The 57,671-nt window shown below is 65.0% G+C and carries 49 protein-coding genes and 5 tRNA genes (1 of these 54 running past the window's edge); 13 read left to right on the top strand and 41 right to left on the bottom strand.

Going from position 1 to position 57,671, the window contains the following annotated elements:
* The 31 genes from rplN to AC27VL_RS15115 all read right to left on the bottom strand — a co-directional run.
* Positions 1-12: the start of a 50S ribosomal protein L14 gene (gene rplN, locus AC27VL_RS15265; protein ID WP_025879307.1), read on the bottom strand. Its footprint begins 357 nt before the window's first position; the window shows 12 of its 369 coding nt (coding positions 1-12); its start codon is at positions 10-12; the stop codon falls past the left edge of the window.
* A 12-nt stretch (positions 13-24) separates the two neighbouring features.
* On the bottom strand, positions 25-294 hold the full coding sequence (gene rpsQ, locus AC27VL_RS15260) for a 30S ribosomal protein S17 (protein ID WP_004145355.1): 270 nt from the start codon (positions 292-294) through the stop codon (positions 25-27).
* A gap of 11 nt (positions 295-305) precedes the next feature.
* On the bottom strand, positions 306-491 hold the full coding sequence (gene rpmC, locus AC27VL_RS15255) for a 50S ribosomal protein L29 (RefSeq protein WP_025879306.1): 186 nt from the start codon (positions 489-491) through the stop codon (positions 306-308).
* Complete coding sequence (gene rplP / locus AC27VL_RS15250) at positions 491-904, bottom strand: 50S ribosomal protein L16 (protein WP_025879305.1); 414 nt, start codon at positions 902-904, stop codon at positions 491-493. The genes rpmC and rplP overlap by 1 nt, the downstream gene beginning before the upstream one ends.
* 5 nt (positions 905-909) lie before the next feature.
* A complete protein-coding gene (gene rpsC / locus AC27VL_RS15245; RefSeq protein ID WP_004145350.1) occupies positions 910-1,644 on the bottom strand; it encodes a 30S ribosomal protein S3 in 735 nt (244 codons plus the stop codon).
* Positions 1,645-1,662: 18 nt separating this feature from the next.
* Complete coding sequence (rplV, locus tag AC27VL_RS15240) at positions 1,663-1,998, bottom strand: 50S ribosomal protein L22 (protein ID WP_004145348.1); 336 nt, start codon at positions 1,996-1,998, stop codon at positions 1,663-1,665.
* Positions 1,999-2,010: 12 nt separating this feature from the next.
* On the bottom strand, positions 2,011-2,280 hold the full coding sequence (gene rpsS / locus AC27VL_RS15235) for a 30S ribosomal protein S19 (RefSeq protein WP_004145340.1): 270 nt from the start codon (positions 2,278-2,280) through the stop codon (positions 2,011-2,013).
* 6 nt (positions 2,281-2,286) lie between these two features.
* Entirely contained in the window at positions 2,287-3,114 is an 828-nt protein-coding gene (rplB, locus tag AC27VL_RS15230) for a 50S ribosomal protein L2 (RefSeq protein WP_099819139.1), read from the bottom strand.
* A gap of 10 nt (positions 3,115-3,124) precedes the next feature.
* Positions 3,125-3,424 (bottom strand): 50S ribosomal protein L23, encoded by a 300-nt coding sequence (gene rplW, locus AC27VL_RS15225; RefSeq protein WP_025879303.1) that lies wholly within the window; start codon positions 3,422-3,424, stop codon positions 3,125-3,127.
* On the bottom strand, positions 3,421-4,026 hold the full coding sequence (rplD, locus tag AC27VL_RS15220) for a 50S ribosomal protein L4 (RefSeq protein ID WP_025879302.1): 606 nt from the start codon (positions 4,024-4,026) through the stop codon (positions 3,421-3,423). Before rplD ends, rplW begins: the two co-directional genes overlap by 4 nt.
* Positions 4,027-4,038: 12 nt before the next feature.
* Positions 4,039-4,689 carry a 50S ribosomal protein L3 gene (gene rplC / locus AC27VL_RS15215; RefSeq protein ID WP_049470484.1) on the bottom strand — a complete coding sequence of 217 codons (651 nt, stop codon included), beginning with the start codon at positions 4,687-4,689 and terminating at the stop codon, positions 4,039-4,041.
* 11 nt (positions 4,690-4,700) lie between these two features.
* On the bottom strand, positions 4,701-5,012 hold the full coding sequence (gene rpsJ / locus AC27VL_RS15210) for a 30S ribosomal protein S10 (RefSeq protein ID WP_010341589.1): 312 nt from the start codon (positions 5,010-5,012) through the stop codon (positions 4,701-4,703).
* A 333-nt stretch (positions 5,013-5,345) separates the two neighbouring features.
* Complete coding sequence (gene tuf, locus AC27VL_RS15205; RefSeq protein ID WP_089238985.1) at positions 5,346-6,536, bottom strand: elongation factor Tu; 1,191 nt, start codon at positions 6,534-6,536, stop codon at positions 5,346-5,348.
* A 51-nt stretch (positions 6,537-6,587) separates the two neighbouring features.
* Positions 6,588-8,729, bottom strand: a complete 2,142-nt coding sequence (fusA, locus tag AC27VL_RS15200; protein WP_100551644.1) for an elongation factor G — start codon at positions 8,727-8,729, stop codon at positions 6,588-6,590.
* A 138-nt stretch (positions 8,730-8,867) separates the two neighbouring features.
* The gene (gene rpsG / locus AC27VL_RS15195) at positions 8,868-9,335 is read right to left on the bottom strand and encodes a 30S ribosomal protein S7 (RefSeq protein WP_089238997.1); all 468 of its coding nucleotides are present in this window, start codon (positions 9,333-9,335) and stop codon (positions 8,868-8,870) included.
* 12 nt (positions 9,336-9,347) lie between these two features.
* Positions 9,348-9,722, bottom strand: coding sequence for a 30S ribosomal protein S12 (gene rpsL, locus AC27VL_RS15190; protein ID WP_025879344.1), 375 nt, complete (start codon positions 9,720-9,722; stop codon positions 9,348-9,350).
* A gap of 374 nt (positions 9,723-10,096) precedes the next feature.
* Positions 10,097-14,341, bottom strand: a complete 4,245-nt coding sequence (rpoC, locus tag AC27VL_RS15185) for a DNA-directed RNA polymerase subunit beta' (RefSeq protein ID WP_100551643.1) — start codon at positions 14,339-14,341, stop codon at positions 10,097-10,099.
* 89 nt (positions 14,342-14,430) lie between these two features.
* Entirely contained in the window at positions 14,431-18,585 is a 4,155-nt protein-coding gene (gene rpoB, locus AC27VL_RS15180) for a DNA-directed RNA polymerase subunit beta (RefSeq protein ID WP_100551642.1), read from the bottom strand.
* Between the two features lie 326 nt (positions 18,586-18,911).
* Positions 18,912-19,277, bottom strand: a complete 366-nt coding sequence (rplL, locus tag AC27VL_RS15175; RefSeq protein WP_025879347.1) for a 50S ribosomal protein L7/L12 — start codon at positions 19,275-19,277, stop codon at positions 18,912-18,914.
* Positions 19,278-19,340: 63 nt separating this feature from the next.
* Positions 19,341-19,877: a 50S ribosomal protein L10 gene (gene rplJ / locus AC27VL_RS15170; RefSeq protein WP_089238991.1), complete on the bottom strand. Its 537-nt coding sequence runs from the start codon at positions 19,875-19,877 to the stop codon at positions 19,341-19,343.
* 388 nt (positions 19,878-20,265) lie between these two features.
* Positions 20,266-20,964 (bottom strand): 50S ribosomal protein L1, encoded by a 699-nt coding sequence (gene rplA, locus AC27VL_RS15165; RefSeq protein ID WP_089238989.1) that lies wholly within the window; start codon positions 20,962-20,964, stop codon positions 20,266-20,268.
* A 4-nt stretch (positions 20,965-20,968) separates the two neighbouring features.
* Positions 20,969-21,397 carry a 50S ribosomal protein L11 gene (gene rplK / locus AC27VL_RS15160; protein WP_004145248.1) on the bottom strand — a complete coding sequence of 143 codons (429 nt, stop codon included), beginning with the start codon at positions 21,395-21,397 and terminating at the stop codon, positions 20,969-20,971.
* A gap of 196 nt (positions 21,398-21,593) precedes the next feature.
* Entirely contained in the window at positions 21,594-22,154 is a 561-nt protein-coding gene (nusG, locus tag AC27VL_RS15155; protein WP_025879350.1) for a transcription termination/antitermination protein NusG, read from the bottom strand.
* Between the two features lie 10 nt (positions 22,155-22,164).
* Positions 22,165-22,578 (bottom strand): preprotein translocase subunit SecE, encoded by a 414-nt coding sequence (gene secE, locus AC27VL_RS15150; RefSeq protein ID WP_089238987.1) that lies wholly within the window; start codon positions 22,576-22,578, stop codon positions 22,165-22,167.
* A 48-nt stretch (positions 22,579-22,626) separates the two neighbouring features.
* Positions 22,627-22,702, bottom strand: a tRNA-Trp gene (locus AC27VL_RS15145).
* A 101-nt stretch (positions 22,703-22,803) separates the two neighbouring features.
* Positions 22,804-23,994 carry an elongation factor Tu gene (gene tuf, locus AC27VL_RS15140; RefSeq protein WP_488767193.1) on the bottom strand — a complete coding sequence of 397 codons (1,191 nt, stop codon included), beginning with the start codon at positions 23,992-23,994 and terminating at the stop codon, positions 22,804-22,806.
* A 39-nt stretch (positions 23,995-24,033) separates the two neighbouring features.
* Positions 24,034-24,109: transfer RNA gene (locus AC27VL_RS15135), tRNA-Thr, on the bottom strand.
* Between the two features lie 48 nt (positions 24,110-24,157).
* Positions 24,158-24,231 (bottom strand) — tRNA-Gly (locus AC27VL_RS15130).
* Between the two features lie 26 nt (positions 24,232-24,257).
* Positions 24,258-24,343 (bottom strand) — tRNA-Tyr (locus tag AC27VL_RS15125).
* Between the two features lie 144 nt (positions 24,344-24,487).
* Positions 24,488-25,498 (bottom strand): isoaspartyl peptidase/L-asparaginase family protein, encoded by a 1,011-nt coding sequence (locus tag AC27VL_RS15120; protein WP_488767191.1) that lies wholly within the window; start codon positions 25,496-25,498, stop codon positions 24,488-24,490.
* Positions 25,499-25,610: 112 nt separating this feature from the next.
* Positions 25,611-26,630: a cyanophycinase gene (locus AC27VL_RS15115; protein ID WP_488767189.1), complete on the bottom strand. Its 1,020-nt coding sequence runs from the start codon at positions 26,628-26,630 to the stop codon at positions 25,611-25,613.
* Positions 26,631-26,800: 170 nt separating this feature from the next.
* On the opposite strand from AC27VL_RS15115, the gene AC27VL_RS15110 reads away from it, so the two are divergent.
* The 6 genes from AC27VL_RS15110 to AC27VL_RS15085 all read left to right on the top strand — a co-directional run bounded on the left by AC27VL_RS15110 (position 26,801) and on the right by AC27VL_RS15085 (position 41,183).
* Entirely contained in the window at positions 26,801-29,539 is a 2,739-nt protein-coding gene (locus tag AC27VL_RS15110; protein WP_100551638.1) for a TonB-dependent receptor plug domain-containing protein, read from the top strand.
* 173 nt (positions 29,540-29,712) lie between these two features.
* Positions 29,713-32,478, top strand: coding sequence for a response regulator (locus tag AC27VL_RS15105; RefSeq protein ID WP_100551637.1), 2,766 nt, complete (start codon positions 29,713-29,715; stop codon positions 32,476-32,478).
* Positions 32,475-33,692 carry an EAL domain-containing response regulator gene (locus AC27VL_RS15100; RefSeq protein ID WP_100551636.1) on the top strand — a complete coding sequence of 406 codons (1,218 nt, stop codon included), beginning with the start codon at positions 32,475-32,477 and terminating at the stop codon, positions 33,690-33,692. The genes AC27VL_RS15105 and AC27VL_RS15100 overlap by 4 nt, the downstream gene beginning before the upstream one ends.
* Before the next feature lie 126 nt (positions 33,693-33,818).
* Complete coding sequence (locus AC27VL_RS15095) at positions 33,819-37,019, top strand: hybrid sensor histidine kinase/response regulator (RefSeq protein ID WP_488767186.1); 3,201 nt, start codon at positions 33,819-33,821, stop codon at positions 37,017-37,019.
* Entirely contained in the window at positions 37,016-37,657 is a 642-nt protein-coding gene (locus AC27VL_RS15090; RefSeq protein ID WP_089238971.1) for a response regulator, read from the top strand. The genes AC27VL_RS15095 and AC27VL_RS15090 overlap by 4 nt, the downstream gene beginning before the upstream one ends.
* 262 nt (positions 37,658-37,919) lie before the next feature.
* The gene (locus AC27VL_RS15085) at positions 37,920-41,183 is read left to right on the top strand and encodes an autotransporter family protein (protein WP_488767184.1); all 3,264 of its coding nucleotides are present in this window, start codon (positions 37,920-37,922) and stop codon (positions 41,181-41,183) included.
* A gap of 544 nt (positions 41,184-41,727) precedes the next feature.
* Here AC27VL_RS15085 and ychF read toward each other — a convergent pair.
* The 8 genes from ychF to AC27VL_RS15045 form a co-directional block, all read right to left on the bottom strand.
* Complete coding sequence (gene ychF, locus AC27VL_RS15080; RefSeq protein WP_089238969.1) at positions 41,728-42,819, bottom strand: redox-regulated ATPase YchF; 1,092 nt, start codon at positions 42,817-42,819, stop codon at positions 41,728-41,730.
* A gap of 105 nt (positions 42,820-42,924) precedes the next feature.
* Entirely contained in the window at positions 42,925-43,503 is a 579-nt protein-coding gene (pth, locus tag AC27VL_RS15075; protein ID WP_089238967.1) for an aminoacyl-tRNA hydrolase, read from the bottom strand.
* Positions 43,504-43,553: 50 nt separating this feature from the next.
* Positions 43,554-44,171, bottom strand: a complete 618-nt coding sequence (locus tag AC27VL_RS15070) for a 50S ribosomal protein L25/general stress protein Ctc (protein WP_100551634.1) — start codon at positions 44,169-44,171, stop codon at positions 43,554-43,556.
* A 107-nt stretch (positions 44,172-44,278) separates the two neighbouring features.
* Positions 44,279-45,238, bottom strand: a complete 960-nt coding sequence (locus AC27VL_RS15065; RefSeq protein ID WP_025879147.1) for a ribose-phosphate diphosphokinase — start codon at positions 45,236-45,238, stop codon at positions 44,279-44,281.
* Positions 45,239-45,376: 138 nt separating this feature from the next.
* A tRNA-Gln gene (locus AC27VL_RS15060) sits at positions 45,377-45,453 on the bottom strand.
* Between the two features lie 11 nt (positions 45,454-45,464).
* Positions 45,465-46,334, bottom strand: coding sequence for a 4-(cytidine 5'-diphospho)-2-C-methyl-D-erythritol kinase (gene ispE / locus AC27VL_RS15055; RefSeq protein WP_488767181.1), 870 nt, complete (start codon positions 46,332-46,334; stop codon positions 45,465-45,467).
* Positions 46,331-46,990 carry a lipoprotein insertase outer membrane protein LolB gene (gene lolB, locus AC27VL_RS15050; protein ID WP_488767179.1) on the bottom strand — a complete coding sequence of 220 codons (660 nt, stop codon included), beginning with the start codon at positions 46,988-46,990 and terminating at the stop codon, positions 46,331-46,333. The genes ispE and lolB overlap by 4 nt, the downstream gene beginning before the upstream one ends.
* A complete protein-coding gene (locus tag AC27VL_RS15045) occupies positions 46,987-48,672 on the bottom strand; it encodes a tetratricopeptide repeat protein (RefSeq protein ID WP_488767177.1) in 1,686 nt (561 codons plus the stop codon). Before AC27VL_RS15045 ends, lolB begins: the two co-directional genes overlap by 4 nt.
* Positions 48,673-48,735: 63 nt before the next feature.
* Between AC27VL_RS15045 and hemA the strand changes: the two genes are divergently transcribed.
* From hemA to ppk2, 4 genes are read left to right on the top strand one after another with little or no spacing between them, the layout of a single operon-like run.
* Complete coding sequence (gene hemA, locus AC27VL_RS15040; protein ID WP_100463152.1) at positions 48,736-50,019, top strand: glutamyl-tRNA reductase; 1,284 nt, start codon at positions 48,736-48,738, stop codon at positions 50,017-50,019.
* The gene (gene prfA / locus AC27VL_RS15035) at positions 49,997-51,079 is read left to right on the top strand and encodes a peptide chain release factor 1 (RefSeq protein ID WP_205404580.1); all 1,083 of its coding nucleotides are present in this window, start codon (positions 49,997-49,999) and stop codon (positions 51,077-51,079) included. Before hemA ends, prfA begins: the two co-directional genes overlap by 23 nt.
* 5 nt (positions 51,080-51,084) lie before the next feature.
* The gene (locus AC27VL_RS15030) at positions 51,085-52,791 is read left to right on the top strand and encodes an O-linked N-acetylglucosamine transferase, SPINDLY family protein (protein WP_488767175.1); all 1,707 of its coding nucleotides are present in this window, start codon (positions 51,085-51,087) and stop codon (positions 52,789-52,791) included.
* A 46-nt stretch (positions 52,792-52,837) separates the two neighbouring features.
* Positions 52,838-53,620: a polyphosphate kinase 2 gene (ppk2, locus tag AC27VL_RS15025; RefSeq protein WP_488767173.1), complete on the top strand. Its 783-nt coding sequence runs from the start codon at positions 52,838-52,840 to the stop codon at positions 53,618-53,620.
* A gap of 557 nt (positions 53,621-54,177) precedes the next feature.
* On the opposite strand, the gene AC27VL_RS15020 is transcribed toward ppk2, so the two are convergent.
* On the bottom strand, positions 54,178-54,741 hold the full coding sequence (locus AC27VL_RS15020) for a TlpA family protein disulfide reductase (protein ID WP_205406454.1): 564 nt from the start codon (positions 54,739-54,741) through the stop codon (positions 54,178-54,180).
* Positions 54,738-56,012 (bottom strand): YihY family inner membrane protein, encoded by a 1,275-nt coding sequence (locus AC27VL_RS15015; protein ID WP_100463142.1) that lies wholly within the window; start codon positions 56,010-56,012, stop codon positions 54,738-54,740. Before AC27VL_RS15015 ends, AC27VL_RS15020 begins: the two co-directional genes overlap by 4 nt.
* Positions 56,013-56,089: 77 nt before the next feature.
* Here AC27VL_RS15015 and wrbA point away from each other — a divergent pair, with 77 nt between their 5' ends.
* From wrbA to AC27VL_RS15000, 3 genes are all read left to right on the top strand, one after another.
* Positions 56,090-56,683 (top strand): NAD(P)H:quinone oxidoreductase, encoded by a 594-nt coding sequence (wrbA, locus tag AC27VL_RS15010; protein WP_093818977.1) that lies wholly within the window; start codon positions 56,090-56,092, stop codon positions 56,681-56,683.
* Positions 56,680-57,015: a DUF2069 domain-containing protein gene (locus AC27VL_RS15005; protein WP_099820220.1), complete on the top strand. Its 336-nt coding sequence runs from the start codon at positions 56,680-56,682 to the stop codon at positions 57,013-57,015. Before wrbA ends, AC27VL_RS15005 begins: the two co-directional genes overlap by 4 nt.
* A gap of 79 nt (positions 57,016-57,094) precedes the next feature.
* Complete coding sequence (locus tag AC27VL_RS15000; RefSeq protein ID WP_033830416.1) at positions 57,095-57,580, top strand: asparaginase domain-containing protein; 486 nt, start codon at positions 57,095-57,097, stop codon at positions 57,578-57,580.
* The last annotated feature ends 91 nt before the right edge of the window (positions 57,581-57,671 follow it).

Here is a 57,671-nt window from a genome sequence, read left to right as displayed (position 1 = left end):
CATCTGGATCATGATTCAGACTCCTTATTCAGCCGCACGCGTGATGACTTCCACCACGCGCCAGTTCTTGGTCTTGGACATCGGAGCAATCTCGGTCACGCGGACGACATCGCCTTCCTTGCAGGCGTTGTCGGCATCGTGGGCGTGCAGTTTCGTCGAGCGCTTGATGTACTTGCCGTACAGTGCGTGCTTGACCTGACGCTCGACCAGGACGGTAACCGTCTTGTCCATCTTGTTGCTGACGACACGGCCTTCGACCGTGCGCAGCGCTTTGTTTTCAGTATTGTCGCTCATAGCGGCCATCCTTACTTCGTGCTGCCGAGCAGGGTCTTGACGCGAGCAATTTCGCGACGCACCCGGCGGATGTCGTGTGTCTTCGGCAGCTGGCCGGTGACCTGCTGCATACGGACAGAGAACTGTTCCTTACGCAGGTCGATCAGGTGGGCCTTGAGGTCGTCAGCCGACTTTTCACGGAGAGTTTTGATATCCATCAGCGCACCGTCCGGGTCACGAAAGTGGTGGTGACCGAGAGCTTGGCAGCGGCCAGGCGGAACGCCTCGCGTGCCACTTCCTCGGTAACACCCTCGATTTCATAGATCATGCGGCCGGGCTGGATCTGGGCCACCCAGTATTCCACGTTGCCCTTACCCGAACCCATTCGAACTTCGATGGGCTTCTTGGTGATGGGCTTGTCGGGGAACACTCGGATCCACATCTTGCCGCCGCGCTTCACGTAGCGGCTGATCGAACGGCGAGCCGCTTCGATCTGACGCGCGGTCAGCTGACCGTGGGCGGTTGCCTTCAGGCCGTACTCGCCAAAGCTGACAGCGTTTGCGCTCCAGCTGAGGCCTTCGTTACGGCCCTTGTGCACCTTGCGGTACTTGGTTCGCTTGGGTTGCAACATTGTCGTTACCTCGCTTCACGAGCCGGGCGCTGACGGTCACCGCGGTCGCCGCGATCATGACGATCGTTGCGCGACGGGGTGTCGTCCTGCTTTTCCTGGCCAACCTGGGAGAAATCGAAGACCTCGCCCTTGTAGATCCAGACCTTGATGCCGATGATGCCGTAGGTCGTCTTGGCTTCAGCGAAGCCATAGTCGATGTCGGCACGCAGCGTGTGCAGCGGCACGCGGCCTTCGCGGTACCACTCCGAACGGGCGATTTCTGCACCGTTGAGGCGGCCACCGACGTTGACCTTGATGCCCAGGGCACCCAGGCGCATCGCGTTGCCGACCGAGCGCTTCATTGCACGGCGGAACATGATGCGACGCTCCAGCTGCTGCGCGATCGATTCGGCAACCAGCTGTGCGTCCAGCTCGGGCTTGCGCACTTCGGTGACGTTGATGTGCGCCGGGACGCCCATCATCTCGCTCACTTCCTTGCGCAGCTTCTCGATGTCCTCACCGCGCTTGCCGATCACCACGCCCGGACGGGCGGTGTGGATCGTCACGCGAGCGGTCTTTGCCGGACGCTCGATCAGGATCTTGCTGATGCCGGCCTGAGCCAGCTTCTTGCGCAGCATTTCGCGCACTTTCAGGTCGGCTGCCAGGTAACCAGCGAACTCGGCCTTGTTGGCGTACCACTTGGAGTTCCAGTCCTTGGAAATGCCGAGGCGGATACCAATCGGATGAACTTTATGACCCATGGTCTTTTCCTTATCCGCTTACTTGGCGGCGCCAACAACCACAGTGATGTGGCTGGTGCGCTTGAGGATGCGGGTACCGCGGCCTTTCGCCCGCGCCATGAAACGCTTCAGGGTCGGACCTTCATCTACCATGATGGTCTGAACCTTCAGCTCGTCGACGTCGGCGCCCTGGTTGTTCTCGGCATTTGCAATAGCCGACTCCACCACCTTCTTGATCAGGTGGGCAGCCTTCTTGTCCGAGAACTTCAGCAGGTTGACGGCACGCTCGGCCGGCAGACCGCGCACCTGGTCAGCGACCAGACGTGCCTTCTGCGGGGAGATGCGCGCGGTGCGCAGGATGGCTTTCGCTTCCATTGTCATCTCTCCTTACTTGCCCGACTTCTTGTCACCACCGTGACCCTTGAAGGTCCGGGTGATGGCAAATTCGCCGAGCTTGTGGCCGACCATGTTCTCGTTGACGAGAACCGGGATGTGGTTCTTGCCGTTATGCACGGCAATGGTGACGCCTACCATGTCAGGCAGGATCATCGAACGACGCGACCAGGTCTTGATCGGACGCTTGCTACCCGCAGCGGCAGCCACCTTAGCAACCAGGTGGTGATCGACAAACGGGCCCTTCTTGAGTGAACGTGCCATGGTCGATTAGCCCCTACGATCGCGGACGATGAACTGCTGAGTGCGCTTGTTATGGCGCGTCTTGTAACCCTTGGTCGGAACACCCCACGGGGTGACCGGATGCGGGTTACCCTGGCCGGCCTTCGCCTCACCACCACCGTGCGGGTGGTCAACCGGGTTCATGGCAGCACCACGAACGGTCGGGCGGACGCCGCGCCAGCGCTTGGCACCGGCCTTGCCCAGCTTTTCCAGGCTGTGCTCGTCGTTGCCGACTTCGCCGATGGTTGCGCAGCACTCAACCGGAACCTTGCGCATTTCACCCGAGCGCAGGCGCAGGGTGGCGTAGATGCCTTCACGAGCAACCAGCTGCACGGCAGCACCTGCAGCGCGGGCGATCTGAGCGCCCTTGCCCGGCTTCAGCTCGATGCAGTGGATGGTGGTACCGACCGGGATGTTGCGCAGCGGCAGGGTGTTGCCCGCCTTGATCGGAGCATCCGAACCAGCGATCACCTGATCACCAGCCTTCAGACCCTTCGGGGCGATGATGTAGCGGCGCTCGCCGTCGACGTAGCACAGCAGAGCGATGTGGGCGGTGCGGTTCGGATCGTATTCGATGCGTTCCACGCGCGCCGGGATGCCCAGCTTGTTGCGCTTGAAGTCAATCAGGCGGTAGTGCTGCTTGTGGCCACCACCGACGTGACGCACGGTGATGCGGCCGTGGTGGTTGCGACCACCCGAACGGCTCTGCGACTCGACCAGCGGGGCATGCGGAGCGCCCTTGTACAGGTCGGGAGTAACCACGCGCACGGCCGAACGGCGGCCGGGAGAAGTGGGCTTGAATTTCATCAATGGCATGGGATGTACCTCAGGCCTTGGCCGTTACATCGATCGACTGGCCGTCGGCCAGGCGAACGTACGCCTTGCGCCAATCGCCGCGGCGGCCAGCACGGTTACGGAAGGACTTGTTCTTGCCCTTGACGTTGACCACGTTGACTGCTTCGACCTTGACGTCGAACAGCTGCTCAACCGCGGCCTTTACATCGGCCTTGGTGGCTTCGTTCGAAATTTCGAAGACGTACTGATTGGAGAGTTCCTGCAGGCGCGCGGTCTTTTCGGAGACACGCGGGGCGAGCAGCACGCTGAAGATTTTTTCGTTGCTGTTCATGCCAGCCACTCCTCGACCTTCTTGACCGCGTCAGCGGTGATGACGACCGTGTCGGCACCGACCAGCGACACCGGATCCAGGCCCTGGACGTCACGCACTTCCACGTAGGGAATGTTGCGCGCCGACAGGTACAGGTGCTCGGAGGCTTCTTCAGTGACGATCAGCGGGCGCTTGCCCACTTCCAGGCCGGCCAGCTTGGCGATCAGAGCCTTCGTGTTGGTCGCTTCGACATCGAAGGACTCCACGATGGTCAGACGGCCCTGACGGTTCAGCTCGGACAGGATCGCGCACATGGCGGCACGGTACTGCTTACGATTGACCTTCTGCTCGAAGCTGCGCGGCTTTGCCGCGAAGGTGACACCGCCGCCGACGAAGATCGGAGCCGTCAGTGCGCCATGACGCGCGCCGCCGCCCTTCTGCTTCTTCGACTTCTTGGTGGTACCTGCCACTTCGGAGCGAGTCTTCTGCGCCTTGGTGCCGGCGCGACCGGCGTTGCGGTAAGCAACGACAACCTGGTGAACCAGATCTTCGCTGAAATCGCGACCGAACACGGCGTCGGAGACCGAGACCTTGTTATTGCTACCCGTGATAACGAGTTCCATCGTCATCTCTCCTTATGCCTTGCTCGCCGGACGGACGATCACGTCGCCACCCGCCGCGCCCGGAACGGCGCCGCGAACCGCGATCAGACCGCGTTCGACGTCGACCTTGACAACCTCCAGGTTCTGGGTGCTCTGCTGCACCGAGCCCATGTGACCGGACATCTTCTTGCCCGGGAACACGCGGCCGGGCGTCTGGCGCTGACCCAGCGAACCCGGCGCGCGATGCGACAGCGAGTTGCCGTGGGTAGCGTCACCCATGCGGAAGTTGTAGCGCTTGATGGTGCCCTGGAAGCCCTTACCCTTGGTGACACCCTGGACGTCGACGATCTGGCCGACTTCAAAGATGTCCGCCTTGACTTCGCCACCAACGGCGAAATCGCCGAGCTGGGCGTCTTCAACGCGGAATTCCCACAGGCCACGACCCGCTTCCACCTTCGCCTTGGCGAAGTGGCCGGCTTCCGGCTTGTTGACCAGGGCAGCGCGACGCGCGCCGACGGTCACCTGCACGGCGCTGTAGCCGTCAGCTTCGACGGTCTTGATCTGCGCGATGCGGTTGGGCGTTGCTTCGATCAGGGTCACCGGGATGGAACGGCCATCTTCGGTGAACACGCGGCTCATGCCAGCCTTGCGGCCCACGAAGCCCAACGAATATTTCTTCGTCATGGTCGTAGTCCTCAGGTCAGCTTGATCTGAACGTCGACGCCGGCAGCCAGTTCGAGCTTCATCAGCGCGTCCACGGTCTTGTCATTCGGGTCAACGATATCGAGCACGCGCTTGTGCGTGCGGGTCTCGTACTGGTCACGCGCGTCCTTGTCGACGTGCGGGGAGACGAGGATGGTGTAACGCTCGATCTTGGTCGGCAGCGGGATCGGGCCACGCACTTGCGCGCCGGTCCGCTTCGCCGTCTCAACGATCTCGCTGGCCGAACGGTCGATCAGACGATGATCGAACGCTTTCAGCCGGATCCGGATCTTTTGGTCCGCCATGGCGGTAGGTTCCTTCGATAAAAGAGCGACAGACAAAGCCTCTGGGTTGCTTTGCCCCATGAAATCCCTGAATACAGACGGCCCGCATTCCCGCAGGCCGACAAGGTCAATCCGTAGACCCCAAAAGCATAGGCAGACCCGTGAAACCGGCCTGCCCAGACGGAGAAGCATAATGGCACGCAAGGCAGCTGTCAACAGCCTCCTGTTGACGCCGCCTGAATGGCATTGACCCTTCCTGGTCCGGGGAACACAAGGCACATCCTGTGCCTACTTTCCCGTTTGATACGCCCCGATGCCCTACCCAGGCAACATCGGGGCGCAGAGTCTAACAGATTACTCGAGGATGGTGGCAACCACGCCAGCACCGACGGTACGGCCACCTTCGCGGATCGCGAAGCGCAGGCCGGCGTCCATGGCGACCGGGTTGATCAGGGTGACAACCATCTTGATGTTGTCGCCCGGCATCACCATCTCGACGCCTTCCGGCAGCTCGACCGCACCGGTGATGTCGGTGGTACGGAAGTAGAACTGCGGACGGTAGCCCTTGAAGAACGGGGTGTGACGGCCGCCTTCGTCCTTCGACAGCACGTAGACTTCGGCGTCGAACTTGGTGTGCGGCTTGATCGAACCCGGCTTGGCCAGAACCTGGCCACGCTCGACGTCGTCACGCTTGGTGCCGCGCAGCAGCAGACCGGCGTTGTCGCCTGCCTGACCCTGGTCCAGCAGCTTGCGGAACATTTCCACGCCGGTCACGGTGGTCTTCTGCACCGGACGGATGCCGACGATTTCGATTTCTTCGCCGACCTTGATCACGCCGCGCTCGATACGACCGGTGACCACGGTGCCACGGCCCGAGATCGAGAACACGTCTTCGACCGGCATCAGGAATGCCTTGTCGACGTCACGCTCCGGGGTCGGGATCCAGGTGTCCAGCGCCTCGACCAGCTTGATGACGGCCGGCACGCCGATGTCGCTCTGGTCGCCTTCCAGCGCCAGGCGGGCCGAACCCGAGATGATCGGGGTGTCGTCGCCCGGGAAGTCGTACTTGCTCAGCAGCTCGCGGACTTCCATTTCAACCAGTTCCAGCAGCTCGGCATCGTCAACCATGTCGGCCTTGTTCAGGAACACGACGATGTACGGCACGCCGACCTGACGCGACAGCAGGATGTGCTCGCGGGTCTGCGGCATCGGGCCGTCAGCGGCCGAGCACACCAGGATCGCGCCGTCCATCTGGGCAGCACCGGTGATCATGTTCTTGACGTAGTCAGCATGGCCCGGGCAATCGACGTGGGCGTAGTGACGAACGGTGGATTCGTATTCGACGTGCGCGGTCGAGATCGTGATGCCACGTGCCTTTTCTTCCGGCGCGGCGTCGATCGCGGAGTAATCCTTGAACTCGCCACCGAAGCGCTCGGCACCGATCTTGGTCAGTGCGGCGGTCAGCGTGGTCTTGCCGTGATCGACGTGACCGATGGTGCCGACGTTGACGTGCGGCTTGGTGCGCTCGAACTTACCCTTTGCCATTTCTTTCTACCTTTTAGTTCGTAAGTGGTTTGGAGGACCTGAGCGTTACGCTCAGGCCTTCTTCATGACTTCGTCGGCGATGTTGTTCGGCGCCGGCTCGTAGTGGTCAAATTCCATCGTGAAGGTGGCGCGGCCCTGGGTCTGCGAACGCAGCGAGGTCGCGTAGCCAAACATTTCGCCCAGCGGGATCATCGCGTTGATGATGCTGGCCGAACCGTCACCGGTGGTATCAGAACCCTGCAGAACGCCGCGACGACGGCTGACGTCGCCCATCACGTCACCCTGGTAATCCTCCGGGGTCACGATCTCGACCTTCATGATCGGCTCCAGCAGGACCGGCTTGGCCTTGCGGAAGCCTTCCTTGAAGGCCATCGAGGAAGCGAGCTTGAACGCCATTTCCGAGGAGTCGACGTCGTGGTACGAGCCGAACACCAGCTTCACCTTGACGTCCACGACCGGGAAGCCAGCCAGCGGACCGCTGGTGATGGTTTCGCGCAGGCCCTTTTCGATCGACGGGATGAATTCCTTCGGAATCACGCCACCGGTGATGTCGTTGATGAACAGGAAGTCGTCCTTGATGCCCGGGGCGATCTTCGGATCTGCACGATCGGCATCGGTGATCGGCGACAGCTCGATCACGACGTGACCGTACTGACCCTTACCACCGGACTGCTTGGCGTGCTTGTAGTCCGACTTCACGTCCGACAGGGTGATCGTTTCGCGGTACGCCACCTGCGGCTTGCCGACGTTGGCTTCAACGTTGAACTCGCGCTTCATGCGGTCAACGATGATGTCCAGGTGCAGCTCGCCCATGCCCGAGATGATGGTCTGGCCGGATTCTTCGTCGGTCTTGACGCGGAACGACGGATCTTCCTGCGCCAGACGACCCAGTGCCAGACCCATCTTTTCCTGGTCGGACTTGGTCTTCGGCTCGACGGCCATCGAGATGACCGGCTCCGGGAACACCATGCGCTCGAGGATGATCGGCTGATCCATGGAGCACAGGGTGTCACCCGTGGTGGTGTCCTTCAGGCCCACGGCAGCGGCGATGTCGCCGGCCAGAACTTCCTTGATTTCTTCGCGGTTGTTGGAGTGCATCTGCAGGATACGGCCGATGCGCTCCTTCTTGCCCTTCACCGAGTTCAGCAGCTGGTCGCCTGCATTCAACGTGCCCGAGTAGACACGGAAGAAGGTCAGCGCGCCGACGAACGGATCGGTGATGATCTTGAAGGCCAGGGCCGAGAAGGGAGCCTTGTCGTCAGACTTGCGGCTCATTTCCTTGGTTTCATCGTCAACGTCGGTACCGGTCACGTCCGGCACGTCGATCGGCGACGGCAGCAGCTGGATCACGCCGTCCAGCATGGCCTGCACGCCCTTGTTCTTGAACGCCGAGCCGCAGTACATCGGCACGATGTCGGTGGCCAGGGTGCGCACGCGCAGGGCTTCGATGATCTCGGCCTCGGTCAGCTCATCGCCGCCCAGGTACTTGTCCATCAGCTCTTCGCTGGCTTCGGCAGCCGCTTCGATCATGAAGGTACGGGCTTCGGTCGCTTCAGCCAGCAGGTCGGCCGGCACATCGCTGTACTCGAACTTCATGCCCTGCGAGGCTTCATCCCAATGGATGGCCTTCATCTTCAGCAGATCGACGACGCCCTTGAAGCCTTCCTCAGCGCCGATCGGCAGCTGCATCGGAACGGCCTTGGCGCCCAGCTTCGCCTTCAGCTGGCCGACAACCTTGGTGAAGTTGGCGCCGGTGCGGTCCATCTTGTTGACGAACGCGATGCGCGGCACCTTGTAACGGTTGGCCTGGCGCCACACGGTTTCCGACTGCGGCTGCACGCCACCGACGGCACACAGCACGAAGACGGCACCGTCGAGCACGCGCAGCGAGCGCTCCACTTCGATGGTGAAGTCGACGTGCCCGGGGGTGTCGATGATGTTGAAGCGGTGCTCCGGCAGGGACTTGTCCATGCCCTTCCAGAACGCGGTGGTCGCAGCGGACTGGATCGTGATGCCACGCTCCTGCTCCTGCTCCATCCAGTCCATGGTGGCGGCGCCGTCATGCACTTCACCGATCTTGTGGCTCTTGCCGGTGTAGAACAGGATGCGCTCGGACGTGGTGGTCTTGCCGGCATCGATGTGAGCCATGATGCCGAAATTGCGGTAACGCTCGATGGGAGTGGAACGGGCCACGGGGAGCCTCTCAGATTTCTTGGATTTCGGATGGCCGAACGCCGCCTTTCGGCGGCCTTCGGATTGGCGCAGCCCTTCTGGGGCCGCGAGGCAGCACCGAAATGGTGCTGCCCTGCCTGTTTTACAAGGCCGTCAAACTCACCAGCGGTAGTGGGCGAATGCCTTGTTGGCTTCGGCCATGCGGTGGGTTTCTTCGCGCTTCTTGATGGCGCCGCCACGGTTTTCCGCAGCGTCGATCAGTTCAGCGGCCAGCTTCTTCGGCATGGTGTTCTCACCACGCTTGCGCGCGGAGTCGATCAGCCAACGCATGGCCAGGGCCATCTTGCGCGAGGCGCGCACTTCGACCGGCACCTGATAGGTGGCACCACCGACACGGCGGGACTTGACTTCGACCGACGGAGCCACGTTTTCCAGAGCCTTCTGAACCAGCTCGACGGAATTCGGGTTCTTCTCACCGATCACGTCCATGGCGCCATAGACGATCTTTTCAGCGACCGACTTCTTGCCGCTCAGCATCACCATGTTGATGAAACGGGCGATGGTTTCGCTTCCGTGCTTCGGATCCGGCAGGACTGCGCGCTGCGGCGTATTACCTTTACGAGACATGTGTGCTTTCCCTTAGCTCTTCGGACGCTTGGCGCCGTACTTGGAACGGCCCTGGCGACGCTTGGCAACGCCGGAGGCGTCGAGCGAACCACGAACGGTGTGGTAACGCACACCCGGCAGATCCTTGACGCGACCGCCACGGATCAGGACCACGGAGTGTTCCTGCAGGTTGTGACCTTCACCGCCGATGTAGGAAATCACTTCTTCCTGGTTGGTCAGGCGAACCTTGGCAACCTTGCGAAGCGCCGAGTTCGGCTTCTTCGGAGTAGTGGTGTAAACGCGCGTGCAGACGCCACGGCGCTGGGGGCACTTTTCGAGAGCCGGCGAGGCGCTCTTATAAGTGGTTGCCTGCCGCGGCTTGCGGACAAGCTGATTGATCGTCGCCATCAGTATGTTCTTCTGAGAGAGGCCGAATAAAACCGGCCATGAATGCGGATATGTGCGAGCAGGCGAAAAACCGGCCTGCTGAGACAGACGATTGTAGCAACCTGGCGAAAACGCGGTCAAATGCGCACACGCCAAGCCAGCCCTGATCCCGGGCCGTTACAGGGGAGCCTTCTCCATGCCCCCCGTTCAGGTTGTCGTCCGACCCATCGCTGGGCCGGGCGGCATCCTACCTCATCGAAGGCGAACAGACCAGCAGCCTGTGCCCTCGAGTGCAGTTCCGGCCGGAACCGGTCCTGCGTGATGCTTGTCCGGCAGGGACCGGCCGATGGCCGTCCCCTGCCCGATCGAGGTCCGGCCGGAGCCGGACCCGCCGATCAATCCTCGGCCTGCTCGGCGTCGGTCGATTCCACCACCACTTCCGGTGCTGCCACGGCCACGACGGCCGGTGCAGCAACCGGGGTGCCCGACAGGGTCTGCATTTCCGAATCGGTCAGCCCGCTCGCGTTGCGGCGGCGGTTGGCGTGGTAGGACAGACCGGTACCGGCCGGGATCAGACGGCCGACGATCACGTTTTCCTTCAGGCCGCGCAGGTTGTCCTTGGTGCCGCGGACGGCAGCCTCGGTCAGCACGCGGGTGGTTTCCTGGAAGGAAGCGGCCGAGATGAACGACTCGGTTGCCAGCGAGGCCTTGGTGATGCCCAGCAGGACCGGATCGAAACGAGCGATCAGCTCGTTGCGGGTGGTCAGGCGTGCATTTTCCTCGATGACGCGCTGGCGCTCGACCTGTTCGCCGTTCAGGAACTTGCTGCTGCCCTGATCGGTGATCTCGACCTTGCGCAGCATCTGGCGGGTGATCACCTCGATGTGCTTGTCGTTGATCTTCACGCCCTGCAGGCGGTACACGTCCTGGATTTCCTTGACCAGGTAGGCGGCCAGCGGCTCGACACCCAGCAGACGCAGGATGTCCTGCGGGCTCGGCTCGCCGTCGACGATGGTTTCGCCCTTGGTCACGTGCTCACCTTCGAACACGATGACCTGACGGTACTTCGGAATCAGCTCTTCGTGTTCCGAACCATCGGTGTCCTTGATGATCAGACGCTGCTTGCCCTTGGTGTCCTTGCCGAAGCTGATGATGCCCGAACGCTCGGCCAGCACCGCCGGATCCTTCGGCTTGCGCGCTTCGAACAGATCGGCCACGCGCGGCAGACCACCGGTGATGTCGCGGGTCTTGGACGCTTCCTGCGGGATCTTGGCAACCACGTCACCCACGCCGACGGCAGCGCCGTCCTGCAGGTTGACGATCGAGCGCGGCGGCAGCAGGTACTGCGCCGGCAGGTCGGTGCCCGGAATCGACAGGTCGTTGCCCTTGCCATCGACGATGCGGACGATCGGGCGCAGATCCTTCGCCTGGGCGCCGCGGCGCTTCGGGTCGGTGATTTCGCGCGACGCCAGGCCGGTCAGCTCATCGGTCTTCTCGATGACGGTGATGCCGTCGACGAAGTCGATGAAGCGGATGAAACCAGCCACTTCCGAAACGATCGGGTGGTTATGCGGATCCCAGTTGGCCACGGTCTGGCCAGCCTTGACCGCATCACCGTCCTTGGAGGTGATGGTTGCGCCGTACGGCAGCTTGTAACGCTCACGCTCACGGCCGTGCGCATCGAGCACCGACATTTCGCCCGAGCGCGACACCGCGACCAGCGAGCCGTTGGCATGGGAAACCGACTTGAGGTTGCTGAACTTGACCGAGCCGGTGGTCTTGACGGTGATGTTGTCGACCGCAGCAGCTCGCGATGCCGCACCACCGATGTGGAACGTACGCATCGTCAGCTGGGTACCCGGCTCACCGATGGACTGGGCGGCGATGACGCCGACCGCTTCACCGATGTTGACCAGGTGGCCACGGGCCAGATCGCGGCCGTAGCAGCGACCGCAGACGCCGAAGGCCGATTCGCAGGAGATCGTCGAGCGGACCTTGATGGTCTGCACGCTGGCCTCTTCAAGCTTGGCGACCCATGCTTCGTCCAGCAGGGTGTTGCGGGTGACGATCGGATCTTCGTCGTTGCCCGGCAGGAACACGTCCTCGGCAACCACGCGACCCAGCACGCGATCCTTCAACGGCTCGACCACGTCGCCGCCTTCAACGATCGGGGTCATGATCAGGCCTTCGGAGGTACCGCAGTCCACCTCGGTGATCACCACGTCCTGCGCCACGTCGACCAGACGACGGGTCAGGTAACCCGAGTTCGCGGTCTTCAGCGCGGTATCGGCCAGACCCTTACGGGCACCGTGGGTGGAGTTGAAGTACTCCTGCACGTTCAGGCCTTCGCGGAAGTTCGCCTTGATGGGCGTCTCGATGATCGAGCCATCGGGACGGGCCATCAGGCCACGCATGCCGGCCAGCTGACGGATCTGCGCCTGGCTGCCTCGCGCACCGGAGTCGGCCATGATGTACAGGGAGTTCATCGACTTCTGGTCGATGGTCTCGCCCTTGGCATTGATGACCTTCTCGGTACCGATGGTGTCCATCATCGCCTTGGCGATGCGCTCATTGGTGCGCGACCAGATGTCGACCACCTTGTTGTAGCGCTCGCCGGCGGTGACCAGGCCCGACTGGTACTGCTCCTGGATTTCCAGCACTTCGGCTTCGGCCTCGGTGAGGATGCCCTTCTTCTCGTCCGGGATCAGCATGTCGTCGATGCCGATCGAGACGCCGGCACGGGTCGCGTAGGCGAAGCCGGTGTACATCAGCTTGTCGGCGAACACGACCGTGTCCTTCAGACCCAGCTGGCGGTAGCTGGAGTTGATCAGGCGGCTGATGTTCTTCTTGGTCAGCTCGGTGTTGGCCAGCGCGAACGGCAGGCCTTCCGGCAGGATTTCAGCCAGCAGGGCGCGACCGATGGTGGTATCCACGATCGAGGTCTTGCTCTGCTTGTTGCCTTCCTCGTCGGTCACCACCTCGGTGATGCGGACCTTGACGCGCGCGTGCAGTTCCACCACGCGGTTGTCGTAGGCGCGCTTGACTTCGGCGATGTTGGCGAAGGCCATGCCCTCGCCCTTCTTGTTTTCCAGCGAGCGGGTCATGTAGTACAGACCCAGCACGACGTCCTGCGACGGCACGATGATCGGCTCGCCGTTGGCCGGCGACAGGATGTTGTTGGTGGACATCATCAGCGCACGCGCTTCCAGCTGGGCTTCCAGCGAGAGCGGCACGTGGACGGCCATCTGGTCACCGTCGAAGTCGGCGTTGAACGCGGTGCAGACCAGCGGGTGCAGCTGGATGGCCTTGCCTTCGATCAGGACCGGCTCGAAGGCCTGGATGCCCAGACGGTGCAGGGTCGGCGCACGGTTCAGCATCACCGGATGCTCGCGGATGACCTCTTCCAGGATGTCCCAGACTTCGGCTTCTTCGCGCTCGACCAGCTTCTTGGCGGCCTTGATGGTGGTAGCCAGGCCACGACGCTGCAGCTTGGCGAACACGAACGGCTTGAACAGTTCGAGCGCCATCTTCTTCGGCAGGCCGCACTGGTGCAGGCGCAGGTACGGACCGACCACGATGACCGAACGGCCCGAGTAGTCGACGCGCTTGCCGAGCAGGTTCTGACGGAAGCGACCCTGCTTGCCCTTGATCATGTCGGCCAGCGACTTCAGCGGGCGCTTGTTGGTGCCGGTGATGGCACGGCCGCGACGGCCGTTGTCCAGCAGCGCATCGACCGATTCCTGCAGCATGCGCTTTTCATTGCGCACGATGATGTCCGGCGCGCTCAGTTCGAGCAGGCGGCGCAGGCGGTTGTTGCGGTTGATGACGCGGCGGTACAGGTCGTTCAGATCGGAGGTCGCGAAGCGGCCACCATCCAGCGGAACCAGCGGACGCAGGTCCGGCGGCAGCACCGGCAGGACGGTCATGACCATCCACTCCGGACGGTTGCCCGATTCCAGGAAGGCTTCGATCAGCTTGATGCGCTTGGTCAGTCGCTTCAGCTTGGTTTCCGAACCGGTGCTGGCGATCTCTTCGCGCAGGCGGGTCATTTCCGACTGCAGGTCGATGGTGCGCAGCAGTTCGTACACGGCCTCGGCGCCCATGGCGGCGTCGAAGTCGTCACCGTGCTCCTGGCGGGCCTGCAGGTACTGTTCTTCGGTCAGCAGCTGGCGGCGCTCCAGGGCGGTCAGGCCCGGCTCGGTCACCACGTAGGCTTCGAAGTACAGCACGCGCTCGATATCGCGCAGGGTCATGTCCAGCATCAGGCCGATGCGCGACGGCAGCGACTTCAGGAACCAGATGTGCGCGACCGGCGAAGCCAGGTCGATGTGGCCCATGCGCTCACGACGCACCTTGGCCAGGGTCACTTCGGTGCCGCACTTCTCGCAGACCACGCCGCGGTGCTTCATGCGCTTGTACTTGCCGCACAGGCACTCGTAGTCCTTGACCGGTCCGAAGATGGCGGCGCAGAACAGGCCGTCACGTTCCGGCTTGAAGGTACGGTAGTTGATGGTTTCCGGCTTCTTCACTTCGCCGAAGGACCACGAACGGATCAGGTCCGGCGAAGCCAGCGCGATCTTGATCGCGTCGAAGTCCAGCGTCTGGCGCTGCTGGTTGAAGAGGTTGAGCAGGTCTTTCATGGTGTTCTCCAGAAGGAGGAATGCTGTGTCGATGGGCTTTCAGTTGACTGCCAGCGGCGCGGCGGCGTAGACCGCCGCGCCGGCATGGATCAGTTGTCTTCCAGTTCCATGTTGATGGCCAGCGAGCGGATTTCCTTCACAAGCACGTTGAAGGATTCCGGCATGCCCGCGACCATCTCGTGCTCACCGTCGACGATGTTCTTGTACATCTGGTTGCGGCCCTGCACGTCATCGGACTTCACCGTCAGCATTTCCTGCAGGGTGTAGGCCGCGCCGTAGGCTTCCAGCGCCCAGACTTCCATTTCACCGAAGCGCTGGCCGCCGAACTGCGCCTTGCCGCCCAGCGGCTGCTGGGTGACGAGCGAGTACGGACCGGTCGAACGGGCGTGCATCTTGTCGTCGACCAGGTGGTTCAGCTTCAGGTAGTGCATGTAGCCCACGGTGGTGTGGCGATCGAAGGCTTCACCGGTGCGGCCGTCATACAGCTGGGTCTGGCCACTGCTCGGCAGGTCGGCCAGTTCCAGCATGCGCTTGATTTCCGCTTCGGTGGCACCGTCGAACACCGGGGTGGCCATCGGCACGCCGTCGAACAGGTTGCGGGCCAGGCGCAGCAGTTCCTCGTCGCTGAACTGCGACAGGTCGACACGGTTGGCCACGTTGGTGTCATCGTGGTTGTAGATGTCGTCCAGGAACTTGCGCAGGTCGGCGACCGCCGCCTGGGCTTCCAGCATCGCCTGGATCTTGCGACCCAGACCCTTGGCAGCCCAGCCCAGGTGCACTTCCAGGATCTGCCCGATGTTCATACGCGACGGCACGCCCAGCGGGTTCAGCACGATGTCCACGGTTTCGCCCGAGGCCATGTACGGCATGTCCTCGACCGGCACCACGTTGGACACCACACCCTTGTTGCCGTGGCGGCCTGCCATCTTGTCGCCCGGCTGGATGCGGCGCTTCACGGCCAGGAACACCTTGACCATCTTCAGCACGCCCGGAGCCAGGTCGTCGCCGGCGGTGATCTTGCCGCGCTTGTCGGCGAAGCGACGCTCGAATTCCTTCTCGTGCGCCTGGATCTGCTTCTGTGCGCGTTCGATGGCTTCGGCAGCGTCCTCGTCCTTCATGCGCAGCACGAACCAGTCGGCCTTCTTCAGGCCATCCAGGTAGGCGTCGGAGATGACGTCGCCCTTCTTCAGGCCCGCGCCACCGTTGACCACCTTGCCCACGATCTGCGAACGCAGACGCATGTAGATGGCTGCTTCCAGGATGCGGAACTGGTCGTCGAAGTCCTTCTTGACGCGCTTGATTTCAGATTCTTCGATCTGACGAGCGCGCTTGTCCTTCTCGATGCCATCGCGGGTGAAGACCTGCACGTCGATGACGGTGCCGTCCATGCCCGGCGGCACGCGCAGCGAGCTGTCCTTCACGTCCGAAGCCTTCTCGCCGAAGATCGCGCGCAGCAGCTTCTCTTCCGGGGTCAGCTGGCTTTCGCCCTTCGGGGTGACCTTGCCGACCATGATGTCACCAGCGCGGACTTCGGCACCGATGTACACCACGCCGCTCTCGTCCAGACGGTTCAGCGCCTGCTCGGAAACGTTCGGGATGTCGGCGGAGATTTCCTCCGGCCCCAGCTTGGTGTCACGCGCAACGCAGGTCAGCTCTTCGATGTGGATCGTGGTGTAGCGATCCTCTTCCACCACGCGCTCGGAGAGCAGGATGGAGTCTTCGAAGTTGTAGCCGTTCCACGGCATGAAGGCGATCAGCATGTTCTGGCCCAGGGCCAGTTCACCGATGTCGGTGGACGGACCGTCAGCCAGCACGTCGCCACGCGCCACCACGTCGCCCACTTCCACCAGCGGACGCTGGTTGATGCAGGTGTTCTGGTTGGAGCGGGTGTACTTGATCAGGTTGTAGATGTCGACGCCGGCATCGGTCGCGTCGGTGATTTCCACTTCGTTGACCTTGACCACGATGCGGGCGGCATCGATCTGCACGATCTCGCCACCACGACGGGCATTCACGGTCACGCCCGAGTCACGCGCCACGGCGCGCTCGATGCCGGTACCGACCAGCGGCTTCTGCGCACGCAGAGTCGGCACAGCCTGACGCTGCATGTTCGCGCCCATCAGTGCGCGGTTGGCGTCATCGTGCTCCAGGAACGGAACCAGCGCAGCCGCGATCGACACGGTCTGCATCGGCGAGACGTCCATGAAGTGGACTTCCGCCGGCGGCTTCAGCAGCGATTCGCCCTGGTAACGGCAGGGAACGAACTGCTCGGTCAGCACGCTGTTGGCATCGGTCAGGGCGTTGGCCTGGGCGATGACGTACTCGTTTTCTTCGATGGCCGACAGGAACTCGACTTCGTCGAAGACCTTGCCGTCCACGACCTTGCGGTACGGGGTCTCGAGGAAACCGTACTGGTTGGTGCGTGCGTACACGGCCAGCGAGTTGATCAGGCCGATGTTCGGGCCTTCCGGCGTTTCGATGGTGCAGACGCGGCCGTAATGGGTCGGGTGCACGTCGCGCACTTCGAAGCCGGCGCGCTCACGGGTCAGGCCGCCCGGGCCCAGGGCCGAGACGCGACGCTTGTGGGTCACTTCCGACAGCGGGTTGTTCTGATCCATGAACTGCGACAGCTGCGAGGAGCCGAAGAATTCCTTGATCGCCGCAGCCACCGGCTTGGCGTTGATCAGCTCCTGCGGGGTCAGGCCTTCCGACTCTGCCATCGACAGGCGTTCCTTGACCGCGCGCTCGACGCGGACCAGGCCCACGCGGAACACGTTCTCGGCCATTTCACCGACCGAACGCACGCGACGGTTGCCCAGGTGATCGATGTCATCGACCACGCCACGACCGTTGCGGATCTCGGTCAGGACCTTGATCACTTCCAGGATGTCCGAGCTGTCGCCGTGGGCGGCAACCAGGCGCTTGGACTCTTCGTCGTTGCGCTCGCCGTAGTACTTGCGGTCGTACAGCACGGCTTCGCCGGTGGTTTCCTTGCGGCCCACGCGACGGTTGAACTTCATGCGGCCGACTGCGGACAGGTCGTAGCGCTCGAAGGTGAAGAACAGGTTGTGGAACAGGTTCTGCGCAGCATCCTTGGTCGGCGGCTCGCCCGGACGCATCATGCGGTAGATCTCGACCAGGGCTTCCAGCTGGGTCTTGGTCGGATCGATGCGCAGGGTGTTGGACAGGTACGGGCCACGATCCAGGTCGTTCACCCACAGGGTGCCCACTGCATCGACGCCGGCCTTGCGGAAGTTCTGCAGCTGCTCGTCGGTGATTTCGTCGTTGGCCTGGGCCAGCAGTTCACCGGTCGAGGCATCGACCACGTCGTGCGACAGGATGCGGCCGACGATGTAGTCGTCCGGCACGGCCAGGGCGGCGATGCCCGAGGCTTCCAGCTGCTTGATGTGGCGCGCGGTGATGCGCTTGCCGGCTTCCACGATGACCTTGTCGCCATCGGCGAGGTCAAAGCCCAGGGTTTCGCCGCGCAGGCGCTCCGGCACCAGCTCCAGCTGGACGCCTTCATCCGGGTTGATGTGGAAGGTGTTGATCTCGAAGAACTCGGCCAGCATCTCTTCGTTGCTGTAGCCAAGCGCACGCAGCAGGATCGACACCGGCAGCTTGCGGCGACGGTCGATACGGGTGAACAGCGCGTCCTTCGGGTCGAACTCGAAGTCCAGCCAGGAGCCGCGGTAAGGAATGATGCGGGCGCTGTACAGCAGCTTGCCCGAGCTGTGGGTCTTGCCACGGTCGTGGTCGAAGAACACGCCCGGCGAGCGGTGCAGCTGCGAGACGATGACGCGCTCGGTGCCGTTGACGATGAAGGTGCCGTTGTCGGTCATCAGCGGGATTTCGCCGAGGTAGACCTCCTGCTCCTTCACGTACTTGATGGCCTTGGTCGACGACTCGCGGTCGTAGATCACCAGGCGCACGGTCACGCGCAGCGGCGCACCGTAGCTCATGCCACGCTGACGGCACTCACGCTCGTCGAAGACCGGATCGCCCAGCTTGTAGCCGACGTATTCCAGAGCAGCATTGCCGCTGTAGCTGGCGATCGGGAAGACCGACTTCAGTGCAGCGTGCAGGCCGTGGTCCGTGCGCTTGGCCGGATCGACGTTTTCCTGCAGGAATTCACGGTAGGAATCCACCTGGATGGCGAGCAGGAACGGCACTTCGAGAATCGAACGCTGCTTGCCGAAATCCTTGCGGATACGCTTTTTTTCGGTGAACGAATAGGACGTCATGAGGTCTTCCACCTTGTTGTGCGAGTCGTGCGCCCACGACCCGAAGGGAACTTGAAATTGTCAGTTGGAAGTCGCTGGTATTGCCGGCACCAGCACGCCTTCTCCCGCTACTTCCAACTGCCAACTCGTCTGCATCCACTCCCCCGCCGCCGCGCTTTGCGCTGGCCGACCAGGGTTTGACCGCAGCCCGTGTTGGGCTTTTTCACCGTATTTCCGTAGAACCGCGCCACGATTGGCTGGCCCTACAACAACGACCAAAGGCCGGGGGCTTACGCCCCCAGCCTTGGCTGCATCGCCGGATTTCGATGGCGACGCAATGGAAGTGCTTACTTGACTTCGACAGTCGCGCCAGCAGCTTCCAGGTCCTTCTTCATCTTCTCGGCTTCGTCCTTCGAAGCGTTGTCCTTCAGGACGCCGCCGGCTTCGGCCAGGTCCTTCGCTTCCTTCAGGCCCAGGCCGGTGATGGCGCGGACGGCCTTGATGACTTCGACCTTCTTGTCGCCAGCGGTCTTCAGGGTGACGACGAATTCGGTCTGCTCTTCAACGACGGCAGCCGGGCCAGCCACAGCAGCGGCGACCGGAGCAGCGGCGGAGACGCCGAACTTCTCTTCGATGGCCTTGACCAGCTCCATCACTTCCATCAGGGACTTCTCGGCGATGGCGTCGACGATCTGTTCGTTGGTAAGGGACATGATAATTACCTTTGGATGTTTTTCTGGATTGAGGTTCCGTCAGGAACCACGATTAGTCGAAACTCAGGCGGTCTCGGCGGCCGGTTCAGCAGCGTCGGCGGCGACGTCGCCACCATTCTGCTTGTCGCCGATTGCCTTGATGGCGCGGGCGAACATCGTGACCGGCTCGGTCAGGACGCGTGCCAGCATTGCCAGGGCCTGGTCGCGGGTCGGCAGCGAGGCCAACACGTCGACATGGCTTGCCGGGAACACTTCGCCGCCGATGGCGACGACCTTGGCCTGCAGCTTGTCGTTGCCCTTGGCGGCATCCTTGATCAGGCGACCGGCAGCGCCGGGCTCCTCAAGCGAGAACGCGTACAGCAGCGGACCAACGAGCTTGTCCTGTGCACATGCGAACTCGGTGCCTTCAACAGCACGCGACGCCAGGGTGTTCTTGACAACTTTCAAGAAAACGCCGGTTTCACGAGCCTGCTTACGCATCGCGGTCATCTGAGCGACCGTGGTGCCAGCGTATTCGGCTGCGATCAAGGAGTGGGCCTTGGCGGCGATGTCTGCCAGCTCCGCGACTACTTCTTGCTTCTGGGACAGATTGAGAGCCATTGCACTCCTCCGATTGAACTCCGCTTACGGCTCCTGCCGTGTGCGGTCCTGTGCGGCATCCGTCCTGGACGCCGGGAACATCGGAATGATGTTCCGGGGGGTGGGCCGTTCTAGACCTGGAGTGGGCCAACCTGGGTAACCCCAGACGTGCGTGAACCAGAAAAACTCCAGAAGGGCACCATCTACGCAGGGTGATTCCGGGGAATCGATTAAGCGTTCGTGGCTGCTCCGGCGGCGACTCCCTGCCAAATCGAGCTTCCGTGCCCGTCGCCGGCATACCACGACCGCACCTGCGGTCTTTGACGGCTACCACCGGCGATGGGTTGCCGGCGATGCCTTCAAATGTCACGACCGCGGGACCCGAGGGACCCGCGATCGCTTGAAACGATTACTTCAGGCTCAGCGACGACTGGTCGACGGTGACGCCCGGGCCCATCGTCGAGCTGACCGACACCTTCTGCAGGTACAGGCCCTTCGAGGTGGCCGGCTTGGCCTTGATCAGGTCCAGCAGCAGCGCGGTCAGGTTCGACTTCAGCGCGTCTTCGGCGAAGTCGGCCTTGCCGATGGTGCAGTGGATGATGCCGGCCTTGTCGGTGCGGTAACGCACCTGACCCGACTTGGCATTCTTCACAGCCTCACCCGGGTTCGGGGAGACGGTGCCGACCTTCGGGTTCGGCATCAGGCCGCGCGGGCCCAGCACGGTACCCAGCTTACCGACGACGCGCATTGCGTCCGGGGTCGCGATCACGACGTCGTAGTTCAGATCGCCGGCCTGCATCTTCTCGGCCAGGTCGTCCATACCGACGGCTTCGGCACCAGCGGCCAGGGCTTCATCAGCCTTGGCACCGGCCGGAGCGAAGACAGCGACGCGGACCGACTTGCCGGTACCAGCCGGCAGCACGGTGGAGCCACGGACCTGCTGGTCGGACTTCTTCGCGTCGACGCCCAAGCGCACAGCAACGTCGATCGACTCGACGAACTTGGCCTTGGTGGCGGTCTTCAGGATGTTGATTGCGTCCTCGAAGGCATACGCCTTACCCGGGACAACGGCGGCCTTGATGGCCTTTTCGCGCTTGTTCTGTGCCATCTGATTAACCCTCCACCACGAGGCCCATGGAACGGGCAGAGCCAGCGATGGTACGCACGGCGGCGTCCAGGTCGGCGGCAGTCAGATCCGGTTCCTTCGCCTTGGCGATCTCTTCCAGCTGCTTACGGGTGACCTTGCCGACCTTCTCGGTGTTCGGGCGCTTGGAGCCCGACGAGATGCCAGCGGCCTTCTTCAGCAGCGTGGTGGCCGGAGTGCTCTTGGTGATGAAGGTGAACGTACGGTCCGAATAGGCCGTGATGATCACCGGAACCGGCAGACCCGGCTCGAGCTTCTGCGTGGCGGCATTGAAGGCCTTGCAGAATTCCATGATGTTCAGGCCGCGCTGACCCAGCGCAGGACCGACCGGCGGCGAGGGGTTGGCCTGACCGGCCTTCACCTGCAGCTTGATATAACCGACAACTTTCTTTGCCATGTGAGTACTCTCCGGGTGCTAGCGCCTTGCGACAACAGGCTCCCCATCGGACCGGGAATCACGCGTCCCGGCATCGCGTTTTGAAATCATGCCGAAGGCCACCTTTCGGTGGCCTCGTCCCGCCAGCTTCCCAACGGGAGCCGCGCAGCATATCAGGTTTTTTCTTCACATGCCTGAAGCGGCATGTGAATACAGATCAGACGGCCTTTTCGACCTGACCGAACTCGAGCTCGACCGGGGTGGCGCGACCGAAGATCAGCACCGAGACGCGCAGACGGCTCTTCTCGTAGTTGACTTCTTCGACGACACCGTTGAAGTCGTTGAACGGACCCTCGGTGACGCGGACCATCTGGCCCGGCTCGAACAGCACCTTCGGACGCGGCTTCTCGACGCCTTCCTGGACACGGTTCAGGATCGCTTCGGCCTCGGAATCTGCGATCGGCAGCGGACGATCGGCGGTTCCGCCGATGAAGCCCATGACGCGCGGGGTTTCCTTGACCAGGTGCCAGCTTTCGTTGTCGATGCGCGGAATACCCGCTTCTTCGTGGGTCTCGATCTGGACCAGCACGTAACCCGGGAAGAACTTGCGCTCGGAACGGCGCTTCTGGCCGGCGCGCATTTCGATCACTTCCTCGGTCGGAACCAGGACGTCGCCGAAGCGCTCTTCCATGCCGTCACGGACGATGCGATCGCGCAGAGCCTGCGCCACCGACTTCTCGAAGCCCGAATAGGCGTGAACGACGTACCAACGCTTCATGCATTTCTCCTTAGCGGCTCAGGAACCACTGAGTCAGTTTCTGGATGAAGAAGTCGAACCCACCCAGCAGCAAGCTGAGGATCAGGACGACGACAATCACCACCCAGGTCATGCGAATGGCTTCCTGACGGGTCGGCCAAACCACTTTACGCAGTTCGAAACGCGACTCGGAGAGGAATTCGCGGGTGTCGCGCCCCTTGCCGGTCAGCATGAACACGCCGATACCGCCAACCAGGCCGACCACGACCGCCAACGCACGCAGCTGACCCGCCCACGTGCCCAGCTGGGCAGCGCGACCGGAGTCGGCGGAGAACCAGAACCAGACGAACAGACCTGCCAGCACCAGCAACGATGCGAGGACGTACTTGACGATATCCCCGCCTTGCGCGGAGGTGTCCTTGGAATGTTCGATCTTGCTATTCATCAGGCTGTGTCTGCTTTAGCGGCAGGGCCGCTGGGTAAGGTGGGCAGATGGCACGCCAGGAGGGACTCGAACCCCCAACCTGCGGTTTTGGAGACCGCTGCTCTGCCAATTGAGCTACTGGCGTACGTAGAAAACTTGCCTTCCCTTAGACGGCGAAGGCGGACCGAGGTTCCCGGCCCGCCACTCGCCAGACCGGCAGCGCTATGCGACCGCCGGCATGCAGGCTTACTCGAGGATGGTGGCAACCACGCCAGCACCGACGGTACGGCCACCTTCGCGGATCGCGAAGCGCAGGCCGGCGTCCATGGCGACCGGGTTGATCAGGGTGACAACCATCTTGATGTTGTCGCCCGGCATCACCATCTCGACGCCTTCCGGCAGCTCGACCGCACCGGTGATGTCGGTGGTACGGAAGTAGAACTGCGGACGGTAGCCCTTGAAGAACGGGGTGTGACGGCCGCCTTCGTCCTTCGACAGCACGTAGACTTCGGCGTCGAACTTGGTGTGCGGCTTGATCGAACCCGGCTTGGCCAGAACCTGGCCACGCTCGACGTCGTCACGCTTGGTGCCGCGCAGCAGCAGACCGGCGTTGTCGCCCGCCTGACCCTGGTCCAGCAGCTTGCGGAACATTTCCACGCCGGTCACGGTGGTCTTCTGCACCGGACGGATGCCGACGATTTCGATTTCTTCGCCGACCTTGATCACGCCGCGCTCGATACGACCGGTCACCACGGTGCCGCGGCCCGAGATCGAGAACACGTCTTCGACCGGCATCAGGAATGCCTTGTCGACGTCACGCTCCGGGGTCGGAATCCAGGTGTCCAGCGCCTCGACCAGCTTGATGACGGCCGGCACGCCGATGTCGCTCTGGTCGCCTTCCAGCGCCAGACGGGCCGAACCCGAGATGATCGGGGTGTCGTCGCCCGGGAAGTCGTACTTGCTCAGCAGCTCGCGGACTTCCATTTCGACCAGTTCCAGCAGCTCGGCATCGTCAACCATGTCGGCCTTGTTCAGGAACACGACGATGTACGGCACGCCGACCTGACGCGACAGCAGGATGTGCTCGCGGGTCTGCGGCATCGGGCCGTCAGCGGCCGAGCACACCAGGATCGCGCCGTCCATCTGGGCAGCGCCGGTGATCATGTTCTTGACGTAGTCAGCATGGCCCGGGCAATCGACGTGTGCGTAATGACGATTGACGGATTCGTATTCGACGTGCGCGGTCGAGATCGTGATGCCACGTGCCTTTTCTTCCGGCGCGGCGTCGATCGCGGAGTAATCCTTGAACTCGCCACCGAAGCGCTCTGCACCGATCTTGGTCAGTGCGGCGGTCAGCGTGGTCTTGCCGTGGTCGACGTGACCGATGGTGCCGACGTTGACGTGCGGCTTGGTGCGCTCGAACTTACCCTTGGCCATGGCTGCTTATCTCGAATTCGTCTGGTGTGGTGCTGAAGATGGTGCTCACAAAAGGAATCGAACCTTCGACCTCTTCCTTACCAAGGAAGTGCTCTACCGACTGAGCTATGTGAGCGAGTTTTGCATTATGGCATGAACTCGATAATATTCAAAGTTCACTCAATGGAGCGGGAGACGGGGATCGAACCCGCACCATCAGCTTGGAAGGCTGAGGTTCTACCATTGAACTACTCCCGCACCGGGAATGTGCCACAACGTGAAGCTGGTGGAGGGAGGTGGATTCGAACCACCGAAGGCGTAAGCCAGCAGATTTACAGTCTGCCCCCGTTGGCCGCTTGGGTATCCCTCCTTTTACCACCCCGTCCCGTGCCGCCGAAGCGTTGCGGTGTGTGGTGGTGAGCCCGCAATTCTGGAGATGAAGCGGGGGTCTGTCAACGCTTTTTTTCACTTTTTTTCACGCGCGTCGCAAACCCCTTGATACGCAAGGGTCTGCTCAGGGCAGTGCAATTGTCTCGTCGGCAAAGATGGCCACATGGGCAACGCCATCGGCCCCGATCCAGCCCCGATACATGCCCTGGGTGTTGAACGGCGCTGCCGCTTTTCCATCTGCAGAGAGCACGATTGCCCCGCCGTCACCGCCCATCTGCGGAATCGCGTCGTTGATCACGCCCTTGCCCGCCTGTTCCGGCGATTGACCGAGGTAGCGCATGCGCGCGCAGATCTCATGGGCTGCCGCGGTGCGGATGTAGTACTCGCCCCAACCGGTACCCGATACCGCACAACGCGCATCGGCCCAGGTGCCGGCACCGATGATCGGCGAGTCGCCGACACGGCCATAGCGCTTGTTGGTCATGCCGCCGGTGGAAGTGCCTGCAGCAAGATGGCCCTGCGCATCCAGGGCGACCGCACCGACCGTGCCGAAGTGCTTTGCGGTTTCCAGGTCGGCATGCGCTTGCCCGCTCGCCTCTTCCTTCAATGCACGCTGCAGCTGCTGCCAGCGCTTGTCGGTGCGGAAGTAGGAGGGGTCGACCAGGGTCACGCCCTGTTCGGTGGCAAAGGCTTCGGCGCCCTGCCCCACCATCATCACGTGCCTGGACCTCTGCATCACCGTCTGCGCGAGGAGGATCGGGTTGCGCACGCGCTGCACGCCAGCCACTGCGCCGGCCGCCTGGGTAGCACCGTCCATCACCGCAGCGTCCAGTTCATTGCGGCCTTCGTGGGTGAACACCGCGCCCTTGCCCGCGTTGAAGGTCGGATCATCCTCAAGCACGGTGATCGCCGCGGTGACCGCCGCCAATGCCGGACGCCCGGCTGCAAGTTCGGCATGGCCCTTCAGCAAGGCCGCCTTCAGCGCAGCGCGCGCGGCCTGTTCTTCTGCCGCGGAGAGATCCTTGCGCTCCACCCCGGCACCGCCGTGGATGACCAGCAGCGGTGAGGCAGCGGGTGCGGCCTGGGCCAGCAGTGGCAGGGACAACAGCGCGGACAGCGCCAGGCGCAGTTTCATCGGGTACGTCTCCAGGGTAGTTCAGGGAATGGGCTGTGCTGGTAGTGCCGGCCGCTGGCCGGCAACGCCTTGCCAATGATGCATCCAGGGGGTTGCCGGCCAGCGGCCGGCACTACCGGCGGATGACGTCGATCTCGCCGTCGCTGATGTCAGCCAAGGCCTCGTAGGCCGCCTCGGCCTGCAGGTCGTCCAGGCGCATGCGACTGCCGCTGGCGACCACGGTGACCGGCACCGCGTGGAAGCGCAGGGGTTCACCTTCCACCAGCCGATCGGCATCGCGTCCGGGGCTGACAACCCAGACCTTGCCTTCGCCGTCGGCGCTGTAGACCTGGGCCTGGCCGTCAGGCTCCACGCACAGGGCCGTGTCTTCATCGACGCCGATACCGACCATGTCCGGGTCACCACTGTCATGCGCGGCGCGGGCCACGAACACGATCAGGCGGCCGAGACGGTCGCGCTTGTCGAAGTGGGTGTCGGTGACCACCCGCTGCAGGTAGGGCAACTGCAGGAAGCCGCGGTCCAGGGTCACGGCCTCGCCCATCGGGTCGGCCATGGCGCTGGCCGAATCGATGCTGCCGCCATCCAGCGCGCCATAGGCGTAGCCGCCGAGGATGGCCAGCCCGGCGCTGGTACCGGCAATCGGCTTGCCGGCGCGCACGTGGGCATTCAGCGCGCGATTGAGCGCGGTGCCCTTCCAGAAGCGGATGTAGCGGGACTGATCACCGCCGGCGATGAAGATCGCATCGGCCGCAGCCACGACCCGCAGCACAGCCGGGTCGTCGGCACCGCGGCGGTTGTCGAACACCAGGGTCTGCACTGCGGTAGTACCGCCAATCTCCCGGTACAGACGGTCCTGCAGCTCATCGGTGCCGGAGGCGCGCAGGATCAGCACACGGCCATTGCCGGCCTGGCGCAGCCACCACTGGAAGGCTTCAGGCACCCATTCGCCGCCCCCCATCAGCATCATCGCAGGGGCTCGCGGACCGGGCCGCGGCGCATCCAGATCACCCACTTCGTAATAGGCGAAGCCGGGGTCCATCAGTTCCTGTGCCGCCACAGGCGATGTCCAGCAGAGCGCCGACAGCACCAAGGCGAGGAGCGGGCCACGCAGCCCGTAGCGAAGGCGTCGCATCTTGATCTCCCTGAACAAAAACGACTTGCAACCGTTTTCACTCTTTGCCAGACATATCCCCAGTAGTCAAGGACATAAAAAAGGCGTTAAATGCGCGCGCCCATTCCTGAAATGTGAATGGGGGACAGGGCCCCTCCTCTGCGGGCCGGCATTACTTCCGAGAATTTCTCATGCGTAGACAGGCGATGGCGTGGTCGATCCAGCTGGCGTTGATGGGCGTTGCTGCTTCGGCGGCGGCGCAGACTCCCGCTTCCTCTTCGGTACAACAGCTGGATGTGGTGCAGGTGACCGGCTCACGCATCCCGCGCGCCCAGGTGGAAGGACCGGCGCCGATCACTGTCATCAACGCAGAGCAGATCCGCTCCAGCGGCTTCACCACCGTGCCGGACGTGCTGCGCGCGATGACCCAGAACGGCGGTGAGACGCAGAGCCAGCAGTCCTCCGGTGGCGCCGACTTCTCGCCGGGTGCGCAGCAGGTCGACCTGCGTGGGCTGGGGCCGAACCACACCCTGGTGCTGGTCAACGGCCGTCGCATCGCCGACTTCCCGATGCCGTTCAAGGGCCGCAGCAACTTCACCGATGTGTCCAACATTCCGCTGGGCATGATCGACCGCATTGAAGTGCTGACCGGCAGCGCGTCGGCGATCTACGGTTCGGATGCGATCGCCGGCGTGGTCAATTTCATCCTGAAGAAGAAGGCCGATGGCACCACCATCGACATGCGCATGGGCACCACCACCGAAGGCGGTGGCGAGTCGTTCGACATGAGCCTGGCCAGCGGCTTCAGCAGCGGCAACTTCAACGCGGTGTACAGCGTCGAACTGCAGTCGCAGACGCCGCTGTGGGCCTACGACCGCGACATCCAGGACTCGACCCAGGACGGCCCGACCGAAGGCGCGCGCATCGCCCGTCGTTCCTACCTGCGCACCGACTACAACGATGACTACCTGGACCCGGGCGCAGCGACCTGTGATGCACTGTCGGCGCAGAACCAGGGCAGCACCTACCGCGCGTTCCGCCCGCGCTACGGCTACTACTGCGGCAGCGACAGCGCGATTGGCTACGGCACGATCCTCAGCAAGCGTCGCGGTGCCAACGGCTATGCCTCGCTCAGCTACGACTTCGACAACGGCCAGCAGTGGTTCGCCGACGTGCAGCTGGGCTACCACACGATGTCGCTGATGCGCGATGTCACCAAGTGGGGCCGCATGGCCGCCGACGGCGACGAGTCGGGTTACTTCAACAATGAAGCGACCGGCGAGATCGAGTTCTGGCAGCGCCAGTTCTCGCCCGAGGAAATGGGTGGGCTGGACAATGCAATGGTGCGCAGCACGCAGAAGACCTTCAGCGTGACCACCGGCTTCAAGGGCAACCTGACCGGCAGCTGGGACTACGAAGCGTCACTGAGCCATTCGCAATACCAGTCGCGGATCAGCTGGGCGCAGATCATCGCGTCCAAGGCCAACGACCTCTTCCTGGGCCCGCAGCTGGGCGAGGACGATGACGGCTTCCCGATCTACAACGCCGATCCGTCGCGCCTGTACCGGCCGCTGACCCGTGCCGAGTACGATTCGATCGCCGCACGCACCACCTATACGCCGAAGTCGCGCACCGAGACGGCGGCGCTGACGCTGACCAATGGTTCGCTGTTCACCCTGCCCGGTGGCGATGCCGGCTTTGCCGCGACGGTGGAAGTGGGCCAGCAGGCCTATGCGCTCAATCCCGATCCGCTGGCGACGGGCTATTACTACTACAGCTGGAAGGATTCGGACGGCAAGGGGTCGCGCAACCGCTGGGCGACCGCCGCCGAGCTGCGCATGCCGCTGCATGAAACGGTCAACCTGAGCGTGGCCGGCCGTTACGACCAGTACCGCTATTCGGGCCACACCATCGGCAAGGCAACCTGGAGCGGCGGCCTGGAATGGCGTCCGATCGACACGCTGCTGGTGCGCGGCTCGTACGGCACCGCGTTCCGCGCACCGGACCTGCACTACGTGTTCGCCGGCCCGGGCAACGACGAGACCAGCGCGGAAGATCTGTACAACTGCCGCGCCGATGCCGCCGATGATTGCGCCGATTACGAGCGCAACGTGATCCGCAGCCGCAGTGGCAACCGCGAGCTGGACCCGGAAACCAGCACCTCCTGGAGCGCTGGCTTCGTGTGGTCGCCGGCCGCCGGCCTGGACCTGTCGGCCGACTGGTTCAACATCGACATGCGCGACCAGGTGCAGGACATGGACGTGCGCACGATCCTGGCCAGCGAAGCGAACTGCCGGCTGGGCAGCGCCGACATCGGTTCGCCGACCTGCGTGGACGCCCTGGCCCGCATCACCCGCACTGCCGATGGCCGCCTGTATGGCGTGCATGTGAACCCGATCAACGTTGCGCGCGAGTCCACCTCCGGCGTCGACGTCGGCCTGCGCTACCGCCTGCAGACCGGCATCGGCGACTTCATCTTCAATGGCACCCACACCTGGGTGAAGAAGCATGACTTCCAGCGCTATGCCGGTGATGTGACCGAAGACCAGTTCGCGATCAACAGTGGCTTTGATATTCCCCGCACCAAGACCAGTGTCAGCGTGACCTGGGAGAAGGATGCGTGGTCGGCCACCGTGTACGGCTCGCGCCTGGGCAAGCTGCCAACCTCGGACAGCTACGACCAGGTGTTCGACGAGGAAAGCGGCGACAGCCCGTGGATCAAGGCAACCTACCGCTACAACGCCTCGCTGCAGTACCGCTTCGACGATCACTCGCGGTTGTCGCTGTCGGTGGTCAATGTGTTCAACAAGATGCCGCCGAAGGACAAGACCTATACGGCGTACCCGTACTACGACGTGTCCTGGTTCGACAGCGTCGGCCGCACCATCAACCTGCAGTACACGCACAAGTTCGGCGGCAGCGCGCTGTAAGGGCGCCCCTGCTGGCTGCACGATACAGACCCCCGCTTCGGCGGGGGTCTTTTTTTTGATCGCCAGCGCCAGCCTGAACGGTTCCCCGCCGGTAGTCTCCTGCACGGGAAGCAGGCCGCTTTTTAGGACATGGCTGATTCCGGGCGGGTGACCGTCCTCCCTAGGATCGGTGCATGTTCCGATTCCCTCGCCCTTCCCTGCCCCTGGTCGCGCCGCCGACCACCGCTTCGGTGCTGCTGCGCTGGCTGACGGTGTGCGTGTTCCTGTGCCTGGCGGCCGCCACCGGCTTCTATCTGCTGACGGCGTTGACCGAAGATATCTCCAGCCACCGCCGCGACATGAATGCCGCCGCGTACAAGGCACAGATCTACTTCGACCAGCGCGAGGCCCTGCTGCGCTATCTGGGCGATTCGGTGGTGGTGGGCGATCCGTCGGTGCCGTCCAGCGAGGGCGTACGCCAGCTGCCCTTGGACGGGCCGGGCGGCAAGCCCGGCCAGCGCCTGCTGCTGTCACCGCGCGCAGAGCACACGCTGCAGACCCTGCAGACCCATCTGCTGCTGGTCGATGCGCAGGGAACGCATTGGCTGGCGGGCGGCCAGGCCGACGTGGACATCGCCGGCCTGCCCACGTTGCAGGTGCTGCGGCAGCGCAGTGGCACGCTTGCCGGTACCGATCCGGTGTACTGGCTGCGCGCGGGCGATGCCGGCGTCGCCCTGGCACAACCGGTACAGACCGGAGCGCAGCCGAGCCAGTGGCTGATGCTGCTGCTGGACAGTGCGGCCGCTTCGGACATGATCGATGGCCAGGGTATCGGCGGCTACGCCCTGCTGGACCGCGACGGGCAGCCCGCCCTGTCGAGCCTGGCTCCACGCCTGGACAGCGCAGGCTGGAAAGCACTGCAGCAGCGCCAGGACGACAGTTTCGGCGTGCTCTGGAGCACGGGCCTGCCGCGCGGCGTGGCCCTGGTGAAGGGGGTAGGCAATGACGGCTGGCGGCTGGTCTATCACCTGCCTCCGCGCCTGCTGCTCGGTGACATGGCGACCTCGTTGCTGATCAGCAGTGCGTTGCTTCTGCTGGCCGGCGTCGCCCTGCGTCTGCTGCGGCATCGCGTCGACCGCCAGTTGATCCAACCGGCGCTGCTGCAGCACCGGCGGCTGCTGGAAAGCCTGGATTTCAGTTCGACGGTGATCGACCTGGCGCCGGTCGGCATCTGTGTCCTGCGTCGCAGCGACCGCCAACTGCTGCTGTCCAACCAGCTGCTGCGTGACTGGCTGGGCGAGGATGGCACCGACAGCGATTGGCAGGCACCGTGGCGCGGACATGCCGGCGAACGCGGTCGCGGGCTGGAGTTCACCGCGCGCGACGGTCGCCAGCTGCAGGTACTGCATGCCGCCTGCCGCTACCAGGATGACGATGTACTGCTGTGCGTGTTCCATGACATCTCACGCCATCGGCAGGCACAGGCGGCGCTGTCGTCGGCACGGCAGGCAGCCGACGCCGCCAACCAGGCCAAGAGCGCGTTCCTGGCGACCATGAGCCATGAAATCCGCACCCCGCTGTACGGGGTGCTTGGAACGCTGGAGCTGCTCGGCCGCACGCCGCTGGATGCACGCCAGTCGCAGTACCTGCGCACCATCGAGAGTTCCTCATCGGTGCTGCTGCAACTGATCAGCGATGTGCTGGATGTGTCCAAGATCGAGTCGGGCCAGCTGAGCCTGGAGCCGACATCGTTTTCGCCGCGCGAGCTGACCGAGAGCGTGCTGCGCAGCTTCGCCGCGGCGGCGACGCGCAAGGGCCTGCAGGTACTGGTCTGCACCGACCCACGGTTGCCGACACGGGTGCTCGGCGATGCCGACCGGATCCGCCAGGTGCTGGGCAACCTGCTCAGCAACGCCATCAAGTTCACCGAGCATGGCCGGGTAGTGCTGCGCGTGCGACTGGTGCAGCGCGAAGGCGAGTCGAGCGTACTGGCCTGGCAGGTCACCGATACCGGCGTGGGCATCGCCACCGAGGAACAGGCGCGCCTGTTCGAGCCCTTCCGCCAGGTCCGTGGCGCCGCCAGCGCGCAGGGCACCGGGCTGGGCCTGTCGATCAGCGACCGCCTGGTGCGGTTGATGAGTGGCGAACTGCGCGTGGTCAGCGAACCGGGACTGGGCAGCAGTTTCACCGTACGCCTGCCCTTGCCGGTGCTGGCCGCGACCGAGGACGGCCCCGCATTGCTGGCCGAGCCGCCGGTCTACGTGCGCGGCCGCGATCGCGAGCTGGTCGACAGTGCATGTGGCTGGCTGCGCCGCTGGGGTGCCAATGCGCAGCCTCTGCAGGGCGACCCTGTCCTGCTCGACCACGCCGGCGCAATCCTGATGGATGGCGAGGCGGAACAACCGTTGGCCTGGCAGGGCCCGCGCGTGCTGGCCTCGATCGACGGTGGCGACCAACCCGCAGCCACCGCCGATGGCGCGCTGCTGGTCACCCTGCACGGCATGTCCTCGATCGCCCTGGCGGTCGCACGCCAGCAGCGGCAATGCGCAACGCTGCCGACCGCAGCGCGCGATGTGCAACCGGGTCCGCTGGGACTGCGGGTGCTGGCCGTGGAAGACAATCCCATCAACCGGGTGATCCTGGCCGAACAGCTGCAGGCCCTGGGCTGCGAGGTGGAGCTTGCGCAGGATGGTGTCGAGGCGTTGCAGCTGTGCCAGACCCATGGCTTCGACCTGGTGGTCACCGACATCAACATGCCGCGCATGGACGGCCACACCTTGGCGCGCCGGCTGCGGGCGGAGGGCAATCTGCTGCCGGTGATCGGCGCCACCGCCAACGCGACCGCCGAGGAGCGCGAGCGCTGCCTGGCCAGCGGCATGCAGGGCTATCTGAGCAAACCCATCGACATCGCACGCCTGCGTCAGGCGCTTTCCGCCGTTCGCCAAGGAGATCCTGCATGACCCGCCGTGTCCTGATCCTGGAAGACCAGCCGTTCCAACGTGGTTACCTCGTCAATCTGTTCAGCGCGCGCGCCGGTGTGCAGGTCGACGCCTGCGAAGACGTGGATGCGGCAATCGCCCTGTGTGCCTGCCAGGCCTATGACCTGGTGGTGAGCGATCTGTTGATGCCCGGCCAGGATGGCATCCAGTTCATCCAGGCACTGGCCGCACAACCGCGCCCGCCGCGGCTTGCCGTGGTCAGCGCAGCCTCGCGGCGGATGATGAGTTCGGCACGGTTGATGGCCGAATCACTGGGCCTGGAGGTGGTCGGCCTGTTGGCCAAGCCGGTCGCCGCCAGCGATGTCGATGCGCTGCTTGATGCACTGGCGCAGACCCGGCCAGCGGTGCGCACCAGCCCGGCTGCGCTGACGCCCGAACCGGACGCGGCACAGCTGCGGCAGGCGCTGGCCGACGGCAGCCTGACCGCCTGGTTCCAGCCGAAGAAGTCGCTGCAGTCCGGGCGCGTGGTCGCCGCCGAGGCACTGGTGCGCTGGCGCCACCCGCAGCTGGGGACACTGGCGCCTGGAAGCTTCCTGCCGGCGCTGTGCCGTCATGGCCTGGAGGGCGAACTGCTGCGCGCGATGCTCACGGCCAGCATCCAGGCACAGGCGCGCTGGCGCTCCCAGGGATTCCGCGTGCCGGTATCGATCAACCTGCCGCCGCACCTGCTGGAGCAGTCCGATCTTCCGGATGAGCTGCTGGCACTGACTCTGGCCGCGGGCGGCAATCCGGCTGATCTGTGCTTCGAACTGATGGAGAACAGCACCACGCGCCACGTCAGCGACTTCTATGCAGGCGCGTGCCGGTTGCGGATGAAAGGGTTCGGCCTGGCCCAGGACGACTTCGGCCAAGGGCTGAGCTCGGTGCACAACCTGGTCAACACACCCTTCACCGAGGTCAAGATCGATCGTGCGCTGGTCAGCGGTTGCGCGCGCGATCCCGCCCTGCACCTGACCTTGACCACCGTGATCGCGCTGGCCAACCAGCTCGGCCTGACCATCGTTGCCGAAGGCGTGGAGAGTGATGCCGATCTGGCCGCGCTGCGCCAGCTCGGCTGCAACCAGGTACAGGGCTTCCTGATTTCGCAGGCGCTGCCCTCGGACGACTTCACCCGTCTGCTCGGCGAAGATGTTCCCCATGCTGCCGCCGGCAGCAACCGGGCCGCGTCGCGCTGACAGGCAACGCTGAAAGGCTTCACAATCCCATCAAGAGTCATTGACGATCCTCTCTGCGCGGCGGCACCGGCCGTGCCCTGCGCCCTTCGGGCCGCCATCGACCGCCTACTGCTCCGAGACCTGCCCATGCCGGCCGAGGCCGCTCCCGTACGTCGACTCGCCCGCCGCTCCCTGCGTGTACATGCGCTGCTGATTGGCGTGGTGGTGCTGGCAACGCTGCAGGCTGGCCTGCTGCTGTCCACCGGCAGCCAGCTGTTCAACGAAGAACAGAGCAAGATCCGCTATCACTTCCGTCGCCTGGACGGCACGCTGCAGGAACAGGATCGCTTCCTGCGGCAATGGCGCCTGCATGACGTGGGCAATCGCGGGCAGCCCGTGGACGAGGCCGCCTCAGGTGCACAGCCGAGCCCGTTGTTCGCCAGTTTCGCGCGCATCGGTACCGACGGCGGCGCCTCGACACAGGCAACGGCCGAACTGGGCGACCGCTTCCTGCGCTTCTACGGCGCCTTCTGGGCGGCCTCCCGGTTTCCGCCTCCGCAGTGCCTGCTGGTCGATGGGCAGGGCCGCCGTGGCCTGCTTGCACCGATCCAGACAGTGCGTGGTGATCCCGGCCAGAGCAGCCCGCATCACCTGCAGCCGGCACTGACCGCCATCCACCAGGTCCTGCGCGAACGGCCAGCGCTGCGGCGCGGCAACGTGGTGTGGACACCGGTGGCCTGGCGCGAGGGACAGACCCGGCTGCTTGCCATCGCGCACGCACCGCAGGATGCCCGCCTGTGGGGCGAAAGCGAGGACGAGTCGCTGGCCGCGGTGGCCTGCCTGCTGGATCCCGGCCGCGTTGATGACTACCGCCAGGTGATGGGTACACCGGTGTTCGAACGGATGTCGCTGTTTGATGGCAACGGCCGCCTGCTGCTGGGTGACGCCAACGATGCCAGCCGCGCGGGCACGTCCTGGCGCGCGGGTCTGGACGGCCTGCTGTTCCGCATGCGCAGCGAACAGGGATGGCTGGCGGTGTATCACGTTGGCTGGCAACAGGTGTTCCAGCACCCGCGCGGGCCACTGCTGGGCAGCATGGTGGTGGCGTTGCTGCTGGCCACCGGTGGCGTGCTGATCCTGCGTGCCTACCGGCGCTCGGTGATCGAGCCACTGCGCCGCAACCATGCGCGGTTGCTGGAAAGCGAGGCCTTCAGCCGCACCATCCTCGACAACGCGCCGATCGGGTTGTGCCTGCTGCGCCGTACCGATGGCCGCGTGCTGCTGGACAACGCACTGGCGCGTCAGTGGCTGGGGGAAGACCACGACGACGGTGGCTGGCACGGGCCCTGGCGACGCAGCGTGCTCGCCGCTGGCGGCACCACGGCGGGCGACGGCCTGGCCTACACCACGCCGGACAACCGCCACCTGCTGATCACCGCGACGCCCGCGCGCTATCGCGGCGCACCCGCTGTGCTGTGCCTGTTCATCGACCTCAGCAGCCAGCACGAGGCCGAACAGGTGCTGCAGCAGGCACGCCGTGCAGCCGACCAGGCCAACCGCGCCAAGAGCCAGTTCCTGGCCACCATGAGCCATGAGATACGCACCCCGCTGTACGGCGTGCTCGGCACGCTGGAGCTGCTGGGCCTGACCCCGCTGGATGCGCGCCAGCAGGACTACCTGGACACGATCCAGCGCTCCTCATCGACATTGATGCAGCTGATCAGCGACATCCTGGATGTCAGCAAGGCCGAGGCCGACCAGCTGAGCCTGGAGCCCGGTGCGTTCGATCCGGTGCGGCTGACCGAGGACGCGCTGGACTCCTACGCCGCTGCCGCCGCACACAAGGGCCTGCAGTTCTACGCCTGCATCGATCCGGATGTACCGGCTACGGTCAACGGTGATGCCGCGCGCATCCGCCAGATCCTCAACAACCTGATCAGCAATGCACTGAAATTCACCGACAGCGGCCGGGTCGTGGTGCGTCTGGGCGCACAGCACATCGATGATCGCTGCTGGCTGCGCTGGCAGGTGGCCGATACCGGCATCGGCATCGCCAGCGAGCACCAGGCACATCTGTTCGAACCCTTCTTCCAGGCCAACCCGGGCACCGATGCCATGCGGGGTACCGGATTGGGCCTGGCCATCTGTGCACATCTGACCACGATGATGGAAGGCCACCTGCGGGTGGTCAGCGAAAGCGGGCTGGGCAGCAGCTTCTCGGTCGAACTGCCACTGCCCGAGGCAACACCCGATCCGCTGCAGGGGGCTTCACCGCGATTGCCGGCAGCGTTGCCGGTGCAGGTCCGTGGCAGCGTCCGCGAGTTTGCACAATCGATATGCGAGCGGTTGCAGCAGCGCGGCGCACAGGCCAGCGTGCATCGCGATGATGCGCCGGAGCCTGCCGATCCTGGCACAGTGATGCTCGACCTTGTGCTGGACGAGGGAACGCCCACGTGGAGTGGACCGCAGGTGGTGGCCTGCCGCGAAGGTGGAATGCAGCCGCAACGGGTGCAGGGGCATTGGCAGGTCGGCGTGCATCGTCTGGATGCGATCGTGCTCGCGCTGGTGGCTGCGGCCGGGCAAGCACTGCCCGCCGAGGTCAACGGACGCCTGCCGGCGCCACGCAGGTTCGGGCTGCAGGTACTTGTCGCCGAAGACAACCCGATCAACCAGGCGATCCTGCGTGGCCAGCTGGAGCAGCTCGGTTGCCATGCCGTGGTCGCCAGTGATGGTAATGAAGCCCTGCACTATTGGCCGCAGCGTCCCTTCGCCCTGGTGTTGACCGACCTCAACATGCCGGGACTGGATGGTTACGGTCTGGCCCGTGCATTGCGCGCGCGTGGGGTTGAGGTGCCGATCCATGGCGCAACCGCCAACGCCGACCCGGCGGAGCGGCAACGCTGCCATGAGGCGGGGATGCAGGGGGTGCTGGTCAAGCCGATCACCCTGGCAGCACTGCAGCGCCTGCTGACCCAGGTTGCAGCCCGGCCGCACAGCGAACCCATCGACGACGACGCCGATGCGCCACTGCAGGTTCCGGAGAAAATGCAGGCGTTGTTCGTGCAGACCATGCAGGCCGACCTGGACAGCCTGCGACGGGCGATCGACGATGCCGCACCAGAACGCGTGGCACAGGTGCTGCATCGCATCCGCGGCGCACTGGTGATCGTTGGCGCACCGGCACTGGTGGCACACGGCCAGCAGATCGAAGAGCAGATCGGCGACGGCGACGCGTTGCCTGCTCTCGCTACGGCGCTCGACCATTTCCAACGGCGCCTGCAGCGGCTGCTGCAACCATTGGCGCACGTCGCCGCCCCCTCACCTTCCAGCAACCCGGCACCTCCATGACCACCCGCATCCTCATCGCTGACGACCACCCGATCGTGCTTGCCGGCATCCGCGATGTCCTGGCCGGCGAACTCGACCTGGACGTGGTCGGCGAGGCCGCCGATCCAGTGACCCTGATCGAGCTGATGACGAGCACCCTGCCCCACGCGGTGATCACCGATTACAGCATGCCCGGTGGTGACAGTTTCGGCGATGGCATCAAGCTGATCTCGTTTCTGCGTCGCAGCTTCCCCGATGTGCGTCTGCTGGTGTTGACGATGGTCTCCAATCCTTCGCTGGTGGCGGCCATGTACGCAGCCGGTGCCAGCGGCGTGGTGCTCAAAAGCCACGGCCTGGGCAGCCTGGTACAGGCGCTGCGCACGGTGCTGGCCGACCGCGTCTACCGCCCTCCCGGCCTGCTGCCGGTTGCCGCCGCAGAACCGGCCGATGCCGAGGTGGTGCTGGCGCGCCTCTCGCCGCGCGAACTGGAAGTCATCCGTCTGTTCACCGGGGGCATGAGCGTGGGTGACATCGCCCGCCAGCTGCAGCGCAGTGCGAAGACGGTCAGCACGCAGAAAATCAACGCGATGCGCAAACTGGGTGTGGACAGCGACCAGGCGCTGATCGAGTACTGCCTGCAGTCGTCGATGTTCGGCTGAGGCCTCCACATCGCTGAACCGTGCCCCGCCCATGCACAGGGCACGAAGTGCTTTAGGAAACGCCTGATTCCATCGGACAGGTCTGGTTTCTAGTCTGGATGCATCCCGCCATGGTGACGATCTCCCATCGTCATCGCGTTACCGGCGGGAGCGAAACCGGATGGCGCCTGCAGCGGCCATCACACCCGGTTTCCACAGCGACGCGGCCCTGCCGCGCCAGATCGCGCAGCCGCGCTGCGCCCTGCCACAGGAATACACCAGCATGAACGCCTCTCCCCCACGGCGCCGCCGTGCGTCTGCCTGCGCGCGCGCTTCGCGCCTCCCCTTGATTCCCAGCCTGCTGGCCAGCGCGCTGTGGGCCGCCCTGCCCGTGCACGCGGCCGAACTGCAGGGGCCGCTGAAGGTTACCGATGGCGGCAGCCTGCAGTTGGGCGCCGACGACATGCTGTCGCACAGTGCCGGCGGCTACGCCCTGGAGGCCAATGGTGTCGGCAGCACCATTACCGTCAATGGCAGCTGGATCGCGAGCACCGGAGGCGGCAGCGGCATCCTTGCCAGCGCCGGTGGCAGCGTCCTGATCGAGGGCGGCATCCTGCAGGTCGGCGGCGACAGCACCCCCGTCGGCTATGCGCTGAACGCCAGCGGTGCGGGTAGCGTGATCCGGGCCAACAACCTGGTCATCAATGCTTACCGGAACGGTTCGGGCTACGGCACGGTCAATGCCACCGGTGGTGGCAAGCTCTGGTTGAATGGCGGCAGTGTGAGCAGCGCCGGACATGCTCTGTACTCCAATGGGCGTGGCAGCGAACTGCACGTGACCGGTACGGAGATCAACAACGGCGCCAACAGCGCGGTGTACGCCGAGGGCGGCGCACTGTTGGCGCTGGAGTCGCTGACGCTGACCTTCGCCGAAGCCACCAGTGGCTACAGCGGGCGCGTCTCCTCCAACGGCAGCGGCAGCGTGCTGTCGCTGCGCGACGTGGACGTGGTTAACGGCTACTTCGATATCGACAACGGTGGCACGCTGCAGATCGTGGGCGGCAGTGCCAGCAGCAGCGGCAGCAGCATCCGCCTGCTCGGCAACAGAATCAACCGCGTATACTCCACCGCCGATATCACCGGCGGCCGCTTCGAGACCGTCGGCGGCTATGGCGTCAACGTCAACAGCTGGGCCAAACTGACCGCCAACGGCGCCCACTTCACCGTGCGCGATGGCTCTTCCGGTATCTGGCTGTCCGGCGCGGACTCGCTGGCCGACCTCACCGATACCACGATCAGCACCTATGGTGACAACGGCTACGGCCACGGCGTGGACGTCTGGGGCGGTACCGCCACGATCACCGGCGGCAGCATCGATACCCACGGCGATGGTGTCTACGGCCTGCGCGCCTCGGGCAGCAATCCACCGACGCCCTATTCGCGCATCCGTGCCAAGGATCTGGACATCACCACCTACGGCAGCGGGGGCGGCGGCGTCTTCCTCGGCGGCAGCACCGCCGATATACAGCTGGACGGAGGCTCGATCACCACGCTGGGTGCATCCTCGTTCGGCATCGTGCAGATGAACACCGCCAAGCTCACGGCCGACAACCTGGGCATCCATGCACAAGGGACGAATTCGGGCGCCTATCGCTCCTACATCACGGTGTTCGGGCCGTACTGGGACCGTCTGGTATTCAACAGCAGCAGCCTGCAGACCCAGGACGGTCCCGCGCTGTGGCTGCAGGGCAGCAACCACGAGCTGACGCTCAACAACACCGATGTCGTCGCGCGCCAGCAGGGCAACCTCGACGGTGGCCGCCTGCTGCGGGTGAGCGATACCGTGTTCACCGATGGAAGCTCGGTCGCCACCGCAGACATTCTTTTCACTGCCGACAACAGCCGCCTGACCGGCGATGTCGTGGTCGACAGCGCCACCGCCAACGTGCAGATGACGCTGCGCAACGGCACCGTGTTCAACGGCGCACTGCGCAACGACTCGGGCTACCAGGTCGCGCAGCTGGCGATGGATGGCAGCAGCCAGTGGAACGTGCGTGGCACTTCCAGCGTCGGCTTCCTGGACCATGCCGGCACCATCGCCTTCGTCGCGCCCACCACTGACGATTTCAAGACCCTGACCGTCACCGGCGACTATGTCGGCAACGATGGCCATTGGCTGTTCAACCGCGCACTGGGCGACGATGCCTCGCTGGGTGACCAGCTGGTGATCCAGGGCAACAGCAGCGGCACGGCCTCTGTCAGCGTGCGCAACGCGGGAGGCGCTGGTGCCCTGACCAGCGAAGGCATCCGCCTGATCAGCGTGGGCGGCCAGTCCGATGCACAGTTCTCGCTGCAGGGACGCGCGGTGGCCGGCGCCTACGACTACTTCCTGTACAAGGGTGGCGTCGCCACGCCGGACGATGGCAACTGGTACCTGCGCTCGGAATACGTACCGCCGGTCGACCCGCCGGAACCGCCCGATCCGCCGGAGCCGCCGATTGATCCGCCGACTCCGCCGATCGATCCGCCTGCTCCGCCGATCGATCCACCGATCGATCCGCCGGTGGTCCCACCGGTCGACCCGCCGCTGCCGCCGGTGCCGCCGCGTGTGGAGCGCCCGGAGCCGGCGGTGTACATGGCCAACCAGAGCAGTGCGCTGGGCATGTTCCGGCACAGCCTGTACGACCGCAGTGGCGATCCTGCCGATGCAACCGACGGCGGCAGCGACGCGATTGCATGGGCACACGTGCGCAGCAGCCAGCCCGGCAGTCGCGGCCGCCAGGTGGATGTGGACAGCCAGCTCAACAGCGTGCTGCTGGGTGTCGGTCGCCGCTTCGAAGCCAATCCCGGTGGTCAGCTGCAGGCAGGTGTGATGGCCGGCCAGGGTCGGGCACGCAACGACAGCCGTTCGCAGGTGACCGGTTACACCGCGCACGGTGTGGTCAACGGCACCAGCCTGGGCCTGTATGCCACCTGGTTGCAGGACGCACGGATGGACAGCGGTGCGTATGTGGACAGCTGGCTGCAGTACGGACGGTTCCGCAACAGCGTGCAGGGCGAAGGGCTGCAGAAGGAGCACTATCGCTCGCACAGCTGGACCGGTTCGGCCGAGGCAGGCTATGTGCTGCCCGTGCAGCGTACAGCGCAGCGCGGTGTCTACCTGGAGCCACAGCTGCAGGTGATCCACAGCCGCTACGATGCCGACCGCGTGGTCGAAACCAATGGCACGATGGTCGAAGGTCGCGACAAGGACAGCACCACCACGCGTGTGGGCATGCGCCTGTACACGCGTTCGCTGACGCAGGGCCAGGGGCAGGTACAGCCGTTCGTCGCGGTGAACTGGTGGTCCGGTGGCAACGACGCCGCCATCGCCATGGACGGCGAACGCCTGCGCCGGCAGTTGCCGCGTGACATCTACGAAGCCAAGGCCGGCGTGCAGGTGAATCTGTCAGGCGGCTGGCGTGGCTGGGGCGAGATCAGCCGGCAGACCGGCGGCATGGGCTTCCGCGATACCAGCGGTCAGCTGGGTGTCTCCTACCGCTGGTAAGACGTACCGCTGGCGAGCCCATCGAGGGGTCCGACGATGCTTCGTCGGACCCCTCGTTGTTTTCCACACCGCGCGTGGAAATCGATGGGGGCTGGATGTGGACAAGTGGTCGTAAGCCACGCACGACAAGCGTTTTCGACGCTGGCGATTTTTTGTCCAGGCTGTCCAGGATGCAGGCTGGTGCGTGTTTTCCACACAGCAGGTGGAAAGCGATGCGAACTTGATGTGGACAACCCACCTTGAACGTTATGCCGCAAGCGTTTCAAGGAGTGGCTGTTTTTTGTCCAGGCGCCTCATTGGTTTTCCACACGCCACGTGGAAAGCCGTGGGGGTTTGGTGTGGACAAGTCGCCGCGAGCCATGCAGGCCAAGCGTTTCAACGCGTGGTGAATTTATGTCCACCGCCACCCGCAACACCGGGCTGGCGCTTCCGCAGCGCAGATGCGCAATGACACTGCCAGCGTGTGCGCCTTCCGACAGGCGCCCGATACAACAAGACCCCGCATTGCGGGGTCCTGTGGGCAATCACTGCGCTGCGTCGTCGATCAGACGTTGAAGCGGAAATGCAGGATGTCACCTTCCTGCACGCGGTATTCCTTGCCTTCCAGGCGCAGGCGACCGGCTTCCTTGGCGCCAGCTTCACCCTTGTACTTGATGAAGTCGTCATACGCGATGGTTTCGGCTCGGATGAAGCCCTTCTCGAAGTCGGTATGGATGACTGCGGCAGCCTGCGGCGCGGTGGCGCCCTTGCGCACGGTCCACGCGCGGACTTCCTTCACGCCTGCGGTGAAGTAGGTCTGCAGGCCGAGCAGGCTGTAGGCCGCGTTGATCACGCGGTTCAGGCCCGGCTCGCTCAGGCCGAGGTCGGCCAGGAACGTATCGCGGTCTTCGTCGTCCAGCTGCGACAGCTCCTCTTCGATCGCTGCCGACACCGGCACCACCTGTGCGCCTTCTTCGGCAGCACGGGCGCGCACGGCATCCAGGTGCGGGTTGTTCTCGAAACCGTCTTCCAGCACGTTGGCGATGTACATCACCGGCTTCAGGGTCAGCAGGAACAGATCGCGCACCAGCGCCTTCTCTTCCTCGTCCAGACCTGCCGAACGACCGGCCTTGCCGTCGGCCAGCGCGGCCTGCAGCTTGGCCAGCACCGGCTTGCGTGCCGCTGCGTCCTTGTCGCCGCCCTTGGCCGCACGCTCGGCGCGGTTCAGTGCCTTCTCGACGCTGTCCAGGTCGGCCAAAGCCAGTTCGGTATCGATGGTGTCGATGTCCGAGATCGGGTCGACCTTGTTGTTGACGTGAATGACGTCAGCGTTCTCGAAGCAGCGCACCACGTGGGTGATCGCATCCACTTCGCGGATGTGGGCGAGGAACTTGTTGCCCAGCCCTTCGCCGCTGGCGGCACCGGCCACCAGGCCGGCGATGTCGACGAACTCGACCGCAGTCGGGATGACCTTCTGCGGGTTGATGATCGCTGCCAGTTCGTTCAGGCGCGGATCCGGCACCGGCACGATGCCGACGTTCGGTTCGATGGTGCAGAACGGGAAGTTCGCCGCGGCGATGCCCGCCTTGGTCAGCGCGTTGAACAGGGTCGACTTGCCGACGTTGGGCAGGCCGACGATGCCGCATTTGATACCCATGGGTGACAGCTCTCTGGGGTGAAAGTGATTGGGGAAACAGCGGCGTGGGCGCTGCTTTTCCAATCATTCTCCGTACCGACCAACGGTCGGTACCTACCGGTACAATTATTTCGGGGTGTGCAGCCGCTTCATCGCTTCGCTGAAATCGCCCTGCACTGCCAACGGCAGCACGTCGATCGCATCGTCGATGGCGCGCGAAATCAGTACTTCATCGTCCTTGGAAGGGCGTCCCAGCACCCAGCCCACCACGCGGTCCTTGTGGCCGGGATGGCCGATGCCCACGCGCAGGCGATGGAACTTGCCATGGCCGAGCAACCGGATGGTGTCACGCAGGCCGTTCTGTCCGCCGTGGCCACCGTCGAACTTCAACCGCGCCACGCCGGGCGCCAGGTCCAGTTCGTCATGGGCCAGCAGGGTCTCCTCCGGCTCGATCTTCCAGAACCGCTGCGCGGCGGTGACCGACTTGCCGCTGAGGTTCATGAAGGTGGCGGGCTTGAGCAGCCACACCGTCTGCCCAGCGATGTCGACCTTGGCGGTCTCGCCAAACAACTTGCTGTCCACGTTCCATCGCGCACCGGCCTTTTCAGCCAGGGCCTCAACGAAATGAAACCCGGCATTGTGCCGGGTCCGGGCGTGCTCCGATCCGGGGTTGCCCAGACCGACGATCAGTCGCAATCCTGCCATCGTTCCATCCAGATACGGCGCCTGCCCCGAGGGACAGGCGCCGCGGGGTATTACTCGGCCGCTGCTTCTTCAGCGTCGGCAGCATCCTGCTTGCCGTGCTTGGCAGTGACGATCGCGTCGTCGTGGTCCTTGCCCAGCGCCAGCGCCGGGATTTCCACGCCCTTCGGCAGCTTGATGTCCGACAGGTACACAACGTCGCCAGCCTTCAGCTCGCCCAGGTCGACTTCGATCGACTCCGGCAGGTCCTTCGGCAGGCAGGTGATGGCCACTTCCTTCAGTTCGTGGGCGACCACGACGTCGGCAGCCTTGCCAGCCGGCGAGGTGTCTTCGTTGATGAAGTGCAGCGGAACCGAAGCGGTCAGCTTCTCGTTCTCGTTCACGCGCAGGAAGTCCAGGTGCATGATCAGCTGCTTGAACGGATGGCGCTGCATGTCACGCAGCAGCACCTTCTGCACCTGGCCGTCCAGGTTCAGGTCCAGGATCGAGGCATAGAACCACTCGTTCTGCTGGGCCAGCCAGATTTCGTTGTGGTCCAGGCTGATGGCGACCGGTTCGGCGTTGCCGCCGTACACGATCGCCGGGATCACACCAGCGGTACGCAGGCGGCGGCTCGCACCCTTACGCTGCAGTTCACGCTTGGTGACCTTGATTTCATGGGTCTTCGACATTTTCGACTACTCGGTTGTTGCCTTGCCTTGCGGCTTGGCGGTTGAAGGCACTTCCGCGACCAGAAGTGCCCAGTGTGTCCCTGCCGTTGCCGGCGGGGACGAAAAAATCAATCGACGTACAGCGAGCTGACCGACTCGCCGAAGGCGATGCGGCGCATCGTTTCGGCCAGCATTTCCGCCACGCTCAGCTGGCGGATCTTGCTGCACACCCGCGCGGCGTCCTTCAGCGGGATGGTGTCCGTCACCACCAGCTCATCGAGCTGGGAATTGGTGATGTTGTCCACCGCCGGGCCCGACAGCACCGCGTGGGTGCAGTAGGCGGCGACCTTGAGCGCACCGCGCGCCTTCAGGGCAGCGGCAGCGGCGCACAGGGTGCCGGCGGTATCGACGATGTCATCGACCATCACGCAGGTCTTGCCTTCGACGTCACCGATGATGTTCATCACGGTGGAGACGTTGGCGCGCGGACGGCGCTTGTCGATGATCGCCAGGTCGGCGTCATCCAGGCGCTTGGCCACTGCGCGGGCACGGACCACGCCGCCCACGTCCGGCGACACCACGATCAGGTTCTCGGTGCCGTAGGCGCGCCAGATGTCGGCCAGCAGCAGCGGAGAGGCATACACGTTGTCGACCGGAATATCGAAGAAACCCTGGATCTGGTCGGCGTGCAGGTCGACGGTCAGCACACGATCAGCGCCGGCGGTGCTGAACATCTTCGCCGCCAGCTTGGCGGTGATCGGCACGCGCGAGGAACGCATGCGGCGATCCTGGCGCGAGTAGCCGAAGTACGGCACCACCGCGGTCACGCTGGCCACCGATGCGCGCTTGAGCGCGTCGATCAGCACCAGCAGTTCCATCAGGTTTTCCGCGCTCGGCGCCGAGGTCGGCTGGATCACGAACACGTCCTGCTTGCGGACGTTCTCTTCGATTTCCACCTGCACTTCGCCATCGGAGAAGTGCGAGACCAGCGCCTTGCCCGGGCGGACTCCCAGTTCCTTGCAGATGTTCTGCGCCAGACGTTTGTTGGCGTTGCCGGAAAAGACCAGCAGGTTCGGGGACTCTTGCATCATGATTGTCTCGGGCGGGGACGAGTGGCGGGGATCCGGTAGCGGCAAGGACCACTGCGGCCCCTGCTGCTGACAACACCGCGGCTGTTCCCACGTCCCGCGCAGATGATGCGCTGGAAGGCGCGGACGCAGCCGCATTGGCAGGGGCGGGAGGATTCGAACCTCCGAATGCCAGGATCAAAACCTGGTGCCTTGGGCCTCTTGGCGACGCCCCTGCATTGATGAATCAGTGTTGCTCGAGTGCATCCAGCAGTGGCGAACGTGCAACGCCCGCAGCCACCCTTGCCCGCAACTCCTTCGACAACTTCGCTCGTCCCTGCTCGGCGGCAGCCTGCGAATCGAACTCGACGAAACAACCACTTCCCGAACCGGTCAGACGTGCCGTGCCGATGTCGCTCAACGCAGCAAGCACCACCTCGACGGCAGGCTCACGGCGGCGCAGCACCGGTTCGAACACGTTCCCGACCAGCGTGCCGGAAGCGAAGTCCTCTATTTTCGCCTGTGGACTGTCGCGCGTCAAATCCGGATCAGCGAACAGGAGGGGCGTCGGCACATGAACGCCCGGTTCGACCACCACATACCAGGCCTGCGGCAGGGTGATCGGCTGCAGCCGCTCGCCCACCCCTTCGGCCCAGGCGTTGTGGCCACGCACGAACACCGGTACGTCGGCGCCAAGGCGCAACCCCAGCGCAGCCAGCGCATTTTCGTCCAGCCCGGCGCCCCATAGCCGGTTCAGCACCACCAGTACGGTGGCCGCATCGGACGAACCGCCGCCGAAACCGCCGCCCGCAGGAACATGCTTTTCGACGATGATGTCGACACCTTGATCGACATTCGCCGCCTCTTTGAGCATCCGCGCTGCACGAACCGCCAGATCATCGGCCTCGGCGACGCCGGCCAGGCCCTCGCCCTGTCGTCGCACCTGGCCGTCTTCACGCAGGCGCAGGCCGATCCGGTCGCCCCAGTCGAGCAGGCGGAACACCGTCTGCAGCTCGTGGTAACCGTCGGCACGGCGGCCGGTGATGTGCAGGAACAGGTTCAGCTTGGCCGGGGCCGGCCACCAGGACCAGCCCGCGTCATCCACCCGCGCGTTCATGGCGCGCCCGGGCCCCATTGGTCGACCAGCAGGCGCACCTTGGCGTCGCCATTGACCGCTTCGACCCTGCGCGGCAGGGCCGGACGCCCGGCTTCGGCCGGGTACCAGTCCAGATATTGGATCACCCACCCCATCTGCTGCATACGCCGCGGACGGCCATCAGCATCACGGTCGATCTTTCCCGGCCCAGCGCTGTCGCCGGCAACCAGGCCGCGCACCCAGTCCGGCAGCTGATTGACCGGAATATCCCAGCCGGTCGCCTCCAGCAGCAGCGCCTGCGCGTCTTCACCCTCGCGCGGACCACCGGCCAGCCCTTCCAGGCGCCCGGCTTCATGGTGGGTATCACCGCTCAACTTCCAGCTCTGGCGGGTCACCGGCGCGCTCAGTTCGACGACATAGCGCTGGCCTTCCTGTTTCCAGTCGATGCGGCCGCTGCCACCGTCCTTGCCCTTGCTGACCGCCACCCGGCCCTGGAAAGTCCAGTCCGCTGCTGCGCGCACCGCCTCCACGCGAGCGGTCTCGGCCGCGGCCGCTTCGGCGGAAACGGTGCTGACCACGGCCGGCGCTGGCGCCTTCTGCCGGCCAACGGTGGTACAGGCACTCAGGGCCAGGGTCACGGCCACCAGCAGCAACGGCCGGATCGTGCAAACACTCATGGATTGAATTTCTCGCGGGCGCGCAGCAGCGCGCGGTTTTCAGGGTCGAGCCGGGCCGCTTCCTCGAAGAAGTGACGGGCTTCATCGTGCTTGCCCAGTACCCACAGCACCTCGCCCACGTGGGCGGCGATTTCCGGGTCCTTGGCCAGCGTCCAGGCGCGGCGCAGCTGTACCAGCGCGTCGGCGTTGCGTCCCAGCCGATACAGCACCCAGCCATAGCTGTCGACGATGGCCGCGTTGTCCGGCTCGGCCACGCGCGCGCGGTCGATCAGTTCGAGCGCTTCCTGGTAGCGGCCGGTACGGTCGGCCAGGGTGTAACCCAGTGCGTTCAGTGCCGGCACGTTCTCCGGCTCGGTCACCAGGATCTTGCGCAGATCGGCCTCGGCGCGGGCGATGTCATCGCGACGCTCCCAGGCCAGCGCACGGGCATACAACAGGCCGTTCTCGTCCGGATACGCCGCCAGGCCACGGGCCAGTGCATCGATCTCGCCGGGAAGGTCGTCGGCGCGCTGGCGCAGCTCGGCTTCCAGCAGATACGCATCGCGCCGCACATCGTCATCCACCCCGGCATCGGACTGGATCGCATGCACTTCATCCAGCGCCAGCGACTGCCGGCCCGCCAGACCCTGTGCATTGGCCGCGCGCAGGCGCGCTTCATTCAGTTCATCGCCGCCAGGCACGCTGTGGTACCAGTTGACCGCCTCCGGATAGCGCTTGAGGTACTCGGCGATCTTGCCCAGCAACAGGCGCTGGGCCGGGTCCGGCTTGGCCGCCTGCCGCGACAGTTCGTTGTACAGATTGGACAGCGCGGCCTTGTCGCCCTGCTTGGCCAGCAGCGAAGCGCGCATGCCCCACGTCTGCACATTCTGCGGACCGACCGCCAGCACGCGTTCGGCCGCTGCCGGCTGGCCGAGGCTGTCATAGGCGATGGCCACCGCATTGCGCAGTTCCGGATCCTGACGGGTCTTCGGTTCCACCCCACGCAGCAGCGACAGCGCCTGGTCGGTCTGCCCGGCCTGCTGCAGCTGGCTGGCGCGCAGCAAGGCAACGCGCGGCTCCTCGGGGAAGCGCTTGACCACCTCATCGATCATGCGCCGCGCCAGCTCGGGCTTCTCCATGCGCAACGCCAGGCGTCCAAACTCCTGCCAGGCCTCGATCTTCTGGGGAATGGCGTTGGCATCGACCAGCTCGCCCAGCACCTGCGCCGGCACGGCCGGATCGCGGCCGCCGCCGATCAGGGCACCCAGTGCAAACTTCCAGCCCTCGTCGCCCGGATCCTGCAACAAGGCCTGAAGCTCGCCGCGCGCAGTCTTCACATCGCCCTGGCGCATCGCCAGCGCACCGGCGGCGCTGCGCATCGCCAATGAGCGCGGCGCACGCTGCTGCCACAGGGCCAGGCCCTTGGCCGCAGCATCATCTTCGTTGGCCAGCATGGCGATGCGGGTCGCCCGCTCGGCCAGGCCGGCGTCGCCGTCGGTCTGCTGGGCGGCCTGCAGGTACCAGCGCGCGGCCTCGGCCAGCTTGCCCGCCTGCAGGGCGAACTCACCAGCCAGGACCGGCTCCAGCGCCAGTTCCTCAGTCACCGCGGGCCGTGCGGGCGCCTTGGCGGGCACCGCCGCCAGGGCCTGGGCACAGGCCAGAGACAGCAGCAGAACACTGGGGATGCGAATCAATGCGGGCATCGTCGGCATCGGGGCCTTAAAATGTCGTCCAATGGCCAGCAGCTTATCGCAAGCAACTGAACAATGACCCTGTGGGTGCTCGGACTGAATCACCAGACCGCACCGGTGGAACTGCGCGAACGCGCAGCCTTCGCCGGTGACGCGTTGCCGCGCGCGCTCGGTTCGCTGCGCGATACCCCGCAGATCGCCGAGGCGGTACTGCTGTCCACCTGCAACCGCACCGAGCTGTATGCCGTCGCCGAGTCCGCGCAGGCACTGGACCAGTGGCTGCACGCCCAGGCCGGCGACCTGCAGGGCTATCTGTACCAGCACGCCGATGCCGATGCCGTGCGCCACCTGTTCCGGGTGGCGACGGGGCTGGATTCGATGGTGCTGGGCGAGCCGCAGATCCTCGGCCAGGTGAAGGATGCCTGGTCGACCGCGCGCGACCACGGCCTGCTCGGCCAGCGCCTGGACCGGTTGTTCCAGCAGACGTTCTCGGTGGCCAAGCGCGCGCGTACCGATACCCAGGTCGGCGCCAACCCGGTCTCGGTGGCCTCGGCAGCGGTACGCCTGGCACAGAACGCATTTGCACGCCTGGATGATTCCACCGTGCTGCTGGTCGGCGCTGGCGAGACCATCGAACTGGCTGCGCGCCACCTCAGCGAAGGCAAGGTGCGGCGTCTGCTGATCGCCAACCGCACCCTCGCCCATGCGCAGGAACTGGCCAGCCGCCATGGCGGTGTGGCGCTGCCGCTTACCGAGCTGGAACGCCACCTGGCCGAGGCCGACGTGGTGTTCTCGGCCACCGCCGCCCGTGAGCCGGTGATCCACCGTGCCGCAGTGGCCAACGCCCTGCGTGCGCGCCGGCACAAACCGATGCTGCTGTTCGACCTGGCCGTGCCGCGCGACATCGAAGCCGACGTTGCCACGCTCAAGGATGCGTTCCTGTACACCGTGGACGATCTCGAGCGCGCGGTGGAAGACAACCGCCGCAGCCGCCGCGAGGCCGCCGCTGAGGCCGAGACGATCATCGACCTGCAGGTCTCGCGCTTCGTGGAAACGCTGCAGGCCAGTGCCCACCAGGCACCGCTGCGGCAGCTGCGCGCCTTCGGCGAGGCCACCCGTGCCGAACTGCTGGAACGCGCGCGCCAGCAGCTGGCCAACGGCAAGCCGGCCGACGAAGTGCTGGAACTGCTTGCCCACGGCTTGACCAACCGCCTGCTGCATCCGCCGACCGCCGCCCTGCGTGCGGCCGCGCTCAGCGGCGATGCCGACCTGACCCGCGCCGCCGAGCGCCTGTTCCCGGCGACGCCGGGTTACCGCCACCCACCTGTGAGAACCGATGACGCCGACCCTGCGCCGTAAGTTGGAAGCGCTGGCCGAGCGCCGCGAAGAACTGGAACGTCTGCTCGCCGAACCGGAGGTGGTCGCCAACAACGCGCGCTTCCGCGATCTTTCGCGCGAATTTTCCCAGCTCGAACCGATCGCCACCGCACTGGCCGATGAAGCACGCGCCAAGGCCGACCTGGCTGCGGCCGAAAGCATGCGTACGGACCCGGACCTGCGCGAGCTGGCCGACGAGGAAATCGCCGCCGCACAGGCCCGCCTGCAGGAACTGGAGCAGGAACTGGCGCTGCTGCTGGTGCCGCGCGACCCGCGCGATGAAGGCAACCTGTTCCTGGAAGTGCGCGCCGGTACCGGCGGCGACGAGGCGGCGATCTTCGCTGGCGACCTGTTCCGCATGTACGCCCGCTACGCCGAGCGACAGGGCTGGAAGGTCGAGATCGAATCGGACAATCCCGGCGAACATGGCGGCTACAAGGAAGTGGTGGCACGCGTGGTCGGCCGTGGCGCGTTCTCGCGCCTGAAATTCGAATCGGGCACGCACCGCGTGCAGCGCGTGCCGGCCACCGAATCGCAGGGCCGCATCCACACCTCGGCGGCCACCGTGGCGATCATCCCGGAAGCCGACGAAGTCGATGAGATCGTCATCAACCCGGCTGACCTGAGAGTCGACACCTACCGTTCTTCCGGCGCCGGCGGCCAGCACGTCAACAAGACCGAATCGGCGATCCGCATCACCCACGTGCCCAGCGGCGTGGTGGTCGAATGCCAGACCGAGCGCAGCCAGCACGCCAACCGGGACAAGGCGATGAAACGCCTGAAGGCACAGCTGCTCGATGCCGAGCGCCAGCGCCATGACGCGGCGCAGGCCGAATCTCGGCGCCTGCAGGTCGGCAGCGGCGACCGCAGCCAGCGCATCCGCACCTACAACTTCCCGCAGGGCCGCATCACCGACCACCGCGTGGAAGGGCTGACCCTGTACGACCTGCCCAACGTGTTGGCCGGCGACCTGGATCCGCTGCTGCAGCGACTGAGCCACGAGCACCAGGTCGATGCCCTGGCCCAGCTTTCGGCCGGCTGACCCGCATGTCGGCCTGGCAGCAGCGGCAGCAACTGCAGCAGGCGATCGCGCGCCAGCCCGGCGACTTCGTTGCCTGGGTGATGCTGGCCGACCTGGAACTGGAAGCCGGCGACATTGCGGCCGGCGAGCAGGCCGCGCGACGCGCGCTGCAGCTGCGGCCCAATCATCCTGAAGCACTTGCCCGGCTGGGCCGGGTAGCGTGGATGGCAGGGGCGCACGTCGATGCCGCCACGCTGCTGGGCCAGGCCTCCGCGCTGGCACCGGAGCACCCGGGCATCGCGTTGTGGCTGGGGCACGCGCTGGAAGATGCCAACGATGCGGAAGGTGCATCGGCAGCCTATCGCCGCGCGCATGCGCTGATGCCCGATGAGCCGTATATCGCCGCACAGCGCCTCGCCTGGCAGCGTCGCCTGTGCGATTGGCAGGACGTGGATGCGCTGGCCGCCCAGGTGCGCGGCGCGCTTGCATCGGGCCAGGGCGTGGTTGAGCCCTTCGCGTTCCTCAGCGAAGACGCCAGCGCGGCCGAACAGTTGGCCTGTGCGCGTGCGCGTGCGGCCGCCGTGGCGGGGTCGGTGCGGCCACTGCCCCCGGTGAAGCTGCGCGAACGAGGTCCACTGCGCGTGGGCTTCCTGTCGAACGGCTTCGGCGCTCATCCCACCGGATTGCTGACGGTGGCGCTGCTGGAACACATGGGCCAGGACCCGGCCCTGCAGCTGCATCTGTTCGCGCTCAACGCCGACGATGGCAGCCGCATCCGCCAACGCCTGCAGACCGCCACCCGGCTGCATGACGTGGCGGGATTGCGCCATGCCGATACCGCCGCGCGCATCCGCGCACAGGGCATCGACCTGCTGTTCGACCTGCGCGGCTGGGGCGGCGGCGGCACACCGGAAGTACTGGCCATGCGCCCTGCCCCGCTACAGCTCAACTGGCTGGCCTACCCCGGCACCTCCGGTGCACCATGGCTGGATGCCGTGATCGCTGACCACTTCACGCTGCCGCCCCCGCTGGAGGCGCACTACAGCGAACGTGTGCTGCGCCTGCCGCGCGCGTTCCAGCCCTCGGACAACACCCGCGTGCTGGAGCCGGCACCGGACCGCGCGGCGTGCGGGCTGCCTGCGCAGGGCACGGTATTCTGCTGCTTCAACAACAGTTACAAGCTCAACCCGCGCAGCATGGGCCGCGCGTTCGCGGTGCTGCAGGCCGTACCCGGCAGCGTGCTGTGGCTGTTGTCCGGCCCCGGCCAGGCCGATGCGCGGCTGCGTGCCGCTGCGCAGGCAGCAGGACTCGATCCGGCGCGTCTGGTGTTCATGGCCAAGCTGCCGCATCCGCAGTATCTGGCCCGCTATCAGTTGGCCGACCTGTTCCTGGATACGAACCCGTACAACGCGCACACCACCGCGTCGGATGCACTGTGGGCCGGCTGCCCGGTACTGACCTGCCCCGGCGCCACCTTCGCCGCGCGCGTGGCCGGCAGCCTTAATCATCAGCTGGGTCTGGAGCACATGAACGTCGCCGACGATGCGGCGTTCGTCGCCACCGCCAGTGCACTCGGCAACGACCCTGTCGCCTTGGCCGCAGTGCGCGCCGAACTGGCGCAGGCACGCGAGCGTAGTGGCCTGTTCGACATGGCAGCTTTCGCGCGCGATCTGTCCGCACTGCTGCAGCAGCTGGCCCGCGAACAGGGCTGGCAGGGCCTCGACACGCCCTGACATCGCCCTGCGCTACGCTCGGGCTTCCTTCCCGCGTGGTATGACGATGGCCAAGCTCAAGCGCAAGGAATACGACGAACTACTGCAGCCGCTGCAGCTGGAACTGGCTGCGATGGCGCGCTGGGTGCAGCACAGCGGGCAACGCCTGCTGGTGCTGTTCGAAGGACGCGATACCGCCGGCAAGGGTGGCGCGATCCAGACCATCAGCGAGCACCTCAACCCACGTCAATGCAGGGTGGTGGCGCTGCCCAAACCCACCGACCGCGAAGCCACGCAGTGGTATTTCCAGCGCTACGCCTCGCATCTTCCGGCCGCCGGCGAGATCGTGCTGATGGACCGCAGCTGGTACAACCGTGCCGGCGTTGAACGGGTGATGGGCTACTGCAGCGAGACCGAATACCAGCAGTTCCTGCGCCAGGCGCCGGTGTTCGAACAGCTGCTGGTGGATGACGGCATCCTGCTGTTCAAGTACTGGCTGTGCGTGGACCAGGAGCAGCAGGAAAAGCGCTTTGCCGAACGCCATGTCGATCCACTGAAAGGCTGGAAGCTGTCGCCGGTGGATCTGAAGTCACGCAGCAAGTACAGCGCATACACCGAAGCGCGCGAGGCGATGCTGCGCGCGACCCATCGCGACGGTGCGCCGTGGACGCTGGTGGATTTCAACGACCAGCGGCTGGGTCGCCTGACCCTGGCCCGCAACCTGCTGGACCGGCTGCCGGACACGCGGGTGGATGCGCCGCTGCCGGAGCTGCCGAAGCTGAAGGGCAAGCTGCATCGCGAGCACTACGATGTACTGAAGCCGATCGAGGAGTTCCCGGTCGAAGAATAGGGTTTGTTCGGCAGGGCTGCGCCCTGCACCTGCTACAGGCAACGGCAACAGCCGAAGCAACGGCCGAAGCGGCATTCCGGGGGATGGCGGGGCGGTGTCGGATTGCGGGGACGCCGCAAGTACGTCCTTGTAGGCTTGGCAGCCGCATCCATGCGGCTGACACCCCGCAATCCGACACCGCCCCACCTTCGACAGATTTCCGGTGGCTGATGGATTCACGCCATGCGTGAATGAATCTCCATCGAAATCGAATATTTCGACAATTCATCGAAAAGCATTCACGCATGGCGTGGATCTACGTGTCGACCAAGGTCGACACCCACCAAGAACAGGCCATGACATTCCGACAGATCGCGAGAATCTGTCGAAGGCGGGGTGGGTCCGGTTGCGGGGGCGTGAGCGCCATGGATGGCGCGACCGAGCTTACAGGGACGTACTTGCAGCGTCCCCCGCAACCGGACCCACCCCGCCTACCCTCAGGAAACCAGATTCTGCTGTTGCTTCGGCTGTTGCCGTTGATTCGGCAGGTGCAGGGCGCAGCCCTGCCGACCCACCTATTACTTGGCAGCCGCGATCTGCTTTTCGATGTCCGCGGCGGTGACCGGACCGAGGAAGCTGTGGGCCAGCTTGCCCTGCGGATCGATCAGGTGGGTCAGCGGCAGGCCGCGCGGGGTGGCGAAGTCAGCCGGCGGGTCGAACGGATCGACGATCACGATCGGGTAGGTCACCGGATGCTTGGTCAGGAACGACTGCATCTCCGGCGCCTCGATGTCCTCGTAGGCCAGGCCAACCACTTCGATGTTGCTGCGCATGGCATGCAACGCCGACAACTCGGGCATTTCCTTTCGGCAGGGTGCGCACCAGGTCGCCCAGAAATTCACCACCACCCACTTGCCGCGATGTGCGGCCAGGTCGTAATCGCTGCCATCGACCGCCTTCATCTTCAGCGTCGGGAACTCGGCAGTGACACGCTCGGCGGGCGTGTCCTCCACCGGCGCCGGCGCGGCCGGGGTCGGTGCCTGCGCGGGCGGCTGGCTGCTGGCCGGGGTCGGCTCCTGCGCGGGTTTGCAGGCGGCCAGGGCCAGCAGCGCAGCCAGCAGCAACGGGGTCTTGCAGGTCATGGGGCGTCTCCAGAATCAGGGTAGATGTCGCTGACGCGACGCTTGAGGCGTTCACGCAGCGGCAGGCGCAACTCATCCAGCGCGGCCAATGCGGCCCGGCCAAGGCTGTCATCGCGGTAAGGCAGGTGTTGTTCGGCCACCGGAATGCGCAGCTGCGTGCATTCGTACAGATCGCCCAGGCTGACCTGGTCCAGGTCACGGGCCAGCAGCCACTCCCCGCGCTCATCACGGCGCAGCAGGCCGATGCCCTCCAGGTTGCAGGCCAGGTCCTGCAGCAGCGAGTCGGTCAGCATCGGTTCCAGCCGCAGGATCTCGTCGTCGGCCAGACCCCTGCCTTTGGCGCGTGCGTGCTGGAAGCGCCCGAGCAGGCGCAGCAGGCCATAGAACTCGTAGCCCTGCGGCAGGCGAAGTTCCACCGGCTGGTAGCGGAAGGCCGCCATCGACGATGCCAGCGACGCGCCCAGCAGCACGGCCACCCAGCACAGGTAGATCCACAGCAGCAGGATCGGCACGAAGGCCACCGTGCCATACAGCTTCTGGTAGGACTGGAAGCTGCCCAGGTAAGCACCGATGCCCCACTTCACCAGCTCCAGGATCACCGCGGCGAGAATCGCACCCGGAACCGCGTGGCGCCACTTCACGGTGTGGTGTGGCACCACCCGGAACATCAGGGTGATGCAGACGAATTCGATCAGGATCGGCGCCAGCCGCAACGCGAGATCGGCCAGCCAGCGCCCCTCCTGCGTGCCGAACAGCGGCATCGCGAACACCCGCGCCGACACGGCCAGCGAGGCAGCGGCGAGCATCGCGCCGAGGGTCAGCACCGTCCAGTAGACCAGGAAGCGGGTCAATCGTGGCCGGCTGCTGCCGACGCGCCAGATCTGGTTGAAGGTCTCTTCAACACTGTTGAGGGTGATCAGCAGCGAGATGACCAGGGCGATGAAGCCGGCGGCCGTGAGCTGGCCCGCGCTGGCCGAGAACTGCCGCAGGTAGCCCTCGGCGGCGCGCGCGGCATTGGGCACGAAGTTGGAGAAGACGTAGTCGCTGAGCTGGTCGCTCCAGCGGTCGAACACCGGGAAGGCCGAGAGCACGCCGAACACCACGATCGCCAACGGCACCAGCGCGAACACCGTGGTGTAGGCCAGCGCGGCGGCCGCCTGGAACAGGCGGTCGTCGAGGAAGCGGCGCCACAGGAAGCGGCCGAAGCTGGCGGCGCGTGCGCGATCCCGCGCGCGCTCCATCCACAAATTGAGCGTATCCAAAGGTTCCATCGGCGAAAGGGTACCCGATGCGGAATCGGTGCAGGATAGCCATACTGGCGTCCACACGATGAGGAGAGCTGGGCGCAATGGGCGAAATCCTGGTGCTGTACTACAGCCGCGGCGGTTCGGTGGCACGGCTGGCGCGCCAGATCGCGCGGGGCATCGGCGAGGTTCCGGGCATGGCGGCGCGGCTGCGCACGGTGCCGCCGGTGGCTGCCGTCACCCAGACCGCGCAGCCTCCGGTGCCGGACGATGGCGCGCCGTATGTGAGCGTGCAGGACCTGGTGGAGTGCCAGGGACTGCTGCTGGGCAGCCCCACCCGTTTCGGCAACATGGCCGCGCCGGTCAAGCATTTCCTCGATGGGCTCGGCGCCGAATGGGTGAACGGCACGCTGGCGGGCAAGCCGGCCGGGGTGTTTACGTCCACCGCGTCGATGCATGGCGGCCAGGAGTCGACCCTGCTGTCGATGCAGGTGCCGCTGCTGCACCACGGCTGCCTGATCGTCGGCATTCCGTTCACCGAGCCGGCGCTGAGCCACACCACCAGTGGCGGCACGCCGTATGGCGCCAGCCACGTGGCCGGTGCCGCCGACGACCCGCAACCGACCGACGATGAGGCGGTTCTGGCACGGGCGCTGGGCCGGCGCGTGGCCGACATCGCGCAGCGGCTGGCACGATGAGCGCCGCGCCGCGCACCGTGCTGCTGCTGGCCTTGATGGGGTTGGCGGCGCTGTTTGCCGGCTGGTTCATCAACGACAGGCACTGGCTGGCCACCCAGCTGGTGTTCACCGCGCCACCGCTGGCCCTGGCCATCGCCCTGCGGCTGGGCTGGCGCAAGGCCGGATTCTGGGCGGCGGTGCTGGCACTGGGCTGGTTCAGCCACGGCGTGATGAGCGCCTGGAGCCATCCCGAGACCCGCTGGCTGGCGCTGATCGAAATCGTGCTGGCGCTGCTGGTGATCTTTTCGGCCAGCCTGCCCGGCCTGCGCGCCCGTTTCGGGCGGCGGCGCTGACGCTGCGCCCGGTGGGCCGTATCATCTGTGTTCCCGGCCCCGCGCCGCTGTACCTGCCTTGGTTTCGCGCATGCACATGATGGAAGAGCTCCTGGTCGTCACCACCGGTGGCACGATCGACAAGATCTATTTCGACGACAAGTCGGACTACCAGATCGGCGACCCGCAGATCGGCATGATCCTGCGCGAACTGGGGGTCACGTTCCGGTTCAACGTGATTCCGATCCTGCGCAAGGATTCGCTGCACATCAACGACGACGATCGTGAGCTGATCCGCGCGACGATCGCTGCGCAGCCCACCCGCCACGTGCTGGTGACCCACGGCACCGATTCGATGGTGCAGACCGGCAAGGTGCTGGCGACGATTCCGGACAAGACCATCGTGATGACCGGTGCGCTGAGCCCGGCGCGTTTCCGTGGTTCGGATGCGGAGTTCAACATCGGCTGTGCGATCGGTGCGGTGCAGTCGCTGCCGGCGGGGGTGTTCATCGCGATGAATGGCCGGATCTTCGATCCGCAGCATGTGCGCAAGAACGTGGCGGCGAACCGGTTCGAGTCGGTTTGAGGGATTAAGGCGCGCTGTCGCGCGTCGGCGTTTCGGTTGCTGTAGTGGTGAGAGGCTCAGGCTCCCATCGCAGGACACGCCGTAAACCTGT

This window comes from Stenotrophomonas sp. 14P6.2.3 (genome assembly GCF_057799055.1).
The sequence above is the reverse complement of the archived record's forward strand: the minus strand, read 5'-3'. Positions and strand labels throughout refer to the sequence as shown.

Coding starts and splice junctions, on each gene's coding strand:
- rpsQ (WP_004145355.1), bottom strand. CDS start 294: ATGAGCGACAATACTGAAAACAAAGCGCTGCGCACGGTCGAAGGCCGT.
- rpmC (WP_025879306.1), bottom strand. CDS start 491: ATGGATATCAAAACTCTCCGTGAAAAGTCGGCTGACGACCTCAAGGCC.
- rplP (WP_025879305.1), bottom strand. CDS start 904: ATGTTGCAACCCAAGCGAACCAAGTACCGCAAGGTGCACAAGGGCCGT.
- rpsC (WP_004145350.1), bottom strand. CDS start 1,644: ATGGGTCATAAAGTTCATCCGATTGGTATCCGCCTCGGCATTTCCAAG.
- rplV (WP_004145348.1), bottom strand. CDS start 1,998: ATGGAAGCGAAAGCCATCCTGCGCACCGCGCGCATCTCCCCGCAGAAG.
- rpsS (WP_004145340.1), bottom strand. CDS start 2,280: ATGGCACGTTCACTCAAGAAGGGCCCGTTTGTCGATCACCACCTGGTT.
- rplB (WP_099819139.1), bottom strand. CDS start 3,114: ATGCCATTGATGAAATTCAAGCCCACTTCTCCCGGCCGCCGTTCGGCC.
- rplW (WP_025879303.1), bottom strand. CDS start 3,424: ATGAACAGCAACGAAAAAATCTTCAGCGTGCTGCTCGCCCCGCGTGTC.
- rplD (WP_025879302.1), bottom strand. CDS start 4,026: ATGGAACTCGTTATCACGGGTAGCAATAACAAGGTCTCGGTCTCCGAC.
- rplC (WP_049470484.1), bottom strand. CDS start 4,689: ATGACGAAGAAATATTCGTTGGGCTTCGTGGGCCGCAAGGCTGGCATG.
- rpsJ (WP_010341589.1), bottom strand. CDS start 5,012: ATGGCGGACCAAAAGATCCGGATCCGGCTGAAAGCGTTCGATCATCGT.
- tuf (WP_089238985.1), bottom strand. CDS start 6,536: ATGGCAAAGGGTAAGTTCGAGCGCACCAAGCCGCACGTCAACGTCGGC.
- rpsG (WP_089238997.1), bottom strand. CDS start 9,335: ATGTCTCGTAAAGGTAATACGCCGCAGCGCGCAGTCCTGCCGGATCCG.
- rpsL (WP_025879344.1), bottom strand. CDS start 9,722: ATGGCGACGATCAATCAGCTTGTCCGCAAGCCGCGGCAGGCAACCACT.
- rpoC (WP_100551643.1), bottom strand. CDS start 14,341: ATGAAAGACCTGCTCAACCTCTTCAACCAGCAGCGCCAGACGCTGGAC.
- rpoB (WP_100551642.1), bottom strand. CDS start 18,585: ATGACGTCCTATTCGTTCACCGAAAAAAAGCGTATCCGCAAGGATTTC.
- rplL (WP_025879347.1), bottom strand. CDS start 19,277: ATGTCCCTTACCAACGAACAGATCGTCGACGCCATCGCCGAGAAGTCC.
- rplJ (WP_089238991.1), bottom strand. CDS start 19,877: ATGGCTCTCAATCTGTCCCAGAAGCAAGAAGTAGTCGCGGAGCTGGCA.
- rplA (WP_089238989.1), bottom strand. CDS start 20,964: ATGGCACAGAACAAGCGCGAAAAGGCCATCAAGGCCGCCGTTGTCCCG.
- rplK (WP_004145248.1), bottom strand. CDS start 21,397: ATGGCAAAGAAAGTTGTCGGTTATATCAAGCTGCAGGTGAAGGCCGGT.
- nusG (WP_025879350.1), bottom strand. CDS start 22,154: ATGAAGCGTTGGTACGTCGTTCACGCCTATTCGGGCTTCGAGAAGTCG.
- secE (WP_089238987.1), bottom strand. CDS start 22,578: ATGAATAGCAAGATCGAACATTCCAAGGACACCTCCGCGCAAGGCGGG.
- tuf (WP_488767193.1), bottom strand. CDS start 23,994: ATGGCCAAGGGTAAGTTCGAGCGCACCAAGCCGCACGTCAACGTCGGC.
- AC27VL_RS15120 (WP_488767191.1), bottom strand. CDS start 25,498: ATGAAACTGCGCCTGGCGCTGTCCGCGCTGTTGTCCCTGCCACTGCTG.
- AC27VL_RS15115 (WP_488767189.1), bottom strand. CDS start 26,630: ATGCGACGCCTTCGCTACGGGCTGCGTGGCCCGCTCCTCGCCTTGGTG.
- AC27VL_RS15110 (WP_100551638.1), top strand. CDS start 26,801: ATGCGTAGACAGGCGATGGCGTGGTCGATCCAGCTGGCGTTGATGGGC.
- AC27VL_RS15105 (WP_100551637.1), top strand. CDS start 29,713: ATGTTCCGATTCCCTCGCCCTTCCCTGCCCCTGGTCGCGCCGCCGACC.
- AC27VL_RS15100 (WP_100551636.1), top strand. CDS start 32,475: ATGACCCGCCGTGTCCTGATCCTGGAAGACCAGCCGTTCCAACGTGGT.
- AC27VL_RS15095 (WP_488767186.1), top strand. CDS start 33,819: ATGCCGGCCGAGGCCGCTCCCGTACGTCGACTCGCCCGCCGCTCCCTG.
- AC27VL_RS15090 (WP_089238971.1), top strand. CDS start 37,016: ATGACCACCCGCATCCTCATCGCTGACGACCACCCGATCGTGCTTGCC.
- AC27VL_RS15085 (WP_488767184.1), top strand. CDS start 37,920: ATGAACGCCTCTCCCCCACGGCGCCGCCGTGCGTCTGCCTGCGCGCGC.
- ychF (WP_089238969.1), bottom strand. CDS start 42,819: ATGGGTATCAAATGCGGCATCGTCGGCCTGCCCAACGTCGGCAAGTCG.
- pth (WP_089238967.1), bottom strand. CDS start 43,503: ATGGCAGGATTGCGACTGATCGTCGGTCTGGGCAACCCCGGATCGGAG.
- AC27VL_RS15070 (WP_100551634.1), bottom strand. CDS start 44,171: ATGTCGAAGACCCATGAAATCAAGGTCACCAAGCGTGAACTGCAGCGT.
- AC27VL_RS15065 (WP_025879147.1), bottom strand. CDS start 45,238: ATGCAAGAGTCCCCGAACCTGCTGGTCTTTTCCGGCAACGCCAACAAA.
- ispE (WP_488767181.1), bottom strand. CDS start 46,334: ATGAACGCGCGGGTGGATGACGCGGGCTGGTCCTGGTGGCCGGCCCCG.
- lolB (WP_488767179.1), bottom strand. CDS start 46,990: ATGAGTGTTTGCACGATCCGGCCGTTGCTGCTGGTGGCCGTGACCCTG.
- AC27VL_RS15045 (WP_488767177.1), bottom strand. CDS start 48,672: ATGCCCGCATTGATTCGCATCCCCAGTGTTCTGCTGCTGTCTCTGGCC.
- hemA (WP_100463152.1), top strand. CDS start 48,736: ATGACCCTGTGGGTGCTCGGACTGAATCACCAGACCGCACCGGTGGAA.
- prfA (WP_205404580.1), top strand. CDS start 49,997: ATGACGCCGACCCTGCGCCGTAAGTTGGAAGCGCTGGCCGAGCGCCGC.
- AC27VL_RS15030 (WP_488767175.1), top strand. CDS start 51,085: ATGTCGGCCTGGCAGCAGCGGCAGCAACTGCAGCAGGCGATCGCGCGC.
- ppk2 (WP_488767173.1), top strand. CDS start 52,838: ATGGCCAAGCTCAAGCGCAAGGAATACGACGAACTACTGCAGCCGCTG.
- AC27VL_RS15020 (WP_205406454.1), bottom strand. CDS start 54,741: ATGACCTGCAAGACCCCGTTGCTGCTGGCTGCGCTGCTGGCCCTGGCC.
- AC27VL_RS15015 (WP_100463142.1), bottom strand. CDS start 56,012: ATGGAACCTTTGGATACGCTCAATTTGTGGATGGAGCGCGCGCGGGAT.
- wrbA (WP_093818977.1), top strand. CDS start 56,090: ATGGGCGAAATCCTGGTGCTGTACTACAGCCGCGGCGGTTCGGTGGCA.
- AC27VL_RS15005 (WP_099820220.1), top strand. CDS start 56,680: ATGAGCGCCGCGCCGCGCACCGTGCTGCTGCTGGCCTTGATGGGGTTG.
- AC27VL_RS15000 (WP_033830416.1), top strand. CDS start 57,095: ATGGAAGAGCTCCTGGTCGTCACCACCGGTGGCACGATCGACAAGATC.